This is a genomic window from Ruegeria hyattellae (genome assembly GCF_041537925.1).
GTDB lineage: Bacteria > Pseudomonadota > Alphaproteobacteria > Rhodobacterales > Rhodobacteraceae > Ruegeria_C.
Genome location: NZ_JBGOSH010000001.1, coordinates 227,200 through 283,409 on the forward strand (window position 1 = coordinate 227,200; position 56,210 = coordinate 283,409).

Below are 56,210 nucleotides of genomic sequence, written 5' to 3' on the forward strand. Positions count from 1 at the left end.
GAGAACCAGTCCCAGCCTGTCTGATCCTCCGACAGCGGCTGTGAGGACCACTCGCGGTCCAGCCAGGCGTTGCCGGTCACCTCGACCGGTCCCGATGGCAGGGTCAACGTGCCGGTCACCGTGAAACCCGGTTGCGAGTAGTAGTAGCTGGCCTGACCGTCCTGCGATTTCACTGAATAGCCCCGGTCGCCATGCAATACCAATGGGCCCTGCGCGGCGAGGCGCAGGTCATAGCTGAAATCCATGCCTCGCGCCCGCAGATCGAGCGTGTCGAAATCGGGTCCGGCCAGCCGCCAATCGTCGATCCAGGCCTCGAACGGGTCGGCGGCGACACCGGCCTGTCCGATCCCACCGCGCGCCAACCGCTCGGCCACGAAATGCCGCTCGGGCGTGGTCAGCGCGGCATGGGCCATCCAGAGATGCGGGCTTTGCCAGCCGTCCTTTTCGTAAGGCGCCAGCGCCGAGCGGAAAAGGGTCCACTGGATGCCATAGTCGCGGCCATTCGCGCCGGTGAGTGTGGCGGTGACATACCACCACTCGATTCGATAGGCAGGGTGCGGACCGTGATCGCGCGGAAATGCGAGGGCCTGCCCGCGTTCGGGCACCGCAAACCCATCGGCATCGCTGCCCAGCCCGGCAAAGCCCTGTGCGGCGGCGCCGAACGGCAGCATGAGCAGGAAGATCAGGATGCTAACGCGCATTGGCAAATACCTGCAGCAGGTCCGAGGGCGGCAGGCGGCGCAGCCGCCGGGCGGGCAGAAGGGCAGCCAGAACGGCGGTGGCCACTGCAAGCAGCAACAGGATCAGCCATTGCAGCGGGAAAAGATGCATCGGCAGGCGCCAGCCAAACGCCTCGACATTGATGATGGCCAGCAGCGCCCAGGCAAGAACCAACCCCAAGGGCAGCGCAAGCATCGCAGTCATCACCGCGAGGGCGACGCTGCGCAGGACCTCCAGCCGCGCCAGCGTGTCGCGCCGCACACCCAGCGCCCAGACCGGGGCCAGTTGCGGCAACCGGTGCGCCCAGAGGGTCAGCAGGCTGGTCAGGATGGCGAAGCCCGCGACACCAAGCGTCAGGATATTCAGCGCGCCGGTGACCACGAAGGTTTTCTCGAAAATCGCCAGCGAGGACGCCTTGATCGCGGCCTGCGGCACCAAAGCCTGCGGCGGCAGGGCGAAGGTATCGGCTAGCTCGGTGCGCAGATCTCCCGCCTGCGCCGGATCGATCCGAATGCCAAAGCGGGTATTGGGCAGGTCCGGCACGCGTTCCAGCAGCGCGGGCAGGGCGGTGATAGCCTGCCCGGTCGGGTTGCCGTAATCGGAGTAGACCCCGACGATAGGAAGGGTCCAGCCCGGCAGCAGCGTGACGGCATCGCCCGGCCACAGATCCATCCGCCGCGCCATCTGTTCGTTGATGAGCGCGCCACGCCCCTCGGCCACTGCATCCCAGACTTGCGGTGTTGCAGCGATGAGCGGCCAGTTGTCGCGATAGGTCGGATGATCGACGATGCCATAGAGAAACACCGCCTGGTCCGAGACCTGCACTTCGGTTGACCGGATCGGCAGCACCGCATCGGCGCGGCTGTGCAGCCAAAGCGCGATCTCGGCGCCCTGGGCATCGTCACGGGCGGTCACATAAAGCTCGGAAGCCAGCCTCTGGTCGAGCCAGCCGGTGAAGGTCAACCGAAAGCTCGACACCATCGTTCCAACGCCAATATTGGCGGCCAGCGCCAGCAGCAACGCCATCAGCGCCAGCGACAGGCCCGGCAGTTGCGCACGCATGTCGGCCCAGACCCACGTGCTGAGTGGACCGCGAGAGAATCCGGCCCCAATCCGCAGCGCCAGCGACAAAAGAGGCGGCAGCAGCAGCGCTGCGCCCATCAGCAACCCGCCCAACATCACGAACCCGGCGACCAGACCGTCAAACACAGCCAGCGCCAGAAACCCGGCGCAGATCAGCAGCGTGCCGATCCCGGCTTGCGCAAGGACAGGCAGGCCTTGCGCCGACCAGGCGTACTGGCCCTGCGCCTGCAGGATCGGCACCCGAGAGAGCCGCCACAGCGCCTGCGCGCTGGCAGCGAATGTCCCGGCAACGGCCATCATCAGACCAAGTGCCACCCAGGCAGGCTGCAACGCCAGATCGCCGTCCACTGGCGCGCCGTAAAGCCCGCGCAGCGTGGCGGCGACATCAGGCAACAGCGCGGCGGCAACCACATAACCAAGCGCAAGGCCGACCGTGCCACCGATCAGGGCAAACAGCAGCAACTCGCCCAGCATCAGCCAGGTCAGATCCCGCAGCGGCAGGCCCAGGGCGCGCAATGTGCGGATCATCCCGCGCCGTTGCTCGAAGGACAGCCCGACCATGCCATGCACGATGAACAACCCCACTGCAAAAGACAGCAGGCCGAAGGCGGTCAGATTCAGGTGGAAACTGTCGGTCAGCCGCGCCAGTTCCGACCGGCCCTCGGCCTGCACCCGCACCAGATCGGGGGCGAGATCGGCAAGCGGGGCAAGCCCGTCGGGTTGATCCGGCAAGATCAGCAGGCGGGTGATCTCTCCGCTGCGGTTCAACAGCGTCTCGGCGGTGCCGATATCGGTCAATACCACGCCGGTGGGCAGATTTTGCGAGAGGGTCACGGGCGGCAGCCCCACCTGCGCGCGCAAGCGCCGCGCCGTCTCGGGCCGCGCGATCAGCAGGCCGGGGGCGAGCAGCGCGTCGGCGGGGGCGATCCCGTCGATGTCCGAGGTTTCCTCGATCGCGGGCAGCGCGGGATATGAAAGCAGATCGACGCCCATCACCTCGACCAACCCACCCGGCAACGGCATCCGTCCGTCGAGTACCGCCGCCAGTTGCCAGCCCGCGCGGCGCAGGGCGACATAGCGCGCCAGCGGGATCGGACCGCTGGCGGCGCGCAGCTCATCGAACCTGCCAGTGCCCAATTGCGCGCTGGCCTCGGCATAGCTGGAGCGTGCCTCGGCATTGATGGCCTGTACCGCCGACCAAAGGCCGGTAGCCAGCGCAAGCCCCGCCAGAAGGGTCACCAATTGCAGCGGATGCCGTGACCAGTGCGACCAGAGACAGGCAATCGCCGCGCGCCTCATGCCAGATGCCCCCCGCTGAGGTGCGCGCGCCGGTCCAGCCGGGCAGCAATCGCGTCGGAATGGGTGACCAGCAGCAACCCGCAGCCGGTTTCAGCCACCAGATTCAGCATCAGGTCCAACACCGCAGCACTTGCGGTTTCATCCAGATTGCCGGTGGGCTCGTCCGCCAGCAGCAGGGCAGGGCGCGCAGCCAGCGACCGCCCGAAGGCGACGCGTTGCTGCTGGCCGCCCGAAAGCTGTTCAGGAAACCGCGCCAGCAGCGCGCTCAGCCCCAGCCGGTCGGTTAGATGCGACAGCCACGCGGCATCGCTCCGGCCCGACAGGCGGGCGTGAAAGGCGAGGTTCTGTTCGACGCTCAGCGACGGGATCAGGTTGAACTGCTGGAACACCAGCGCCAGGGACCCGCGCCGCAACGCCGCGCGCCCGCGCTCGTCGAGACCGGACAGGGCGGTTCCCGCAATCGTGATCTCACCGCTGTCGAAGTGGTCCAGTGCGCCCACCAGATTCAGCAACGTGCTCTTGCCCGAGCCACTTTCGCCGGTCAGCGCCACTGTCTCGCCATGGTCCAGACGTAGCGAGACACGATCCAGTACCGGTCGCCCGCCCAAATAGGTCTTGCTGACAGTCTCGACACTCAGAAGCATGTGATCAGTCCGTAGCCTAGCAAATTGAACGCATTACGATTTCCAACCGACAATCTGACTGCACGGGACCTGCTGTCCAGTCTAAAAGGTCGATGCGCGGGATTGACGCGGGTCAGACTTTGGGACACCAAATAGGCGAATACCGAGACTATTTCAGCAACAGGAGACGCACGTGTCGCTGCCACATCAGATCGTTTGGGGCAGTCTCTATCTGGGGATTTGCTTTCTGGTTGAAATTCTGTTGCTGGTCTGGTGCACGCTGATCCTGCGCTCTTTTGCCAGCAAGTATGAGCAGTCCTCGCCGACCCTACAGGCGGGCGGGTTGATTAGCATTGCCCTGTTTTTCATCGTTCTGGCCCACACGATTCAGGTCTGGGTCTGGGCAATTGCCTGGGTCACAGACGGGACGCTGATGGACTGGAACACAGCACTCTATTTCTCGTTGGTGACCTATACCACGCTGGGCTATGGCGACATCGTGCTTGGGCCGGAATTGCGGATTTTTGCCTCGTTTTCTGCAGTTGCGGGTCTGTTGGCCTTTGGGCTCTCCACCGCATATCTGGTTGCGCTGATGTCGATGGTCTTTGAAAAGCAGCTTCGCCCGGACGATTAGATAAGTCTCACAAAATGGGTGCAACCAGCCGTGCCAGCGGCGCGCCATAGCGAATATGCGGTGGCTGCAGGTCGAGTGTCTTGATCAACTCGTAGCTCTGCGCGAAATCATCCTTGAGCATTGCCTCCACCTGACCGGCAAAGCCTGCGTCGAAGATCAGCGCCATCGCCTCGAAATTCAGCCGGAACGAGCGGTTGTCGAGATTGGTGGTGCCCACCGCCGCCAGTCGATCATCGATCAGAAACACTTTCTGGTGCAGGAACCCGGCATTGTAGCGCGACACGCGCGCACCGGCCTCGCAAAGCTCGTCAAAAAAGGCAAAGGCCGCCAGCCAGACGGTCTTGTGGTCGATCTCGTCCGGGACGAGCAGGCGCACATCAACCCCGCGCAGGGCCGCATGTTTCAGTGCCGTCATGATGTCGCCATCGGGAATGAAATAGGGCGAGGCGATCCAGATTCGGGTCTGCGCGGCGGCAATGGCGGAAAAGAACATCATCGAGCCGGTCTCGGTTCGGTCGCCCGGTCCGGTAGCGACGATCAGGGCATTGACGCCGGGCTTTTCGAACCGGGTCGCCCAGTTCAGATCGTCGATGATCTCGACATTGCGCGCCCAGTGCCAATCCTCCACAAAGATCAGTTGCAATTGCAGCACCGCCGGCCCAGTCAGGCGCAGATGGGTGTCGCGCCAATGGCCGAATTTCGGGTCATTTCCCAGATATTCCTCGCCGACGTTATGCCCGCCGATGAAGCCGACCTCACCATCGACGATAACGGTCTTGCGGTGGTTCCGGTAATTCAATTGGAAACGGAAGTTCGGACCCCGCTGCTGATGCGGGTTCACCATATCGACACCGGCATCGATCAGGCTTTGGATGTAGGTTTCTGATAGATGATAGCTGCCGACCGCATCGGTCAGAACCCGCACTGAAACGCCACGTTCCACCGCCTTGATCAGGCGGTCGTGCAGTTCATTGCCAAGGTCGTCATCACGCAGGATGTAGAATTGCACCAGCACATAAGATCGCGCGGTCTCGATGGCGGCAAAGATCGCCTCGAAGGTGGCCGCGCCATCAATCAGCAATTCAACGCTGTTGCCCCGCACCACTGGCAGATGGGCGATATTTTCAAAGGGCAGGACGTTAAGCCGTAACTCTTCGGCTGGCGGTCGGGCCTGCGCGGCAAAGGCCTTGATCCCCTCGACGACGCGCTCACTTTCCCGGCGCGCAATACGATAGCCGCGAAACCGGTGGTGGCCCAGAAACATATAGGCCGGGACCGCCACCAGCGGAAAGGTCAGCAGGAACATTACCCAGGCCACCGAGCCTTGCGGTGTGCGCGCCGTCTGCGCGGCGCGAAGAGCGCAGAACGCTGCCGAGACATATGCTGCCAGAAGGACCAGCGAAACCAGAAGGGTCCACATGAGGTAGATGCCTTTTCAGTGACTTACTGGGCCCCAGTGTATATGCGGTTCCAGTCCTTGGCCATGTTAACGATCACCCAGCCCAATTCGGGGCCGCGATCCAGCCCGTCATTCAGCCGCCCGATATGGCTGTCGCGATCATAGGCGTATTCGCGTTCGCCATCGGTGTGATGCACGATCAAGCCAAGGCGAGGCCCGTCGCCCGCAGTTGTCCATTCCAGCATCGCGAAATCGCCATCTGAGTTCCCGCCCGCGAAAATCGGCCGCCTGCCGATGGTGCGCTCGATATTGACCGGCTTGCCCGCCTTGTCGTCAATAAAGGCGATGCCGGGAGATTTGACGATCACGGGCGCGCCGTCGATCACCTCGTAGCTGCTATCAGCATAGCTGCCCAATATCTGTTCGGGCGGGATGCCATAGGCATCCTCGGCAAAGGCCCTCATGAAATGCAGCCCGCCACCTGAGACGATATAGGTCTTGAACCCTTCGTCGCGCAGGTAGCGCAGCAGTTCGACCATCGGCTGATAAGTCATCTGGTCATAGGGCAGGCCTGTATCGGGGTGGCGCGCCTCGGCCAGCCAGTCGGCCACCGCCTGTTGAAATACCGCGACGCTGGTGCCGGAATGCGACGCGTTGACGACCTCCAGAATGGCGTCGGTCCCGCCCTTTCCGACGGTTTCAAGATCACCTGCTGCGGCAGCCTTGAGCGTGTCACTGGTCAGGATCGAGGGGTCGTCCTGTGCCAGGTCCGCCAGCCGGTCCATTGCAAAGATCAGCTGGAAATAGACCGGCTGCTCGCCCCAGAGCGTGCCGTCATTGTCAAAGACCGCAATCCGTTCGGCCGGCGTGACATAGTCATCGCCGCCGGGCGTTGTCACCGTTTCCACGAAATCGATGATACGGTTGCGCGCGTCCGAGTCCGCCCAAGAAGGCAGGGGATCCGCAGATGTGGCGGTACTGCCAAGACCGGTCAGGGCGACTGCCATAGTCAGGGTAAGGAGGGCTCGTTTCATGATGTTTGTACCTTTGATGCATGTCACTGCAACAATGACTCCCCAAAAATTCAAAAAACCCGCAACTCCAGATAGGGGCTGCGGGTTCAGGTTTTGCAAGGTTACTTGGAGCCGACCTGACTGAAGATCTTGTCCTTGGCATCGCCGATCGTAAAGCTGCCAGGCTTCTGCCGTGGCGGGAACTCTTCGAAAGTAGCAAGGAACTGGCCTACATACTCAGCTGCTGGCAACAGCAGGTAAACACGGTCTATGTACCAGTCCCAATAGGTGTTTGAGGTAACATTGGACCGTTCATACGGATCGCGGCGCAGGTTGAACAGCAATGGAATACGCAGTTCGGTCCAGGGTTCGGCCCAGGCGCGCAACGTTTGCGGATAGCGGTGCTCGAGGAACACAGCCTTCCAATCGTCATAGCGTAGCGCTGTCAGGTCACCATCATCCGAGAAATAAAAGATCTCGTGCCGGGGGCCTTCATCGCTTTCTCCGGTCAGGTAGGGCAGGAAGTTGTAACCGTCCAGATGCACCCTGTAGTCACGTCCGCCGCCAACTTCGGCCACGGTGATCCCTTCAAGAAGTTGCTCCTTGATGTCCGGGTTTCCTGCGACTGCCAGATAGGTCGGCAACCAGTCCATGTGATGCATGATCTCGTTCGAGATCGAGCCGGCCTCGATCTTGCCGGGCCAGCGTACCATCGACGGCACGCGCCAACCGCCCTCAAAATTGGTGTTCTTCTCTCCGCGGAACGGCGTCATGGCTGCATCTGGCCAAGTGTTCATATGCGGGCCATTGTCGGTGGAATAATGGACGATCGTGTTATCGGCGATTCCCAGTTCATCCAACAGGTCAAGGAACTGACCGGCATGCATGTCATGTTCGATCATACCGGCCTGGTATTCGTCCAGATGCTTCCCGGCAATCTCATCTGCCTTGGCTCGCATCTCGTCTTTGACATGGGTTCGGAAGTGCATCCGTGTACCTGACCACCAGACGTACCACGGCACGCCTTCTTCGGTCTTGCGCTTGATGAAATCGATCGCCGCTGCGACCGTTTCGTCATCCACGGTTTCCATGCGCTTTTTGGTTAGCGGACCGGTGTCTTCGATCGTTCCATCGGCACTGGATTTGATCACCCCTCGCGGACCGAACCTCTCGCGGAATTCGGGGTTTTGAGGATAGTCTTCGTTCTCGGGCTCTTCTTCAGCGTTGAGGTGATAGAGATTGCCGAAAAATTCATCAAAGCCGTGATTGGTCGGAAGCATCTCGTCCCGGTCGCCCAGGTGATTTTTTCCAAACTGACCTGTTGCATAGCCCTGGGCTTTCAACAGGCCGGCAATGGTGGGGTCCTCGACCTGCATGCCTTCTTTTGCGCCAGGCAGGCCGACTTTGGACAGGCCGGTCCGGAATACCGATTGACCCATGATGTAAGAAGACCGACCTGCCGTACAGGATTGCTCGCCATAATAGTCGGTGAAAATCATGCCTTCATCGGCAATCCGATCGATATTGGGGGTCTGGTACCCCATCAGCCCCATCGTATAGGCCGAAATGTTGGACTGACCGATATCGTCGCCCCAGATGACCAGAATGTTCGGCTTCTCAGCCTGGGCCAGCGCGGGCAGCGACCAAAGACCAAGTATTGCTGCCGCACAACCTATTCGTGTGACACGTCTGATGCCAGAAAGCATGTCATTCTCCCTGTTTGCCGCGCTAAAACGGAACAAAACCATCAATCGACCGGAGAACGCGCGGATCATTATTTTCACTCCGGCAGGTAGGTAGAAGTCTTCGATGTTACAAAAGTTTGTTTGTTTGCGGGCAGATGGCGATTCCCACAGCTGGGATTGAGCCTTGAATACACCCTCACGTCAACGAAATTGTGAGAATGCTTGACAGGGTGGTGACAGTGCGAAAATCAATTTATGGTTGTGCCCTGTTATTCAGGTACGGGTGGCCATCCGCGCCTGCATATGCGCGATGATATGGCGGGTTTCGTCTCGCACCGGTCCGGGCCGGGGCGTGTCGCGCAGTGTAGCGATCCAGTGCGGGGCGGGCGGGTTGCCCGTCTTGCGGGTCCAACGCAATCTGGCCAACACTTCCTGGGCATCATCTGGCAGCATACCGGGCAGGTCATGCCCGTTCAGCACCGCCCAGAGCCCGGTCCAGAGCCGCGCCACGCTCCACGGGTTATACCCGCCACCGCCCAGAACAAGCATCTTGTCGCTCAAACCCATCAGTTGGCCTAGCAAGTGCCAATGGGCGGTGTTGGACAGGGCAAGACGCGACAGCGGGTCCTCATCTACCGCATCCGCTCCGCATTGCAAGATGAGGACATCAGGCCGAAAATCCGAAAGGAGAGGCAGGATTACCGCTTCGCAGAGGGCGTGAAACTCGCTGTCATTGAAGCCACGCGGAACCGGCAAGTTGTAGGCCGTTCCGCCGCCCTGATCCGAAAGCTTGCCAGTGAACGGCCAGCGCCGCTGTTCATGCACCGAGATCAGCCGCAGACGGCGCTCTCCGACAAAGGCTGCCTCGACCCCATCGCAATGATGCGCGTCAATATCGACATAGGCGACCCGTTGCTGTCCGAGTGCAATCAGACGCCGGATCGCCAGAACCGGGTCGTTGAGATAGCAGAACCCGTTTGCGCGGTCGGGATGCCCATGATGGGTGCCACCGCCGGGGTTGAAGACCAGCCCGCCGCGCGCAACAAGATCAGCCCCCAGGATCGAGCCGCCCGCCGCTGTGGCAGGACGGCGGTACATCTCGGGAAAGACCGGGTTGGAAAGGGTACCCAGGCCATGGCGCGACCGCGTTTCATCGCTGACCTGTTGCGCCTTTTCAGCGGCTTGTAGCGCGTTGATGTAGCGCTCTGTGTGAAACCCGGTCAGTGCGGCGGGTTTGGCGCGGGGGCTGGTGCGGTATTGCGCCTTGGGCAGCCAGCCCAGCGAACGGCACAGGTCAAGTACCGTCGACACCCGAGGGATCGCCAGCGGGTGTTTCACACCATAGCTCGAACCCCGGTAGATCTCTGATCCGATCAAGATCGGGGCGGGCATCTATTTCCCGGCGCTTTTCATCAGGATCGAAAGCAGCGGACCGATGAGGGCGGGCAGGGCAGAGCCCAGCGGATCGCGGGCGATCTGGGTGACCTGACGTCCGATGCCCCGAACCTCGTCCACCGCCTCTTCCAGGTCGGTTTCCAGTTCGGCGATTGCCATGTCCCGCATCTCTATGGCCGGGCCGACATCCTTCTCGGCGCTCAGGCGACTGGCGACCGAGGCCAGGATCGCGGCCAGCACCAGATTGGCGAGCGCCACGACAACCGCCGCCAGATAGCTTTCCATCACCGTGGAGAGCGCCTGGTAGGCCGCGACATTCAGCATGATGATCCCGATCCCGGTGATCAGCGCGGCAAACAGCATCAGCCCCGTCTGCTGTTGGAACACGGCCATCTGGCGCCGGGTGATCAGCCGTTCGGTGCGGTAGATGATCGAGAGGTTTCTTGTGATCCGGCTCATCCCTGCGCTCCTTTCAGAATTTCGTAACACGGCCCAGGGCAAAGCCCAGACCAAAAGCGGCAATCGTGGTCAGCAGCGGCTTTTGCACCGGGAAATCTCCCAGCTCCTTGGAAAACTGCGCCCAGAGCGCGTCCAACTCACTGCTGTCGATGCCGTGATCGGCCAGCATCCTGTCAAAGCTTGAGCGATCGTCGTCTACTTCAGGGCCGGGTTCCGCTGTCGCGGGTTTGTCGGCAAGCTGTGCCCTCAGCGCGGCCAGTTCCGCCTCAAGTTCGGCTTTGGTCGCCATTACGATGTCCTTTCGGTGTCTGAGTCAAAGATCGTCCCATCCTTCGACATCAGGATAGCAACGGGTCGCAAAGCCTTGATATGGCTGAAAACGATCAGCAGGCAGACGGTCACCGGTACGCTCAGGAACGCGCCCACGACGCCCCAGATCGAGCTCCAGAATGTCAGCGATATGATGACCATGAAAGTCGACATGTTGAGCGACCGACCCAGCAGCGCCGGGTCCAGGAAATTACCCATTAGGAACTGCACGGTGCCGCAGAAGAACAGAATTATCAGGAAAGGTGTCAATGAATCGAACTGGACCAGCGCGATCAGTGCCGGGAACACCACGGCCACGATCGAGCCGATATTTGGAATGAAGTTCAGCCCGAAGGTCAGAACCGCCCAGGTTTCAGCATATTCCAGCCCCAGCCAGCGGAACACTGAATAGCTGATTAGTGCCGTCATCGCTGAGACCAGCGATTTCACCCCCACATAGCTTTGCAGGCTGCGCGTGATCGCCGTCATCATCGCGCTCAGTTTCTGGCCGAACACCTTGTCATTGGCGGCCAGCAGGATCTTTCGTCGGAACATCAGTCGCTCGGCCATCAGAAAGCCCACATAGAGGCTGATCAGAACAAAGGTGCTGAGAAACGAGGTCGCGCCGCCAACCGCGCTGCGCGCCACAAAGGACATGTCGATATTGACCAGGCTGTCATGGATGTATTTCGTCACATCATTGCCGACCAGCGCCACCAGCTTGTGCAGCGCGTTATCAAAGGCGTTCTCGTAATTGCTGAAGTTGCGGACCATCTGCGTGGCCTGACTGCCCAGCACATACATGATCATGAACAGCCCGGCCAGAACCACGATCACGGCCAGGATATTGGCGAACCAGACAGGCAGGGGCAGATAGTGGAGAATGTGGTCGCTTACCGCGATGATCAGCACATAGGCCAACAGGGCCAGCACCAGCGGGATCAGGAACCCGGACCCGGCATATAGCCCGAAGACCACCACGGCGATGACAATCGACACATCCCGGCACATGGACAGCTTGGGGTGCAGACCCACGCTGCGGGCGGGCTCGGTCGGAACCGGATCGGAATTTTCTTCTGGGTTGAAGGACATGCAGGCATTCCCCGGTTGGCATGTCGCAATGTTGCACCGGAGCGCCACGCGGTGCAATCGACGATTGAGACCCGCCTCGGCCATTGCACTGATCATTCCTGACACTAGGCTGGTGCCATGATCTTTCGCAATCATCTCGATCCGGCGCTGCCAATCCGCGCTCTCGCGACCGCATTCAGGCGGTTCGGCGACAAGAACGGCTGGGTGATGAGCAGCCATGTGGCGATGTTTGCGATGCTTGCGCTGTTCCCTTTCATCCTGTTCAGCATCGCGCTTGCGGGCAGCCTGTCGGAAAACGTGATCAACGACGATGTCATCTCGCTGATCTTCGGGGCCTGGCCGCCCGAGGTGTCGGGCCCGATCATCGCGGAACTCAGGACCGTGCTCAGCACATCCGGCACCGGGGTTCTGACACTCGGGGGACTCCTGGCACTGTTTTTTGCCTCGAACGGGGTGGATGCAGTGCGCATGGCGATGACGCGGGCCTATCACGACCGAGATGACAGGCCGTTCTGGCAGACAAGGTTGCTTTGCGTGTCGATTGTGCTGGCGGGAGCTGCCATCGTGATCGTGGCTGCCGCAATCGAGGTGGTGCTGCCGCTTTATGGCCAGTTGGTCTCCAAGGCGCTGACCGGTCAGTCCAAGGACCTGATTTCGGTCGAGCGGCTAAGCTGGATTTTCATCGTGGCAATGCCGGCGGGTGGGGTTCTGACCTTTCATATGCTGTTGCCTGCCCGGCGCCACAACCTGCGACAAATCCTGCCGGGCGTCGTGTTGACGCTGGTTCTCTGGGCTGTGGTCGGCTGGGGCTTTTCGATCTACGTGACACAATTCGCCAGTTACGGCGCGACCTATGCCGGGCTGGCCGGCGCGATGTCGGCGCTGATCTTTCTCTACCTGATTTCGGCCATTCTGATTCTGGGTGCCGAATTCAACGGGGCGCTGATGGATCTTCTGTCCGAGGAACCCTACTAGCGCTTGACCCGGTGCCGCGAATATCCGTCAATCCGGGAACCAAACCTGACTGGATTTCGCTAATGCACCGCCTGTTCGCACTTTTTTGTCTGCTCTGGGCGATGCCCGCCTCCGCACAAGTGCCCGATTATGTCGGATCGGAACGCTGTATCTCCTGTCACGAAGAAGCGGGCGCGCTCTGGTCCGGGTCGCATCACGCCAAGGCCTGGACCCGATCGGGGCCGGACACGGTGCTCGCTGATTTCGATGGCACAAGTTTTGCCCATGACGGGATGGAGGTCACGTTCCGCATCGAAGGGTCCGATTACCTGGCCCGTGTGGTCGAGAAGGATGGCAGCACGACCGAGTATAAACTGCATTCGGTGGTTGGTGTCGCGCCGCTGCAGCAATACCTGTTCGAGACAGGACGGGGCCATCTGCAAAGCTTTGACGTGGTCTGGGATGTGGAGCAGGGCGAATGGCTGCACCTCTACCCCGATCAGGACCTGCCACCCGATGACGGGTTGCACTGGACCGGGCCGTATAAGAACTGGAACGCCCGCTGCGCCGAATGTCACGCTACCGGATATCGTCGCAACTATGGCCAACGCACCCGCAGCTATGCAGCGGATCAGGCCGAGATCGGGGTCGGGTGCGAGGCCTGCCACGGGCCGGGATCGGCGCATCTGGACTGGACCACCGGCAAGGCACCGGCAGACGGGCTAAGCGACTATGGCTTCACCATGGATTTCGCAAGCGGGTCCGAGGCGCTGATCGGCCAATGCGCCGGCTGCCATTCCCGGCGCGAGGCGCTTGCGGATGGCAACCCGTTGCCCGGCACACCTTATCACGATGCCTACACGCTGGCGTTATTGCGGCCCGGTCAATATCACGCCGATGGCCAGATCCTTGACGAGGTCTATGTTTATGGCTCGTTCCTGCAATCCAAGATGTATGCAAACGGCGTTACCTGCTTGAACTGCCACAATGCCCATAGCGGCGATTTGCTGGCCGAGGGCAACGCGGTCTGTACCCAGTGCCATTCACCCGCGGGCAATCCGGAATTTCCCAGCCTGAGCCTTGGCGACTATGACAGCGCCGCCCACCATCATCACTCCGAGGGGGCGGGGACCCAATGCGTGTCCTGCCACATGCCCGAGCAGGTCTATATGCAGGTCGATCCGCGCCGCGACCATTCCTTCCGTATCCCACGCCCTGATCTGGCGGCTGAAACCGGTGCGCCGGACACATGCACCAGTTGCCACAGCGACCGCGATCCAAATTGGGCGGCAGAACGGATCGCCATATGGTTCCCTGACGACCGCAACAGGCAGCCGCATTTCGGTCAGGTCTTTGCCCGCGCGCGCAGTGGCCCCGAAAGCACTACATCAGACCTGCGCAGCCTGGCGCAGGACGAAGCGCAGCCGGGCATCATCCGGGCCACCGCGCTGTTTCTGCTTGAACCCGCCGCCACGCCCAACCTGGCGACAGAGATCGCCGGCTTGCTGAACCATGACGATGCGCTGATCCGCTCCGCCGCAGCCTCGCTGCAACGTGCCGCACCCCCCGCAGACCGATTGCAGCGCCTGTTGCCAATATTGCAGGACCCACGGCGCTCGGTCCGTATCGCGGCGGCGAAGCAGATGATCAACGTCCCGCCCGAGATCATGAGCAACAGCCAGCGCGCCATCGTGCAGCAGGCAATGGCGGACTGGCAGCGCTCGATCCGGGCCCGGCTGGATTTTCCGGAGACCCATCTGGTTTTGGGCGGGATCGCCCTGGTGGGCCGTAACCCCGAAGCCGCCGAACGGGCGTTCCGCGAGGTGGTCACGCTGGACCCGCAACACCCCGACGCCTGGCCCATGCTGGTCCGGTTGGTGCACGCCAACAAGGGGCCGGAGGCAGCACGGCAGACGCTGCGCGAGGGCCTGACACAGGTGCCCGATCACCCCGGGTTGCTGGGCTTGCAAAGCCAGATGAATCCCTGATCCTCGAATTGCCCCAGCGTTGCCATTTTCCGGACCCAATCGCCTTTTAGACGAGTATTCGGACCGGGACATCGTAGCACCTTGGGGGGATTGAGATGACCACCACTCAGCCGCGCGCGCGGCATAACATGTTGTTCGAACTTCTGCGGCAGAAACGCCTGTCGGAGGAGACAACGAAACGGGTAGACGACCAGCCGCCGCAGGTGTCGAGAGGGGATGCTCTCCTGCTGCAATCACTGGCCACCTCATCGTTTCGCGAACAACGACTGCCGCGCGCGACACGGATTTAGATCGTCTTAGCCCGTTCTCTGATCTCACTTTCTGAGAAACGACTCTGGCTCTGACCAGGCCCGCCGCCGCGGCCAGGTCCGCGAAGTTAATGCTATCGGGATCAAGAACTCTAACTCTTGCCAGATGCCGTCGTGAGAGTGGGAATTGGCAACTATGCGAACAAAGCGGTCACTCGAGTTTCTTCGACAGATGACCGCTTTCAAAAACATCACGACGTGGACATATTACGAAGCATCCCGTCGCTGAAGTTACTTCAGAACCTACGACAACCACGGCCTTTCCGAATTGGACGGTACGATCAGAACACAATTCTTGTTCGCAACCCGATCAGGGTGATGCTGCTTTCGTCCGCATTGAGAAGCGGGTTGCCGATGAATTGGATGGACGGGGTGATCTGCAATCCGGGCGATATCGAGAAACGATAGAAGGCTTCTGCGGAGAATTGACTGTCATCTACTCCGCGTGCCTCTGCCCAATTTAGCCCGATGCCAGCCCCGTCGGTGTTGCGGCCATAATAGCCAAGGCCAATCGAAACCGACCGATCATAAAGGGCGGCCGTTCCTTTGGAGGCCCCGGCCCGGAAGAAGGGTAGCCACTTGTTCTGAACCAGCCACGCGGCGGAGAAGGCTGCCCCATAATCTTCAGGACGGCTACCATCCTTTGATGCATCGGCCTGCCACAGGGTCAGATGTATGTTGTCCAGATAAATCCGGTCGAATCCCGATGTGTAGCCAAGCTCAAGGCTCTTGAAGAGATCGCCATCACTGAGCACATCGAGATTTGGGTTGCTGGGATCAGCGTTGGCATCCGCGAGGCTGCCGACGACGTAGAAGTTGCTTCCCAACCGGGCACCGCCTGCAAGGCCAAGACCGGGATTGGGTGTATTGATGGTCGGGTTTGTGTTGAAAGCCAGATTCTGAAACGCCGTGTAAGGGCTTACGGCGCCGTAGATGTCCACAAAATCGGTCACATCGATCTGACCGAATTGCAGCGTCCAGGACCCATCCGCCGCCCGCTGCGTCCAGAACAGATTGGTCAGCAGCGTTCCATTGTCATTGAAGGCCGTCCCGGTGATCGAAAGCGCCCCGCCGTCCAGCCCCAGAAACTGCGGTGCCACCGAAGTGTAAGCATGACGATCTTCGATCTTGAAGGTCAGCGAGCCGTATTCCGTCGCCTGCCAGTTGCCGTAAAACCGGAAGATGCCGCTTGCGGCTTCGCCTTCACCGGTGTCGGCAGAGGAGTATTGCCCAAGCGCAAAATAATCCAGATTGAAGCGGAACCCCTTCTCGGCCAGAGTGTCTTTCCAGGCAAACCAGCCCGGAGCCACGTTGCGCGGGAAGTCCGACCGAAACTGAGGATCAGTCACCCCATCACCGGGTTTCAAATCAGCTTCTACCGAGGAAGGGCCGGATAGTCCGCCTTGCTGCGCCTTTACAGGGCTGGATAACCAGCCAAACTGAGCAACCGAGGTTACCACCAGAAAGCTCAGGGTCCGCGCAATATTTCCACGCACTGTTTAGTCACTCGTCGCCGCTGCCGGAATTGTCCGTCCGCTCGTCTTGCTCAGGCGCATGGCGACGGCTTTTACCCAATCGCGCCGGGCAGTTTCGCGATCTTCGAGCACACCGTGAACCCGGCACAGAAACAGCTCGGAATCATCAAATCCGTCCGCTCGGGCGAACCAGTTTTGCCCTGTATCCACGCGTGGGAGAAGGGACGCATATTGCGAGGGTGCGGGCTCGGATGGTGCCAGCCAAGCTTCGTCATCCGTGATATCTTCGATCAATGTGGGACGGGCACCACCGCTATCAATTGCAAAGGTATTCAGCCACTGTTCGCGTGACGCAGGTTCGAACCGGCCGCCCTGTTCTACAGGAAAACGGATCGGCTGCCCGGGATAGAGATCTTTCATCACTTCGCTGTCCTTGACCACGACGGCTCCATTTACCAACACATACGGAATTCCCAAAGACGGCAGGCCATTTTTTCCGGCGGAATAGGTCGCCTGTTCGGTCACGAATTCCGGATCGAAGATGGTGATGTCCGCAACCATACCTTCCTGCATCCGACCCCGCACCTGCATGTCCTTCAGTCCGGTTTCGCCCAGGAATTTGGCGTGGTAAAAACTGAGTTGCGCCAGGGTGAACATCAGCGGAATGCCATTTTCGCGCGCCAGACGCAGAACGGTTGCATGTGTTCCGGCCGCCCGCGGGTGCCCCGCGTACTCTTGGTAAGGCGACTCCCATGTCAAAGGCTCACCTTTGGCGTTCAGTCCCGGCATTCCGTCACCCGACACAGCAAAGCCGGGGATCTTGATCCAGTCGAACAGCCATTGTTCACGCGGTGGACTGAAGGCGATCAGGGTGCGGCCCGGTTCGTTTTCGGCGAATTCAAGGAACTCTTCCCGGGTCACAAAGCGATCCAGTTGTGGATCAAAGATCGTTTCTTCGATCTTGTATCCCATGTTGTCTTCCCAGTTCGACGGCGCAACAATGGAAGCACCGTAGTTTCCGGACCCTGCGGTCCACGGATAATAGCTGGCCCAGACATTGTAGCCCTGTTCGCGGGCCATCTGCATCTTTTCCTGGTTTTCCCACCAGCCATAGTCGTTGTCGTGGTGGATATGCAGTGGCGCATCCAGAACCATGGCGTTGACCAGCAACTCGTTTACACCGGTCTGCGTTTCGGTCGGGGTAGATGCGCTCGGGTGGAATCGGTGATGTGAGGACAACAGCCGACCATATTTGGCTGCAATCTTCTGTGCCTCAAACATCTCATACGTAGTGATGCCCTCACGCGCGTAACCAATTGTCGAACCAACACCAATGGCCCCTTCACGCAGGCCCTCGTCAAGGATGGCCGTGATCTCATTCATCTGGTCCAACGTGCTCTTGGTCACCGACCAACCATCTACGCCGTCCTCTGCTGCCTCGGCCCGGTGTACGGACAGGGTGAGTGGCATCGAGACGTCCGGACCCTCCAGCGCCATGCCGTCATGCACCCGCATCCGGGCATATTCCTGACCAACGACGGTGCCGAAATTCGCCTGTGTGTTGCCCTCGCGTGCGGCATACCATTCCGGGATATTCAACGCGCCAAGTTCAAAGTCCATTTGGGTCGTGACACCATCTCTCAAATTTACCTTGACGCCCCAAGGACCAAGCCCGTGCTGCTCCAGATCAATGAAACCTGGCGCAACCACGTGCCCGTTCGCATCAATGGTCTCGGCACCAGTGATCTCGTCAGTGGTGATGTTGGTGATCCAGCCGTTGCTGATTCCAACATTGGCCACCTGATCAAAACCGGTTTCAGGGTCCATGACGCGCCCGTCCAGTATGACCACATCGTGGGTTTGCGCGAACGCCGAGGCCGCCACGGCAGTTGTCAGGAACAAGGACGGAAAAAGCGTGTCTCTCAGTTTCATGAAAACCTCTCAGGTTGTAAATTCACAATCATCATAGCCCGATGCTTGTTCAATTTCACATTCATTAGACGTCTGTGATCCAATTATTCTGTCACCAAATGAATGTTTTTGAATGTTTATATGCTAAACCCCCACCATGCGCACCGAGGCCACCCAGAGCATTATGTTTCTGCATCCCTTCTTAGAAAGGATGAGAGACCTTGGCATTCCTCGATCAATAATTTCTGAGCGTCTGGGAGTTGTCCCAGATGAGATTGACGATCCGGCAATACAAGTGCGCGCGAATACCGTGTACGCCTTTCTAAGATGGTGTAGCGAACAGCTTGATGACGACACTTTTTGCGCTCGGATCGGCTGCCAGATGGCGCGCGGCAGCTGGGCACCTCTTTTGCCGCTGCTCACGCAGAAGCAGACGGTCTGGCAGTTTCTGACCAAGTTCAGTGCAGCGGCTGAAGGTCAAGGCGGGTCGGCAAGCTATCGATTGGAAGTGGAAGGTCAGGTTGCTCTTTGGAAGCTGAAACGCCCGGCCACTGCTGCTTCGGATGCTGTCTTCGCTGATGCAACCGCCGTGGGTTTTTTTGTGGAAATTCTCAGAGGGGCGTTGGGTAAGGAATTCCGTTCCGATCAATTACTGGCCGTCACTTCCAAACTTCACCTGATACCAGATGACGTCTTGCCCGCGACCTCTATCCTGCACGGGGCAAGTGGTATGACGTTGCGCTTTCCCGCCTCCTGGTTGGAGGTTGCGACAATAGTGGTTGTACCCCATTCGGGAATTACCGAAATCGCGTTGCCAGCACCCAACACAAAAAACCTGGTTGAGCAGACAAGGAGGATCGTGCAGCGCCGGATTGCAGATCCCGATTTTGGCATATCGGAAACAGCGGCCGCCTTGGGGATGTCGGTTCGGACCCTGCAATCCGGGTTGGGGAAAGCAGGCGCCAATTTGTCAGAGATTCGACAGGAGGTAAGAAGGTCTCTTGCCACCGAGTGGCTCCAGACCAAAGATATGAAGATCGCAGAAATCGCGGCTTCGCTTGGATACACAAGCAGTTCGAATTTTACGCGAGCGTTTCGCGCCTGGACGGGTCAAACGCCGGGCGAGCTTCGAAGAACTAAGTGCGCGGTCAATGCTGAGAACAAACTGGAATGACAGGGATGGGCTTGCAGTTGTGGACTGAATCCCATTTGACGCTGCCATTAGTGCTCGTCGCAGAATCTGTCATTTTGGACTCAGAGCGGCCCTTGTTGCCGACGGTTTGATAACGTCGTTCGGAGGAGTTGGACACATTGCGGGCGGGCCGCTAACCGCGAAACCCGGAGGCGACCACGAACTTCTCGGAACTGTCCGCGCGCGAGGCGGGGGGTTTCACATTCGCCACCTTGGTGAATTTCTGTTTCAGCAGCTTCTGCAAGTCTCCCTCGGCGCCGCCTGCCAGCACTTTGGCCACGAAAGTTCCGCCTTCTTCCAGAACGTCGAAGGCGAAATAGGCCGCCGCCTCGCACAAAGAGATGATCCGCAAATGGTCGGTCTGCTTGTGCCCGGACGAGGCCGCCGCCATGTCAGACATCACCACATCCGCCTTGCCGCCAAGCCAGTCCTTGACCTGCAGGTCGGCACCATCGTCCATGAAATCCAGCACATAGGCCTCGGACCCTGCAACCGGCTCGACCTCTTGCAGGTCCACACCTAGAACGGTGCCCACCGCCTTGCCCGATTTCTCGCCCAAAGCATTCACGCGCTTGACTGCAATCTGCAACCAGCCGCCGGGGGCACAGCCCAGATCGACCACCCGCGCGCCGGGCACCAGAAATCGATATTTGTCGTCCAGTTCCAGGATCTTGTAGGCCGCACGCCCGCGATAACCATCGGCCTGAGCGCGCTTCACGTAAGGATCGTTCAACTGCCGCTGCAGCCAGCGGGTCGAGCTCAGCTTGCGCCCGCGTGCAGTCTTGACCTTGACCTTGAGGTCACGCTGCCCACGACCCGAGGTGTTTTTGCCACTTGGTGTTTTTGCCATCAGAACGGTCCGTCTTCCAATACCCCGTCCGCGCTCATCTGGGCATAAAGCAGCCCCTCGCGCAGGCCCCGGTCCGCGACCGACAGACGGTCGGTGGGCCAGAGCCGGAGGAGGGCCTGCAGAATGGCCGAGCCGGACATGATCAGGGCCTGCCGGTCCTCGCCGATGCGGGGGTCCTTGCGGCGGCCATGCGGGCCGAGGTCTAGATAGCCTCGTATCACTTTGTCAATCTGATCGCTGGTCATGCGCAGCCCGTCCACCTTGGTCCGGTCATAGCGCTTGAGCCCCAGATGCGAGGCGGCCACCGTTGTGACCGTGCCGCTGGTGCCGACAATCTGGAACCCCTCGCGGGCCTGTTCGTCCTTGTAGGGCGCGAAATCGGCCAGGTTTTCCTCGAAAAACCAGCTCATCAGCGCGAACCGCGCAGCATCGTCATGCACGTCGTTGAACTGGTCGCGCAGCGTGGCGACGCCCAAGGGAACCGAGATCCAGTCCACAACCTTGGCGGCGGGGAAGGGGCTGTCGGTGGTGTGAAACCCGGCATGGAGCCGCATGATCGCCGCGGGTCGGTCGCGGCGCGGCACCGAGCTGAGGTCGATCCAGACCAGCTCGGTCGAGCCGCCGCCGATATCGACGACCAGCAGTTGTTCCGTCTTGGTCGAGACCAGCGGCGCGCAGGAGATCACCGCAAGACGGGCCTCTTCCTCGGGCTTGATGATCTCCAGTGACAGGCCAGTCTCGCGTTTGACCTGGCTCACGAAATCGCGGGAATTCTTGGCCCGGCGGCAGGCTTCGGTCGCAACCAGCCGCATCCGCTTGACCCCGTTGCGCTTGAGCTTTTGCTGACAGATCCGCATCGCCTGCACCGTGCGCGCCATGGATGAGCGCGACAACCGGCCGGTACGTTCCAAGCCCGAGCCGAGCTGCACGGATTTCGAGAAACTGTCCACCACATGAAAACCGCTGCCCAGTGGCTGGGCAATCAGCATGCGGCAACTATTTGTGCCTAGATCCAGCGCGGCATAGAGCGCATCGGGATCCGGCCTGGACGGCGCGGGGGTATCGACCGCTTTCGGGAACGCGCCCGCACCTTTGGGACGCTTGGGCGCCATATCTACACGCCCTCCGATTTCGAGTTATCTCGACCATAGGTGCGCGTAGTGCCCGGCGCAAGCCGCTCATGAAGGTCATGAACAATTTGAGGATTGGCATGGCTGGCAAAGGGGATCGAAACTCCGCTACCCTCGCGCGTAGGGAAACGTCGCTGCGAAAGCGGGAGGTGTCGAAATCGAACCTTCCCGTCCGCGCAATGGCAGATAGAAGCGGCTCAGGAAGCCAGGAGGAATCAGAGGTATGCCAGACGTCACCGTGGTCTATTGGCGCGACATCCCCGCTCAGGTTATTGTGGGCAAGGGGCGCCGCGGGGCCAAGCGTCAGCTTGAAGAGCGGTTCGAACAGGCGATCGACCGCGCTGCGATGAAGGTAAACGCGAAGGATACCGATGCCTATCTGGCGGAATGGCGCAAGGCCGCTCCGTATCCGGTCGAGGGCGAACCGTCCGAGATCGCCGAAGCAGAGGCCCAGCGTCTGGAAGCTGAGTTTGATCAGGAACGTATCAAGGCGCTGATCGCAAATGACGGGTGGGCGTGAGCCTGCAATCCCTTAAGGAGGCCGTGATGGCATTGCTGAACTTCAAGAGACGCGACACGGTCGAAAACGGCCCGGTGAACCCGAGTGTCGAGACCTTTCTGCAGGATTACTCCATCGAGGTGATGCCTCGCACCGCCGAGAAAGTGGAAGACTTCCGCGCGCTGCTGCCCGAAGGCACTCGCGTCTATATCGCCCATATCGAGGGCACGCCGATCGAGGACATGGTCAAGACCGCCAAACGTCTGGCGGATGACGGCTATCCGGTTATGCCGCATTTCCCGGCCCGGATCATCAAGGATGCTGCCACGCTGGAAAACTGGATCGCCACGTATCAGGGCGAGGCGGGGGTCGATCAGGCCCTGCTTCTCGCCGGTGGGGTCGCCACACCGCATGGTGACTTCGACAGCTCGATGCAGATGATGGAAACCGGGCTGTTCGACAAGGCCGGGTTCAAGCGCCTGCACGTGGCCGGTCACCCCGAGGGCAACAAGGATATCGACCCGGACGGGTCGACACGGAACGTCTTCGAGGCGCTGCAGTGGAAGCAGAAGTTCTCTGAGCGCACCGATGCCAAGATGGCGCTGGCCACGCAGTTCGCGTTCGAGGCCAAGCCAATCATCGAATGGGCCAATGCGGTCAAGGCGGCGGGTGTCGACATTCCGATCCATATCGGCATCGCCGGCCCGGCCAAGCTGCAGACGCTCATCAAGTTCGCCATTGCCTGTGGTGTCGGCCCGTCGCTGAAGGTCCTGCAAAAGCGGGCGATGGATGTGACCAAACTGCTGCTGCCCTACGAGCCGGCCGATGTTGTCACCGAACTGGCCGAATACAAGGCGGCCAACCCGGATTTCAACATCACCAATGTCCATTTCTTCCCGCTTGGCGGCATCAAGACCAATGCCAACTGGGCCATCAAAAGCGGCGGGGACAGCACCCGCCCCGCAAACCCGGCGTGAAAGGCCTGACATGACGCAGACAATCGTAGAGAGCAAAACGAAAACCGCGATCATAGGCTTTGACCAGCCGTTCTGCGTGATCGGCGAGCGGATCAATCCCACCGGCCGCAAGAAACTGGCCGCCGAGCTTGAGGCGGGTGATTTCTCGACGGTGGAAAAGGACGCCGTGGCGCAGGTTCTGGCGGGTGCGACGGTGCTCGATATCAATGCGGGCGTTGTGTATAACTCCAACCCCAACCCCAACGAGACCGAGCCGCCGCTGATGCGTAAGATCGTTGAACTGGTGCAGGGGCTGGTGGATGTGCCGCTCTGCATCGATTCATCGGTGCCCGGTGCGCTTGAGGCGGGGCTTGACATATGCGAGGGGCGTCCGCTGCTGAATTCGGTCACCGGCGAGGAAGAGCGTCTGGAACATATCCTGCCGCTGGTGAAGAAATACAACGTACCGGTTGTGGCGATCTCGAACGACGATACAGGTATTTCCGAAGACCCCGAAGTGCGCTTTGCCGTGGCCAAGAAGATCGTCGAGCGGGCCGCCGATTTTGGCATTCCCGCCCATGACATCGTGGTCGATCCGCTGGTGATGCCGGTGGGCGCGATGGGCACCGCGGGTCTGCAGGTCTTTGCGCTGGTGCGCAAACTGCGCGAGGAACTGGGCGTGAACACCACCTGCGGTGCGTCCAACATCTCGTTTGGGCTGCCAAACCGCCATGGCATCAACAACGCCTTCCTGCCGATGGCGATGGGGGCGGGCATGACGTCCGCGATCATGAATCCGGTGGCGCTGCCCATCGGCCCCAAGAAGATCGCCGAGAAACGCGCCGAGATCGAAGCGGCAGGCATCATCCTGCCCGAGGGCATGGATGACGAGGCGTTTGTCCAGATCTTCGGCATGGGCTCGACCCTGCCGCGGGCGGGCAAGGAAATGGAGGCCATTCGCGCCGCCAACTTCCTGACCAACAATGACCCCCATGGTGGCGAGTGGATCAAGGCCAACAAAGCCCCGCCGAAAGCCGGAGAAGAAAGCCGGGGCCGGGGTGGCCGCGCCGGCGGACGCCGCCGCCGCGCCTGAGGGCTGACACAGACAAATCCTAAAAGGCCGGGCATCACGCCCGGCCTTCTTGGTTTGGCGGGGCGGACCAAACGCCTTGCTAGACGCGTGCCTCAAGCCGCTTCGAAGCAGCATTTCGCGCCGCTCGGGGCTTGCTCTGGGGTGGGGATTGCCATTAGGTGCAACGACCTGCCGCAGTTGAGGAATGTGATGATCAAGTCGATGACCGGGTTCGCCTCCAGCAAGGGGGAACACGCGCCGTTCGCCTGGAGCTGGGAATTGCGCAGCGTCAATGCCAAGGGACTCGACCTGCGGCTGCGAGTGCCAGACTGGCTGGACGGGCTGGAGGCCGCCCTGAGGCCGATGCTAGCGAAATCGGTCATGCGCGGCAATATTACTCTGTCTCTCCGCCTCAGCCGCAGCGAGGAAAGCGCGGCATTGTCGCTCAACCACGATGTCCTGTCCGCCACGCTGGATGCGCTGCACGAGATCGAGGTCGAGGCGATGGCGCGTGGCATCACGTTTGCCCCGTCAAAGGCCAGCGACCTGCTGTCGGTGCGCGGTATTCTGGACGCGAGCGCGGGCGAAGAGGATCTGACCCCGCTGATCGCGCAGTTGAAATCGGAGTTCGCGGCGCTGGTGCAGGCCTTCGTCCAGATGCGGGCCACCGAAGGCGCTGCCCTGGCCGAGGTGCTAGACGGGCAGTTGACCCGGATCGAAGAGCTGACCACACAGGCCGCGGGGGTCGCCGAGGCCCGCAAAGAGGCCATGACTGACACGCTGAAAGCCAATTTGGCCAAGGTTCTGGAAAACACCGATGGGGCCGACCCGGACCGGGTCGCGCAGGAATTGGCGATCCTCACGGTCAAGGCCGATGTGACCGAAGAGATCGACCGCCTCGGCGCTCATAGTAAGGCCGCCCGCGATCTGGTTACCAAAGGCGGCGCTGTGGGGCGCAAGCTGGATTTCCTGATGCAGGAGTTCAACCGCGAGGCCAACACACTTTGCTCGAAATCGCAGAATACCGAGTTGACCGCCATCGGGCTGGACCTCAAGGCGGTGATCGACCAGATGCGCGAACAGGTACAGAATGTCGAATAAGGGACCGTCGAAATGACCAACAGACGCGGGCTTCTGATCATCCTCTCTTCGCCTTCGGGTGCGGGGAAATCAACCTTGGCGCGGCGTCTGATGGACTGGGACACCGGGCTGCAATTCTCGGTCTCGGCCACCACCCGCGCGCCACGCACCGGAGAGCAGGACGGGCGCGAATACCATTTCATGAGCGAGGACGGCTTCAAACAGACCGTCGCTGATGGGGGGATGCTGGAGCACGCCCATGTATTCGGGAATTTCTATGGCACACCCGCAGATCCGGTGCGCGCAGCGATCAATGCCGGAAACGACGTGCTGTTCGACGTTGACTGGCAGGGCGAAATCCAGATCCGCAACTCCGATCTGGGAAAACACGCGCTGTCGATCTTCATCCTGCCGCCCTCGATCCGCGAGCTGCGACGCCGGCTGGAGTCGCGCGCGCAGGACAGCGAGGATGTGATCGGCAAGCGAATGCTGAAAAGCTGGGACGAGATCAGCCATTGGGGTTATTACGAGTACGTGCTGATCAACGACGATCTGAACGAGACCGAAGAGCGGTTAAAGACCATCATCGGCGCCGAACGGATGCGCCGCATTCAGCAGCCCTCGCTGCAATCCCATGTGCGCAATCTGCAAACCCAGTTCGAGGAGCTTACATGACACTCTATGCGCTGGACGGTCACGCGCCTGAAATCCACGAAGACACCTGGGTCGCACCGGGCACGCATCTGATCGGCAAGGTGGTGCTGGAGGAGGGGGCCTCGGTGTGGTTCGGAAGCACCCTGCGGGCCGATCATGAAGAAATCCGCGTAGGCGCGGGCAGCAATGTTCAGGAAAACGTGGTCATGCATATCGACCCGGGCTATCCGCTGAGTATCGGCCAGAACTGCACCATCGGCCACAAGGTCATGCTGCATGGCTGCACCATCGGCGACAACTCCCTGATCGGGATGGGTGCCACGGTGCTGAACGGCGCAAAGATCGGCAGGAACTGCCTGATCGGGGCCGGGGCGCTGATCACCGAGAACAAGGTCATCCCCGACAATTCGTTGGTGATGGGCGCGCCGGGCAAGGTGGTACGCCAGCTTGACGAGGCGGCGGCGCAGAAACTGACGTTAAGCGCGCTGGTTTACCAGAAGAACATGCGACGCTTCCGCGATGGGTTGGTCGAAGTCACATGAACCGGAACGCTAAAGGCTCGATCATCCGCCCTGACCCACTGCCCGAAAGCGCCAGCCGACCGGTTGCGACTCCGCTGAGCCCCTCGGTCGTCTATGCCTCGGACACGCCCGACGCGCTGGACGATCAGTATGATGGCCGCGTGCAGGGCTATACCTATTCGCGCGAAGGTCATCCCAACGCCGACGTGGTCTCCAAGCGGCTGGACGCGATGGAAGGTGCCAGTGGCGGCGTCGTGATGGGCTCTGGCATGGGGGCTGTGACGGCGGCGCTGATGGGCCTGCTCTCGGCCGGAGATCACGTGATTGGTGGTAGCCAGCTCTATGGTCGCTCGTTGCGTCTTATGGGTGAGGATCTGCCACGTCTGGGGATTGCGACAACTTTGGCGGATTCCGGCGATATCGCGGCGATGACGGCAGCGGTTCGGCCCGAGACGCGGATGATCCTGGTTGAGGTCGTGTCAAACCCGGCGCTGAATGTGGCCGATATACAGGGGTTGGCGGCGCTGTGTCGAGAACGCGATATCCTGCTGGCGGTGGATAACACATTTACTACGCCGCGCGCATTCAGGCCGCTGGAGCATGGTGCGGATATCGTGCTGCATTCGATCACCAAGCTGCTGGCCGGGCATTCTGATGTGATGCTGGGCTATGCTGTAGCGCGCGACTCTGAGCTGAGCGACCGGATGCGCGTGTTTTCGGTCACAACCGGTCTGACCCCCAGTCCCTTCGATTGCTGGCTGGCCGAGCGCGGTATGCTGTCCTTTGACCTGCGGTTTGACCGGGCGCAGGCCAGCGCGTCGATGCTGGCCGATCACCTTGCAACACTGCCGGGTGTTAAACGGGTGCTCTACCCGACACGCGCTGATCACCCCGACCATGCCCGCGCCATGCAGTTGCTGAACGGGCAGGGCTGCAACATGGTGAGCTTTGAGCTCGACGGCGGCCGCGCCGCGGCCAACGCCTTCACGCGGGCGGCGGACGGGTTGAGTTTTGCGCCAACGCTGGGCGATGTCGGCACCACCCTGTCGCATCCCGCTTCATCCTCGCACCGCGCGCTGAGCGTCGCGGACCGCACCGCACGCGGCCTGACCGAAGGGTTCTTTCGCGTCTCGGTCGGGTTGGAGGACCCTGAGGTGCTGAAGGCAGTCTTCACCCAGGCCATCGCTGAGGCGACCGGCGGATGACCACGCCCTCCGACGAGACCATCCGCGGGTTCCTTTCGGCCATTCCGCTGGTGGCGCTGATCGTCGATCGCTCCGAGCGGATCATCGGTGCCAATGCCGAGGCGCAGGCCATGCTGGGGCGGCAGATCATTGGCAGGCATTTCGCCACCATCCTGCGCCAACCCCCGGTGATCGACGCGCTGGAACAATGTCTGAAGCGCCAGCAGGCAACGCAGACGCGCTTGCTGACCAGTGAAGGCGCGCAGGATGTCAGGTATGATGTCTCATGCCGGTATGTTCCCGATCTGGGCGCGCTGTTGTGCCTGACCGACGTGACCCCGATGGAGCAGGCCGGGCAGATGCGCCGGGATTTTGTCGCAAATGTCAGCCACGAGCTGCGCACGCCGCTCACCGCGCTGATGGGGTTCATCGAAACGATGCGCGGCCCGGCGCGTGATGACGCTGTCGCCCGCGAACGGTTCCTGCAGATCATGGAGGGCGAAGCCAGCCGGATGAACCGGTTGGTGGGCGATCTGCTCTCGCTGAACCGGGTCGAAAGCCAGGAACGGGTGCGGCCCGGCCAAGAGGTTGACCTGACCGGGTTGCTGAACACGACCCTAAACTCGCTCAAGCCGCTGTCGGAAGAGGCTGGCGTTGCGCTGAACCTGACCACGCCCGAGGCGCCGGTTCTAATCGCAGGCGACCCCGATCAGTTGCGGCAAGTCTTCACAAACCTCATCGAAAACGCGATCAAATATGGCGGCAGCGGTGGGGTGGTCGATATCTCGCTTGTTGCGCAGGAGCGCGATCCGGCCCTGCGTGCGCCCTCGGCGCGCATTGCAGTGACCGATCAGGGGCCGGGAATCGACCCGATCCACCTGCCGCGCCTGACCGAGCGGTTCTATCGCGCCGACAGCCACAGATCGCGGGAACTTGGCGGCACCGGTCTTGGTCTTGCCATCGTCAAACATATCCTCAACCGCCATCGCGGGCGGCTTCGGATTGAAAGCGAATTGGGGCAGGGAGCGGTGTTTACGGTCATCCTACCGCAAGGTAATACCGCCGGAAATTAGCGGTTACCGAGTAAATTCAGCGCCTTGCGCGAATAAACGCAAATTAACTTTTTCATCACAAAACCCCGATTGTCATACGGCTGTTACATCGCTGTCACAAAAGGCAAACGCAGGGCGGCTAGCTACCGCGTCGAGATCATCATGGGGGTGATCGCTGCAAATCTCTACCAAGGAGAATGGAATGTCCTTTGTGAAACTTTCCGCCTCGGCGCTGGCTATCGCCGCTGTTTCGGCAACTGCTGCTGCCGCGCGTGATCAGGTTCAGGTTGCTGGGTCGTCGACGGTTCTGCCCTATGCCTCGATCGTGGCCGAAGCCTTTGGCGAGAACTTCGACTTCCCGACTCCGGTCGTGGAATCGGGTGGCTCGTCGGCGGGTCTGAAGCGGTTCTGCGAAGGTGTGGGTGAAAACACCATCGACGTCGCCAACGCGTCGCGCAAGATCAAGGACTCCGAGATCGCAAAATGCGCCGAAGCGGGCGTGACCGACATCATCGAAGTGCGCATCGGATATGACGGTATCGTCTTTGCCAGCGACATCGCCGGCAACTCGTATGAATTCACGCCCGATGACTGGTTCCTGGCGCTGTCAGACAAGGTGATGGTTGATGGCCAGTTGGTCGATAACCCGAACGTGACCTGGGCCGACGTGAACCCGAACTTCCCAGCCATTGACATCCAGGCCTTTGTCCCGGGCACCAAGCACGGCACCCGCGAAGTGTTCGAAGACAAGGTGATCCTCGCTGGCTGTGAGCACACCGGTGCGTTTGACGCGCTGCTGGCAACAGCCGAGGGCGACAGCGACAAGGCCAAGAGGAAAGCGGCCGAGAAAGCCTGTATCGCTCTGCGCACCGATGGCAAATCGGTCGATATTGACGGCGACTACACCGAGACGCTGGCACGGATAGAGTCCAACAAGGACGGTATCGGCGTCTTTGGTCTGGCCTTCTACGAGAACAACACCGACAAGCTGCAGGTTGCGACCATGTCGGGCATCGTTCCCTCGACCGAGTCGATTGCAACCGGCGAATACCCGGTCTCGCGCCCGCTCTTCTTCTACGTGAAGAAAGCCCATATCGGCGTGATCCCCGGCCTCAAGGAATATGCCGAATTCTTCGTCGCTGACGAGGTTGCAGGCCCCGACGGCCCGCTGGCCGAATATGGTTTGGTGTCGGACCCCAAGCTGGGCGACACCCAGGGCGCGGTCGCTGACGAGGCGGTTCTGGGCGGCAATTCCTGAACGGGTTGCTTCCACGTAATCAGACCGGGGCGGGCTGACCGCCCCGGCTCTTCCCTTTCCTTCGACTACGGAATATGACCCGATGCCGACACTCTGGCTGGTTGTTTCTGTGCTTGTTCTTGCCGCCACCGGCTATGTGCTGGGCCGCCACCGCGCCCTGCAATCTGCGGGTGGCGACATTCGAACCCTGCACTCGCTGCCGATTTATTACGGGCTGAACGTCGCCTTTGCCGCGCTGGTCCCGGCCTTAGGAGTTCTGATCATCTGGTTGCTGGCGCAGCCGATGATCATCGAAAGCTCGGTTTCGGGAATGATCCCCGGGGACGCCATTCCCGAGGACTCGACCCTTGGTCTGGTCATGTCCGATGTACGCCGAGTGGCCAGCGGTCTGGACATCGCAGTCGCGCAAGGCGCGATGACGCTGGAGGAATCAAATTCTCTGCACGCAGAAGGAACTGATATCCGCGCGCGGCTTGGAGAGGTTGGCGTCGCGCTTGGTTCCGAGGTCCGGGCCGAGGTTCTGCAGGCGGCGCAGCGGTACCGGCAGATGACCACAACCGGCGCGCATGCGATGACAGTTGTTGTCGCACTGCTGGCGGTTGCCGGTCTTGCGGTGGCCTATGCACGAACCCACAAGGACTTTCGGGCGCGCAACGTGGTGGAACGGGGCATTCTGGTTCTACTGATCCTGGCGGCGTCGTTGGCGATCCTGACCACGATCGGCATCGTGTTCTCGATGCTGTTCGAGACGATGAATTTCTTCGGCCTGCATTCGTGGAAGGATTTCTTTTTCGGCGGCACCTGGGCGCCGAATTTCAGGGGCGACTCGGAATTGTCGATCCTGCCGCTTCTGTGGGGCACGCTGTTCATCTCGTTCATCGCGCTACTGGTTGCGGTGCCGGTCGGGCTGTTCGCGGCAATCTATCTGGCGGAATACGCCAACAACGCAACCCGCAGCTTTGCAAAACCGCTGTTGGAGATCCTCGCCGGCATCCCCACTATCGTCTACGGTCTGTTCGCCCTGCTGACCATTGGACCGATGCTGGTGGATTTCTTTGGCAAGGGAGGGCTGCTGGGTGTTGAATGGATGGCCGGGGCAACCTCGGTCCTGACGGCGGGCGTGGTGATGGGCATCATGCTGATTCCCTTCGTATCCTCGCTGTCCGATGACATCATCAATGCGGTGCCGCAGGCGATGCGCGACGGCTCGCTGGGGCTTGGCGCGACCAAATCCGAGACCGTGCGTCAGGTTGTGTTGCCCGCAGCACTGCCCGGCATCGTAGGGGCGGTGCTGCTGGCCGCCTCGCGTGCCATCGGCGAGACCATGATCGTTGTGATGGGGGCGGGCGCGATCGCGAAGTTTTCGCTCAACCCACTGGAATCGATGACTACGATCACCACACGGATTGTCAGCCAGTTGACCGGGGATACCGATTTTGCCAGCCCCGAAACGCTGGTGGCCTTTGCGCTGGGTCTGACCCTGTTTGTCCTGACGCTGGGCCTCAACATTCTGGCGCTTTACATCGTGCGCAAATACCGGGAGCAGTACGAATGACCGATATCAGTCAGGGTAGCGCCGCCAAGCGCCCCGGATCGCTGCTGTTGCAGGACGCACGCACCGTGAAGCGCAACCGGGCGGAAAGCCGGTTCAAGATATATGGCATCCTTGCCATCGCGGTTGGCCTGCTGATGTTGGTGACGCTGGTCTACAACATTGTCAGCCGTGGCACCGGGGCGTTCACACAGACCTTCATCACGCTGGAGGTGACGCTGGCCGAGGACAAGCTGGACAAAAACGGCAACCGTAATCTGGATGAGATCAAGAAAGTCTCGACCTTCGGCTATGCGCCGCTGATCAAGGACGCAATCGGCAAAGAGGTCGAGAAGCTGGGTATCCAGACCGACCTGTCAGCCAAGGACCAGGCGGCGATCCTGTCCAAAAGTGCGGCGGCGCAGCTGCGCGACTATGTCATCGCCAACCCCGACAAGATCGGAGAGACGGTTCAATTCCGCTTCCTCGCCAATTCCCGCGTCGATGGCTACATGAAGGGGCGGGTCAGCCGCGAGAGCATCGCCAATGACAAGTCGATCTCGCCCGCACAGCTGGATTTCGTGGATCAACTGGTTGCCGATGGCGTGATCGTCAAATCCTTCAATCTGGATTTCATCTTTGGCGCGGATGCCTCTGACCAGCGGCCCGAGGCCGCGGGGATCGGGGTGTCGATGATCGGCTCGCTCTTCATGATGCTGGTGGTTCTGGCGCTGGCGCTGCCCATCGGTGTGGCCGCCTCGATCTATCTGGAGGAGTTTGCGCCCAAGAACTGGATCACCGATATCATCGAAGTCAACATCTCGAACCTCGCGGCGGTGCCGTCCATCGTGTTTGGTATCCTGGGCCTGGCAGTTTTCATCAACTACATGCACCTGCCGATGTCCGCGCCGCTGGTGGGTGGTCTGGTGCTGACGCTGATGACGTTGCCCACCATCATTATCTCAACTCGCGCCTCGCTGAAGGCGGTGCCGCCAAGCATCCGGGATGCTGCCCTTGGAGTAGGGGCCTCGAAGATGCAATCGGTGTTCCACCATGTGCTGCCGCTGGCTGCGCCCGGTATCCTGACCGGCACCATCATCGGGCTGGCGCAGGCGTTGGGAGAAACCGCACCGCTGCTGCTGATCGGCATGGTAGGCTTCATCGCCTCGAACGCCCCCGACAGCGTGGCGAGCGGGCTGCTATCGCCGAACTCGGCCATGCCCGCGCAGATCTATGAATGGGCCAAGCGGGCCGACCCGGCGTTTTATGAACGCGCCTGGGGCGGGATTATCATCCTGCTGATCTTTCTTGTTACAATGAACACTGTGGCCGTAATCCTGCGTCGCCGCTTTGAGCGCCGCTGGTAATGGAGGGGCACGATATGAACGATATGTCACGAGTGGACAGATCCGTGCAGACGGACAAAGCCAAGATCACCGCCAGCGACGTACAGGTCCATTATGGCGACACCCACGCCATCAAAGATGTGAACGTGGACATAGGCGACAAGACGGTCACCGCTTTCATCGGCCCGTCGGGCTGTGGCAAGTCGACATTTCTGCGTTGTCTGAACCGAATGAACGACACGATCGATATCTGCCGCGTCAAGGGCACCATCCTGCTGGATGGCGAGAATATTTATGACAAGCGGGTAGATCCGGTGCAACTGCGCGCCAAGGTGGGCATGGTGTTCCAGAAACCCAACCCGTTTCCCAAGTCGATCTATGACAATGTGGCCTATGGCCCGCGCATCCACGGGCTTGCCAGAACCAAGTCGGAACTGGACGAGATCGTCGAGAAATCCCTGCGCCGTGCTGCCATCTGGAACGAGGTCAAGGACCGGTTGGATGCACCGGGCACCGGCCTGTCGGGTGGCCAGCAGCAGCGCCTGTGCATTGCCCGCGCTGTTGCCACCGAGCCTGAGGTTCTGCTGATGGACGAGCCCTGTTCGGCACTCGACCCCATCGCCACCGCGCAGGTCGAGGAACTGATCGACGAGCTGCGCCAGCGCTACTCGGTGGTGATCGTAACTCACTCGATGCAGCAGGCCGCGCGGGTCAGCCAGAAGACCGCATTCTTCCATCTGGGCAACCTTGTCGAGTTCGGCGAGACCGGCCAGATCTTCACCAATCCGCAGGACCCGCGGACCGAAAGCTACATCACCGGGCGCATCGGCTAAGCAAGGGCATGACCATGACGGAACAACATATCGCATCCGCCTTCGACCGCGAACTCGAGTCGATCCAAGCGCATATCATGAAAATGGGCGGGCTGGTCGAAGCGGCGATCGGCGCCTCGGCCACGTCGCTTGAAACACGCGACGAGGAACTGGCCCTGAAAGTACGGGCGGAAGACAAGGCCATCGATGCGCTGGAAGAGGTGATCGACGAGGAAGCCGCGCGGCTCATCGCCCTGCGCGCGCCCACGGCGATCGACCTTCGGCTGGTGCTGTCAGTGCTGAAAGTCGCGGGCAATCTGGAACGGATCGGCGATTATGCCAAGAACATCGCCAAGCGGAACACCGTGCTGATCACGGTGCCGCCGGTCAATGACAGTGCCGCCGCCCTGCGCCGCATGGCGCGCGAGGTGGAACGGATGCTGAAAGACGCGCTCGATTCCTATATCCAGCGTGACGCCGAACTGGCCGCCGACGTGATCGAGCGCGACCGCGAGGTTGACCAGATGTACAATGCGCTGTTCCGCGAATTCCTGACCTTCATGGCGGAAGAGCCGCGCAGCATCACCTCGTGCATGCATCTGCATTTCATCGCCAAGAACATCGAACGGATGGGCGATCACGTCACATCCATTGCCGAGCAGGTCGTTTATCTCGTCACCGGCGAACGCCCCGACGAGGCACGTCCAAAAGCCGATACCACCTCACTGACTGCATAAGGGACCGGGTTCATGGCATCTGCCGCTACACAACCAACCGTTCTGGTGGTCGAGGACGAACCGGCCCAGCGCGAAGTGCTGGGCTATAATCTGGAGGCCGAGGGGTTCCGTGTCGTCAAGGCCGAGAATGGTGAAGACGCACTGCTGCTGGTGGAAGAGGACAATCCCGACATCATCGTTCTGGACTGGATGATGCCCAATCTCAGCGGGATCGAGGTCTGCCGCAGGCTCAAGATCCGTCCCGACACGCGCGGTATCCCGGTCATCATGCTTTCGGCCCGGTCCGAGGAGGTCGACAAGGTGCGCGGGCTGGAGACCGGGGCGGATGACTATGTGGTCAAACCCTATTCGGTGGCCGAGCTGATGGCACGCGTCCGCACCCAGCTGCGCCGTGTGCGCCCCTCGACGGTCGGGCTGCGGCTTGAATTCGAGGATATCGTTCTGGATGCCGAAACCCACAAGGTCAGCCGCGCGAAAAAGTCGCTGAAACTGGGCCCGACCGAGTTTCGGCTGCTGAGTACCTTCATGGAAAAACCCGGTCGCGTCTGGAGCCGAGAGCAATTGCTGGACCGGGTCTGGGGCCGCGACATCTATGTGGATACGCGGACCGTGGATGTGCATATCGGGCGGCTGCGTAAGGCGCTTACGCAGCATGGCGGGACAGACCCGGTGCGCACTGTACGCGGCGCCGGCTACGCTCTGGGCTGACACCCTAGCGCGGCAGGTCATCCTCGGGTTGCGCCTTTTGCGCCAGCCAGTCACGGAATTGCTTCAGAACCGGGTCCTCGGAGCCGGTTCTCGGCCAGATCAGGTAATAGGCACCATTTGCCTCGACCGAATGATGATGCATCGGCACAAGCCGTCCCGTCGCCAGTTCCTGCTCGACAAGATATTCCGGCATCAGGGCAACGCCCAGCCCGTGCAGAGCGGCCTGTGTGATGGTCGAGAACTGATCATAGATCATGCCGGGAAGGGGTGGCGACACCGCAACGCCCATGTTCGCGAACCAGTCCTGCCAGGCATTGGGCCGGGTCTGAATATGCAGCAAAGGCAGTTTCAGCAGATCCGCCGGATCATCAGGAGCCGCGGCGATCAAACCGGGCACGGCCACCGGCACAACCCGTTCTGTCTTCAGCAAAAGCGCCTCGGTGCCCCGCCAGTCCGGTTGACCAAAATGTATCGCCGCATCAAAGGGTTCCACATCGAAGCTGAACGGTCTGAGCTGGGTGGACAGGTTGACCGTGATATCGGGGTGCAGATGCGTGAATTCCGGCAATCTCGGAACCAGCCAGCGCATCCCAAATGTGGGCAGGATCGCAAGGTTCAGACTGCCGCCTGTGGGCTGCACCTGCAATTGTATCGACGCCTGGGCAATTTGGTTCAGGGCTGCACGAACCTCCACGACATAGTCCGCCGCTGCCGAGGTCAACGACAGACGTTTCCGGTCCCGCCGGATCAGCGTAACACCCAATTGCTCTTCCAGCCCTTGGAGCTGGCGCGAAATGGCGCTCTGGGTCAGCGCCATTTCCTCGGCCACGGCCGAGGCCGACCCGAGACGATCAAGCGCTTCGAGCGCGCGCAAGGCGGACAGCGAGGGAATCAAACGGCGGGCAGGGGTCATCTATGCGAAATTCTCACGTAACGATGCAGTTTTATCGCTGTTTTTTGCGCCGCGCGCACGTTATTTTTGCCCCAAACCCGTATTGGAGACCCGCCATGAACGCCCCCGTCGCCACGCCATCGCTCAAGCCCAAGGATGCACCGGATCTGGGGTCCTTCAACTGGGAGGACCCGCTGCGTCTGGACGATCAGTTGGCCGAAGACGAGCGCATGATTGCGCAAAGCGCGCGCGCCTATGCGCAAGGCAAGTTACAACCGCGCGTAACCGAAGCCTTCGAGTCCGAAGTTACCGATCCGGGCATCTTTCGCGAAATGGGTGAGATGGGGCTGCTGGGCATCACTATCCCCGAGGAATATGGCGGGCTGGGCTCCGGCTATGTTTCTTATGGTCTCGTCGCCCGCGAGATCGAGCGGGTGGACAGTGGCTATCGCTCGATGATGTCGGTGCAAAGCTCGCTAGTGATGTATCCGATTTATGCCTATGGCAGCGAAGACCAGCGCCGAAAATACCTGCCAAAGCTGGCAAGCGGCGCGTTTATCGGCTGTTTCGGCCTGACCGAACCCGATGCGGGGTCAGACCCGGCGGGCATGACCACGCGCGCCGAAAAGATCGAGGGCGGCTATCGCCTTACCGGCACCAAGATGTGGATTTCCAACGCGCCGATCGCGGATGTTTTTGTGGTCTGGGCCAAATCCGACGCTCATGACGGCAAAATCCGCGGCTTCGTGCTGGACAAGGGACTGCCGGGATTAAGCGCGCCAAAGATCCGCAACAAGATGTCGCTGCGCGCCTCGATCACCGGCGAGATTGTGATGGACGGCGTCGAGGTTGGCAAGGATGCTCTGTTGCCAAATGTGCAGGGCCTCAAGGGACCGTTCGGCTGTCTCAACCGCGCGCGCTATGGCATTTCGTGGGGTGTGATGGGCGCGGCCGAGGCCTGCTGGCACGGCGCGCGGCAATACGGGCTGGACCGCAAGCAGTTCAACAAGCCACTGGCGCAGACCCAGCTATTCCAACGCAAGCTGGCCGATATGCAGACCGAGATCGCACTGGGCCTGCAGGCCAGCCTGCGGGTCGGGCGACTGATGGACGAGGCAAATGCCGCGCCCGAGATGATCTCGATCATCAAGCGCAACAATTGCGGCAAGGCGCTGGAGATCGCGCGTCAGTCCCGCGACATGCATGGCGGCAATGGTATCAGCCTGGAGTTCCAGGTGATCCGCCACATGGTGAACCTTGAAACGGTGAACACCTATGAAGGCACCCACGACGTCCACGCACTGATCCTGGGCCGCGCACAAACCGGTCTGCAAGCGTTTTACTGAAACAGGCAGGACGCCCTGCCGCATTTTATTGTTGCAACCAGGTTACAATGTCACCGGCTCTACAAAGTAGAAATGTCGCATTGAAGCGGAACGGTAGGAGTGTTGGTGCCGCAAACATCGGTGCCCTGGCTGGCTGCGCGGGCGTGCTTGCGTTTCCGGTTGGCGAATGAATTCAAACCCGTGTTTGGACGCCTCGTTGGCGTGTAACATGCGCGCTGTTTGCCGACGCTTCGCTATTCCGGCAGAGTTTTTATCGCTCGATCTTGATGTGTTCCAGCACGACAGCGAGAGTTTTGTTCTCGGAGACCGGCGCATGGATCACGCGCTTATGCTTGTCGATAGCAGAGTAGGGGAGAAACGCACCTTTCCAGCGGAATTCCAACCTCAATCCGTGAATTTGCAGCTGTCCACATATTTGCCAATCAGGTCACTCGTGATCTCGTTCTCTTCCAGAATGATCCGCCACCGGTCATAGGAAGGCGACAGTTGCTGGCCGACCTAGCGCTCGCCGCGCCAACACAGGATTTCCGACAACAAGTCCGGCTCGGCCTGCCACCCCTGGTGCAAGGGTTAACTTGACCAGCGCCCGGCTGAATTGGATCGTGCCGTGACCTGATTTGCGCCTCGCTGCGCAAACCGCAAAACCGTGTGTTTGTCACTGTAGAAGGCAGAGGGTCGGCCATGCGCCTCCCGATTGTCCTCGATACCCCATGCTGCGTAGTGTCTGGAGCAATCCAGGCTTTTCCCCGCCCCAAAGGGAAAATCCAAACTGCGGCGCTCGGTCGCGATCTTGCTCACAGACATCTTTGCATTCAACATGTCTTCGGTTGCGCGTCTCTCACGCAATTCCAGTTCTGTGTTGGTCATGTCCGTTCTTCTTGCTTTTCAGCAAGATAGGGGATTTGTCGCAACCCAGTTTAGAATATGCCCTGATTCACATATGATAATTGTATAATTGGTATTATGGTAATTATTAACACCTCATAATATGAAGCAAGGACAACGGCTTAGCGTTGACAATCCGTATATATCGTCCTCAACCTGATGACATGGATATCAGAGATCGAGTGGTTGTTGTAACCGGTGCTGCCGGTGGAATTGGGCGCGCGCTTGCAAAGGCCTTTGCCGAGCGTGGTGCCAGGAAAGTTGTTTGCACAGATTTGCATGGGCCGGATGTTGAAAGTGTCGCGCGCAGCATTGATGGCATCGGTATCGCTGCCGACCTGCGCAACGAAGCCGAGGTTGCGCAGTTGATCGTAGATGTCGAGGATCAGACTGGCGGCATCGACATCTTCTGTTCCAACGCGGGCATCCTGACCCTGGGTGGAGTCGAAGCCAGCGATGCGGATTGGCAGAAAACCTGGGAAATCAACGTGATGTCGCATATCTGGGCCGCGCGGCATGTGGTGCCGCGCATGATCGAGCGCGGTGGCGGTTACTTGCTGAACACCGCGTCAGCGGCCGGGTTGCTGAATCAGATCGGCGCTGCGCCTTACGGGGTCACTAAACATGCCGCAATCGGGCTGGCGGAATGGTTGCACATTACATATCGCGATCAGGGTATCGGTGTCTCGGTCCTGTGCCCGCAGGCCGTCCAGACTGACATGATCCGCGGCAACGAGGCCTCCATCGCCAGTCTGAATGGCATCATCGAGCCGGAAATTGTTGCGAAGTTTTGCATGGAAGCTATTGAAAAGGAAGAGTTCCTCGTGCTTCCACATCCACAGGTCCGGGACTATGTCGCGCTCAAAGGCACCGATTATGAACGTTGGCTCAGCGGCATGCGCAAGCTGAAACGTCAGTTCGAGCGTTAACGGTCGAGCGCTTCCAGCCCATGCTGCGCAAAGAGTGGAACGTAACGCCCTAATCTTTCAGCATGTTCCGGGTTCGATGCATTGCCATCTTGCGCCCGTTTTGCGACTCCCTGCAGGATGCCTGCCATGCGGAAAAACGTGAAGGACAGATAAAACCCGAACCGCTCGATCCCTGGCAAATCGCGTCGTTCGCAATAGCGCGCCACGAACTCACCATCCGACGGCAGGCCAAGCGCTGCGCGGTCGATACCCGCCAGCCCGCGCCCCTCGCCCCCCGGGGGCATCTGCCATTGCATGATGACCGCGGCGAGATCTGCGTAGGGATGCCCGATCGTCGATAACTCCCAATCCAGCACCGCCAGACAGTCGCTGCTCGAACGCGCGTAGATCAGGTTGTCGATCCGGTAATCGCCATGCACCAGTGTGCGCTGGCCGTCGTCGGGCGGCATCGCTTTTGGCAGGGCCTCGATAAGCGCGTTCATCCCGGGAACGTCGTGGGTCTCCGAGGCGCGGTATTGCTTGGTCCACCGCGCAATCTGACGCTCGAAATAATTTCCCTCGGGACCGTAATCCGACAGCCCTGCCCGGTCGATGTCGACACTGTGCAGCGCTGCCAGCACGCGGTTCATCTCGTCCATGATCGCTGCGCGCGCCAGGGGTGTTTCATCCGGCATGGTCGGGTCGGTAAAGATGCGCCCATCCACATGCTCCATCACGTAGAAATCGGACCCTACCACCGCATCGTCCTGACACAGCACGTGCATCGCGGCAACCGGCACGTCACTGCCTTCCAACGCCTTTTGAATCCGGAATTCGCGGTCGACAGCATGGGCCGATTTCAGCAGAACACCCGGCGGCTTGCGGCGCAGAACATATTTCCTTTCAGGTGTTTGCAAGAGAAAGGTCGGGTTGGATTGGCCGGTCTCGAACTTCTGCGCCGATACCGGCCCCGCATAGCCGGGAAGTCGTGCAGACAGATAGGCGTCAACGGCCTGAAGATCGATGGATTGGGCAGCGTTGGTCATTGGATCACCCTTCGGAAACGTCCTGACTCAGCCTGATTGCGGGACCAAGTCACTCGAACGCGGCGGCAAATATATTCTGTCCCGACATCACGTTAATGCCGCCCGAAACCGGGATGATCGCCCCTGTCACATAGCCGCCGCCGGGGCCACACAGGAACTGCATCGCGGCGGCAATGTCTTCGTCGCGCCCAACGCGGCCAAGCGGAACCGACTGGCCGACCTTGTCGCGGGTCGCAGGGTCCGCGGTGGCAAAGGCGGTCATGCGCGAGACAAACGGCCCCGGTGCCAGTGCGTTTGCGGTGATATGCTCATGAGCCAGTTCCTTGGCCAGAATGCGCGTCATGTGGATGATGGCAGATTTCGACGCCGCATAACTGTAGGCCCCGTCACCAATCGGAATCTCGCCCATGACCGAGCCGACATTGACGATCCGCGCCGGGTCCTCGGCCCGGGCCGAGGCACGCAGGAGCGGCAACAGTTGGCGGGTTAGTTCGAACGGGCCAGCGACATTGACGGCCATGACGTCTTTCCAGGCCTCATACGGGAAGTCCTCCAGCGGCGCCCCCCAGGTTAGACCTGCATTATTCATAAGGATATCAAGACAGTCCGTTCTGCTCTTGACCTCTTCCACAAGCGCTGCAAGCCCCTCGGCAGAACCAACATCGCCACCAAAGCCCTCTGCCCTGCCCTCTGCCCCTATCGCGTTCAACTCATCGGCCACGGCCCGGCAGGCATCCGCTTTGCGCGAGGCGATTAGGACGCGCGCGCCAGCCTGTATCAACCCCTCGGCGGCCATGCGGCCGATACCGGTCGCACCCCCGGTCACAAGGGCGGTCTTACCCTGAAGCGAGAACAGGGATTGCGGGCTGAGTTTGGTCATGGGTCCTCCGGTGGCATTCGGTGTGGTGTCAATGAACCATTGCATCGGGGATCGCGATAAACAACATTTGCCTGAACGACATTGCGTCACCCCGCCTATCCAATCCGATCCCAAGAGCGAGACCCCGATGAAAGCAATGCTGAGCACCGAACCCGGCGGCCCCGAGACGCTGGAACTGACCGACCTGCCCGACCCCGAACCGGGCAAGGGGCAGGTTTTGGTGCACGTGCGCGCTGCGGGCGTCAATTATCCCGACACGCTGATCATCCGCGACCTCTACCAGATGAAACCGCGCCGTCCCTTTGCCCCCGGCGGCGAGATCGCGGGCGAAGTACTGAGCTGCGGCGAAGGAGTCTCGAACGTCAAACCTGGCGATCGGGTGCTGGCGCTGACCGGGTTTGGTGGGTTCGCGACCCACGCGGTTGTTCCGGCCCCGGCGCTGGTTCCGCTGCCGAATGATATGCCCTATGACGTGGCAGCGGCGTTCATCTTTACCTACGGCACCTCCTACCATGCACTGCACGACCGGGCTGCCATCAAACCGGGCGAAACCCTGCTTGTGCTGGGCGCCGCAGGCGGTGTCGGTTCCGCCGCAATCGAGTTGGGCAAGGCGGCGGGCGCACGGGTGATCGCGGCGGTCTCGTCCGAAGAGAAGGCCGCGTTCTGCACATCACTGGGCGCGGATGAAACTCTGATCTATGCCAAAGAATTGGACCGAGAGGCGCAAAAGACCCTGTCGAGTGAGATCAAGACCCTGACCGGGCACAAGGGCGCGGATGTGGTTTACGACGCCGTGGGCGGCAATTATGCCGAACCGGCGCTGCGGGCCATGGCATGGGAGGGGCGCTATTTGGTCGTTGGTTTTCCGGCCGGCATCCCCAGCCTCCCGCTCAATCTGCCGTTGCTCAAGGGCGTCCAGATCGTCGGGGTGTTCTGGGGAGATGCGGTGCGCCGTGACCCGCAGACCCATGCTGCCAACATGAAAGCGCTCTTTGGCCTCTATGCCGAGGGCCGAATCGCCCCACCGCTCAGCGCGCGATTTGTCCTGTCCGATACGGCACAAGCGTTGAACCTGATGCAGGATCGCAAGGTAATGGGTAAGGTTGTGATCCTCATGGATGAACCCGAATGATCCCGCAACATGCTCGCGGACTTTCGTGGCGCTCCGCAACCTGCGCGCTCACCGGGCCTGCAAATCAGGCGAAATGCAAACGCCACGACACTCTGACACTGACGATGCGGTCACGAATTGGCGGGTTCATGCCCAAAAACCCGGGTCTTCCGCCTTGCCAGCACACATCCAAAAGTTGCTTGATCCCGGCGAGCTTTCAGATTTGTGTTTTCCTAATGAGGGAATATCATCTTTTGGTTGAATTCATCTCGTCTCAAAAGCGCGATCAAGACCGCTTGGCTCACCGCAGGAAGGATGCCTGCACCAAGTCTGGACAAGTCGGACAGAACAGGCTTATTGGTTTTATGAATGGGGACATTTGAAATGACGAATATTCTGGTCCTGAACGGTCCGAACCTCAACCTTCTGGGGATGCGGCAGCCGGAAGTCTACGGCTCAACCACTCTCGCGATGATTGAGGACGCGTGCACACGCCACGGCGCGGAAATCGGGCTGACGATTGCCTGTGCTCAAAGCAATCACGAAGGTGCGCTGATCGACCTGATCCACCAGGCACGCGGCACGCAGGACGGAATCGTGCTCAATGCCGGAGCGTATACCCACACCTCGATCGCCCTGATGGATGCGATCGCCTCAGTGGAACTGCCGGTTGTCGAGGTACATCTGTCCAACATCCACGCGCGCGAGCCGTTCCGCCACAGCTCATATATCGCCAAGGTTGCGATCGGTCAGATCAGCGGGTTCGGCGCCGACAGCTACATTCTGGCTCTGGACGCGCTGGCCACGCACATCCGAGGGGGGCGGCCGGAATGAAGTTGGTCGATTACCTGGAGTTCATCAGTTACACCAAGACGCTCGAAGAGCTTTGGGCGGGTCACACCGCGCAAATGGCGAATTACGGCTTTGACCGGCTGCTATACGGCTACACGCAATACCGGACCGCCACATCGCTGGGCGATCCCGAGGATTTTGTGATCCTCACCAATCACGATCAGAACTATATCGATGGGTTCCTGCATGCGGGCCTCTACTTTCATGCACCTATGCTTCACTGGGCGCTTGAGAATGAAGGCGCGGGCAGTTGGCGTATGATCAGCGAATTAATGAATGACCGAAGCAATTCAAAGAAGTCTCGGGAAGTCTATGATTTCAATGCGAGAATGGGCGTAACCGTTGGGTATACGGTGAGTTTCAACTCAGTCTCGGTGCGATCAAAAGGGGCGATCTCGCTCTGTGCGCAATCTGACATCACTCAGGACGAGATTGACGCGCTTTGGGCCGAGAAAGGCCGGGAAGTGCTGTTGATGAACAACATCGCGCATCTCAAGATCCTCACCCTGCCCTACACCGCCCCCAACCGCGCGCTGACCAGGCGGCAGCGCGAGGCGCTGGAATGGGTTGGCGATGGCAAGACCATTCAGGATATCGCCCTTTTGATGGGCCTGACATCGGCAACGGTCGAAAAACACCTGCGCCTTGCGCGCGAGTCTCTGGCGGTGGAAACCACGGCTCAGGCTGTTCTGAAAGCCTCGCTGCACAACCAGATGTTTGTGGTCGAGGCCTGATACGCACCCGTCAGATCCTAGGATGCCTCAAGTTTACGCAAGGTAAGGAATCCACTACTTTCGCCCTGACGCGTATTCTCGCAATATAGTTACGTTCCGTGAGTGGTGGCTTTAGCCAAGGGACATCGGGAAATGAACCCTGTGATTTCAGGGCTCTCTAACCTGTCCGGAGCCGGGTGTGCATAGTCCGCATCTGCTTCGGAACTTCTGAGGGGTCCCATCCATCCCCATTGAATCGGGGCCCCTCTTCCACGAATCCCATATGTTCTGGTGCTTGGGATGATCGCGGCTGTACAACTTCGGGCTGTTGTGCGCGGCGCAAAAAAACCGGCCACCCGAAGGTGACCGGTTCAATTTGACTTCCGAGGGTCGGGAGGTCCGGCCCTTGATAAGGCGTTTAACCTTGAGCGGCCTTGGCCACTTCGGCTGCAAAGTCTTCCTTCTCGACCTCGATGCCTTCGCCAACTTCCAGACGCACGAAACCGGTGACGGTTGCGCCGGCTTCCTTGGCGGCGGCCTCGACAGTCAGGTCGGGGTTCACAACAAAGGCCTGGTTCAGCAGGGTCGATTCAGCGACGAATTTCTTCATCCGGCCGATGATCATCTTTTCGATCACCTGCTCCGGCTTGCCGGATTCGCGGGCGATGTCCATCTGAACCTGCTTTTCCTTCTCGACAACCGCCGGGTCCATGTCGGCCTCGGAAAGTGCCGCCGGGTTCGCAGCGGCGATGTGCATCGCGACCTGCTTGCCGATGGCGGCATCGCCGCCGTTCAGCGCGACCAGAACACCGATCTTGCCCATGCCGCCGGTCGCCGCGTTGTGCACATAGCTCACGACGGTCTCGCCGTTCAGCTTGGCCATCCGGCGCACCGACATGTTCTCGCCGATGGTGGCGATCTTGTCGGTCAGCGTGTCGGCTACGGTCTTGCCACCCAAGTCAGCCGCTTTCAGCGCATCAACATCATCGACACCAAGCGCTGCAAAGGCGATCTTGCCGACCATCTCCTGGAATTCGGCATTCTTGCCAACGAAGTCGGTCTCGGAGTTCACTTCGACGGCAACACCGGTATCACCGTCGACGACAACGGCAACCAGACCCTCGGCAGCGGTACGACCCGATTTCTTGGCGGCTTTCGCCAGACCCTTGGTGCGCAGCCAGTCGATGGCCTCGTCCATGTTGCCTTCGGTTTCGGTCAGCGCCTTCTTGGCGTCCATCATGCCTGCGCCAGTGGTGTCGCGCAGTTCTTTCACCATTGCTGCTGTGATTGCCATCTCTTGGCTCTCCTCAATTCAAAACGGGTTGGGGCAGGTCATACCCTGCCCCTAAAGTCATTGCGATGACGGTTGGATCAGGCCTCGGCGGGGGTTTCCGCTACCGGTGCTTCCTCAGCAACGGCCTCTTCGACCGGTGCTTCTTCCATCGCGCCAAGGTCAACACCTGCGCTGCCCAGCTGCGCGGTCATGCCGTCCAGCGCGGCACGTGCGGCCAGATCGCAATACAGAGCGATGGCGCGGGCGGCGTCATCGTTGCCGGGGATGATGTAATCGACACCATCGGGCGAGCAGTTGGTGTCGACGACAGCCACAACCGGGATGCCCAGTTTGTTGGCTTCGGCGATGGCCAGTGCTTCTTTCTTGACGTCGATGACGAAGAGCAGGTCGGGGGTGCCACCCATCTCGCGGATGCCGCCCAGCGACGCTTCCAGTTTCTGCTGGTCGCGCTCCATGCCCAGACGCTCTTTCTTGGTCAGACCTTCGGCGCCACCTTCCATGGTCTCGTCAATCTGACGCAGACGGTTGATCGACTGGGACACGGTTTTCCAGTTGGTCAGCGTGCCGCCCAGCCAGCGGTGGTTCATGTAATACTGCGCCGACTTCTCGGCAGCTTCGGCGATCGGCTGCGCGGCCTGGCGCTTGGTGCCGACGAACAGGACGCGGCCGCCCTTGGCGACGGTGTCACGAATGGCCTGCAGCGCCTGATCCAGCATCGGAACGGTCTGCGTCAGGTCCATGATGTGGATGCCGTTGCGCGAACCATAGATGAAGGGACCCATCCGTGGGTTCCAGCGCTGGGTCTGGTGGCCAAAGTGAACGCCAGCTTCGAGCAGCTGACGCATGGAGAACTCAGGAAGAGCCATGCTCAAGTATCCTTTCCGGTTTCGATCCTCGGCGGGGGTGTAGAGCGGATGCTCCAACCGGGGGTCTGTCAGGGATGTCTCCCCTGATCAGGCCAAAACCCCGCCTGTGGGTTAATGGCGCGCGTATAAGTCAGCCCCGACTGAACCGCAAGCCCTATTTTTCAGGGCTGCGCGTCCAGTTTGCGCATGTCGCAATGGCCCTGCCGCACGGCCTGTTCACAATGGGCGGCCAGCGCCTTGCGGTCGACAAAATCGCTGACCTTGACGGGCGGTTGATAGATCAGCTCCACCCTGCCCTGCGGCCAGGCTGCCAGTGTCTTCAGCAAATGCGGCCCGAACTCCATCTCGCCCCACCAGCCGTAAAATCTGTTGGGGTGGCCTTTGGGCGCGTGAAACACGACCGAGACCGGCTGCACATACATGAACGCGCGCAACTCTTCGGTGAAGAAGGCGGCAAAGAGCGTGGTTTTGAACCGTAGCACCCGCAGCCCGTCGGTCGAGGTGCCCTCGGGAAAGAACAACAGTTTGTGTCCGGCTTTCAAACGCTCCTCGAACAGCTTGGTCTGCTCGCGTGCCTTGCGGCGGTCGCGCTCGATGAACACGGTGCCGGTGGCGCGGGCCAGCCAGCCGATGCCGGGCCATTTCGCCACCTCGGCCTTGGACACGAAATAGATGCGTTTGCGGGCGTTCAGCGCAAAGATGTCCAGCCACGAGCTGTGATTGGCCACAACAGCGCCGCGCTCCCTCATCAGGGTTCCGCGCGTGCTGAACCCCAGCCCGAGAATGCGGAACGCGTTGCGGCAGACGAATTGCGTAATATAGGGCGTGACCGGCCTGCGCATACCATAAAGCGGCCGCTCGATCAGGCGCAGGAGCAACAGGACAATGAGCCCGCCGAACACCAACAGCGCCAATGCAACGCCGCGCACCAGGATCAGCACGACGCCGAGCGGACCGATCCTGATCGGGTCGGCGCTTTGATCGGGGTCCCAACCTTCGGTCATGCGCCGCGATCACCGGAATAAATGCGCCGCTGACGCGCGTTCAGCCGCGCGGTGTCCAGCACCAGACAGATATCGGTGGTGTTGAAGGCATGGTCGACAAACGCCCCCTCGCCCACGAATCCGCCCAGCCGCAGATAGGCCTTGATCAGCGCGGGCACCTGCACCATCGCGACGCGGCGGTCCAACTGATCCGGCGCGACCAGATCCATCGACTGGAAATGCGAGGGTTGCGCGCGCACCCGCAATTCCGGCGGCGCAAGATGGTTGTGATGCAGCATCGACAGCGGCTGCGCCAGCGGCGCCATGTCAGTGCCGTGAAAGCTCGCCACGCCGAACAGCACCTCGATCCTGTGTTCGGCCACATACTCGGCCAGCCCGTTCCACAGATGAAACATCGCCGCCCCGCCCCGGTAATCAGGATGCAGGCAGGACCGGCCCAACTCCAGCAGCTTGCGGTCGCTCTGGCGCAGCACGCCCAGGTCATATTCATCCTCGGAATAGAATTGGCCCAGCTTCGCGGCCTGATCGTCGCGCAACAGGCGATAGACGCCCACCACCTGTCCGGTACTGTCATCCGAGATCAGCATATGGTCGAAGAACGGGTCGAAGCGATCACGCTCCAACCCCGCGTCGTGGTCGACCATCGCGCCGCCGCCGCCAAGCTCGCGCACGAAGACGTCATAGCGCAGCCGCTGGGCGGCGCGCAGGTCGGCGTCAGACTCGGCCAGTCTGACTGTAAAGCTCGGTCCGCTGTCCGGCATCGGTCTCGGGTCTCAAGAGCGTGGGTTCCCGCGCTGATAGCGCATCCCGCTCGCGGATTGCAACCGACACCAGATTAACCATTCTTAAACCTATTTCACGGATCAAAGACGGGCATAAGGGCGATGCGCGTGCCATCGATCACCACCTTCCCTTGGTCGGGGAAATTCACGGTAATCTTGCCGCCGATATTGGACTGGACCTGTCCGGTTCCCCAATCCGGGTAATCGGGGTGGCGCACGAACATGCCCGGTGCAAGGATAGCGTTCAGATCAGACATGTCGGCCCCTGTCTGGGATGTGAGGAAGCGATTTACCGGAGGTAGCGCATGGGCGAAAGCAACGTCAACCTGGCAACCCTGATCGGGTCACGTATCTGCCATGACCTGATCAGCCCGATCGGCGCAATAAACAACGGGTTGGAACTGCTTGAAATGACCGGCGCGCCCAGCGGTCCCGAGATGAATCTGATTTCGGACAGCGTCGACAGCGCCGGAGCGCGAATACAGTTCTTTCGCATCGCATACGGGATTGCCGGAGCGCAGATGCTGGGCGCGCCCGAGATCAGGTCGGTTCTGAAAGAGGTGAATCGCGATGCGAGGGTCACGGTGGAATGGATCCATGCCGACCCCTGCCCGCGCACCGTGGTCCGGCTGGCCTTCCTTGCCTTCCAGTGCTGTGAAACCGCCTTGCCACAGGGCGGGAACGTGAGTTTTGATAATACCGGCGGGCGCTGGACCGTGACCGCAACGGGCCCGGCCCTGTCGCTGGATCCTAAGATATGGGAAACGCTGAGCAATCCGGCCGCCGGGGCCGAGATCACACCGGCACTGGTTCAGTTCGCTCTACTGCCCGCAGCCGCCACTGAACTGGGCAGTCGTGTTGAGGTGACCTCGGACGAGGCGCAGATTACCATCCGGTTCTGAGTGCTCAGGACCGGACGGTTCCGTCGCCCTCGACCAGATATTTGAAACTGGTCAGTTGCGCCGCGCCCACCGGGCCGCGCGCGTGCATCTTGCCGGTCGCGATGCCAATCTCGGCCCCCATACCGAACTCGCCACCATCGGCGAACTGGGTCGAGGCGTTACGCATCAGGATCGCGCTGTCGAGGCGTTCAAAGAACCGCGCGGCGGCGGCATCGTCTTCGGTGATAATGCAATCGGTGTGGTTCGAGCCATAGCGCCGAATATGGGCGATGGCCTCGTCAATATCGCCCACCGGCTTCGCGGCGATGATCATGTCGAGGAATTCCTTGCCCCAATCCTCGTCCGTGGTGGCCGAGGTGCCCTTTTGCGCCAGCGCGCCATCGGCATGGACATCGACGCCGGCCTGAACCAGCGCTGCGATGGTGTCACGGCCGATCCCGTCGACGATATCCTGATGCACAAGCAGGCATTCGGCGGCACCGCAAATGCCAGTGCGGCGAGTCTTGGCGTTCATCACCACCTCGCGCGCCTTTTTCGGGTCGGCATCCTTGTCGATATAGATATGCACGATGCCTTCGAGATGGGCAAAGACCGGCACCCGCGCCTCGCGCTGCACCAACCCGACCAGCCCCTTGCCACCGCGCGGCACGATCACATCGACCGTATCGGTCATGGTCAGCAATTCCTGCACCGCCGCACGATCGCGGGTCGGCACCAGCTGGATCGCATCCTCGGGCAGGTTCGCGGCCTTAAGCCCGTCCACCAGACAGGCATGGATCGCGCCGGAGGAATGAAAGCTCTCGGACCCGCCGCGCAGGATCACCGCATTGCCAGACTTCAGGCAGAGCGCACCGGCATCGGCCGTCACGTTGGGACGGCTTTCATAGATCACCCCGATTACGCCCAAAGGCGTGCGCACTCGGCGGATATGCAGGCCACTGGGCATATCCCAATCGGCCAGAACCTCTCCCACCGGATCAGGCTGTTCTGCTACCGTGCGCAGCCCGTCGACCATGCCACGAATGCGATCCTCGTCCAGCATGAGGCGATCCATCATTGCCGGGCTCAGCCCCTTGTCGCGGCCATAATCCAGGTCCTTGGCATTGGCGGCGATGATCTCATCCCGGCGGTTCCAGACCGCCTCGGCCGCTCCGATCAGCGCGGCGTGCTTGCGCTCGGCACTGGCAAAGGCCAGTTCGGCCGAGGCTGCTTTGGCACGGGCGCCGATATCGGCCATCAGGGCGGGAATGTCGTTGAGGTCTTTCATCACATGCGCCTTTGATCAGGTACTAGCTTGTCTTTAGCAGGAAGACGCCTCAGAGCGCCATATCGTCACGATGAATTAACGCGGCACGACCGGGATAGCCCAGCGTCGCCTCAATCTCGGAGGATTTTCGCCCCTTGATGGCGTCAGCCTCCTGCGAGGTATAGCGGCTGAGACCCTGGCCCAACTTGTGCGCCCCAGGCCCCAGGATGGCCACCGGATCACCACGCCCGAAATTGCCTGCCACGCCGACGATCCCGGCGGGCAGCAGGCTCTTACCGTTCGATAATGCCGCAGCTGCTCCTGCATCCACCAGAATCTCGCCACGCGGCTTCATGGCAGCGATCCAGCGTTTGCGGGCGGCCTGCGGATCAAGCGTTGCGGTGAACCATGTGCAGGCGGCGCCATTTTCAAGCTTTCTCAGCGGGTTATCAGGCGATCCTTCGGTGATTGCCATGGCGCAACCCGCCGCCGTCGCCATCTGCGCCGCCATCAGCTTGGTCTTCATGCCCCCCTTGGAGAGCCCAGAGCCCGCATCACCCGCCATCCGCTCGATCTCGGGCGTGATGCGGTCAATCACGTCGTAACGTTTTGCGTCAGGGTCCTCGGTGGGATTGGCAGAATAGAATCCGTCAACATCTGATAACAGGATTAACTGATCCGCACCCACGGTAACCGCCACCTGCGCCGCCAGCCGGTCATTGTCGCCATAGCGGATTTCGTCCGTAGCAATGGTGTCGTTTTCATTGACGATCGGCACCACACCCAGCCCCAGAAGGGTTTCCAGCGTCGCGCGCGAGTTCAGATAACGGCGTCGGTTGGCGCTGTCCTCCAGCGTGACCAGAACCTGCGCGGTCTTGATCTCATAGGGGGTCAGCGCTTCTTCATAGGCCCGCGCCAGCCGGATTTGCCCTACGGCGGCGGCGGCCTGCGATTGCTCCAGCGCCAGATCGGTTCCGCCCAAACCCAATACACCCCGGCCAAGCGCAATAGAACCGGAGGACACCAGAATGACATCCGCTCCCTGCCCTTTGAGCCACGAAACATCTTCTGCGAGCGAATGCAGCCAACCGGCCCGCAAGGCACCACTGTTACGGTCCACCAGCAAGGCCGAGCCGATCTTGCCGACAACCCGCTTCGCCGCGCTCAGGGTTGCCAAGGCTGCGCCTCCTCCACGGGTTTGTGGCGCAGACGGTCGGCGTCGATCTGGCTGCGCAGGGCACGCAGTACTTCGGTCACGCCTTCGCGGGCCACACCGGACATCAGCATCACCGGGCCACCCGACGCCGCGCGCAGCGCCTGCGCGGCCTCTTGGCGCTGCTCTTCATCCAGCGCGTCGACCTTGTTGAGCACGGTCACGCGGGGTTTGTCGGCCAGATACCCGCCATAGGCCTCAAGCTCGCCGATAATCGTCTGGTAGTCCTCCGCCACGTTGTCCGAGGTGCCGTCGACCAGATGCAGCAGCACCGCGCAGCGTTCCACATGGCCCAGGAAACGGTCACCAATGCCACGCCCTTCATGCGCACCGGCGATCAGGCCGGGGATGTCGGCCACGACAAATTCCACATTATCCACGCCGACCACGCCCAGATTGGGATGCAGCGTCGTGAACGGATAATCCGCGATCTTGGGCCGCGCGTTCGAGGTTGCGGCCAGAAAGGTCGACTTGCCCGCATTGGGCAGGCCCAGCAGGCCCACATCGGCAATCAGTTTCAGCCGCAGCCAGAGTGTGCGCTCCACCCCCTCCTGCCCCGGATTGGCGCGGCGCGGAGCCTGATTGGTGGCGGATTTGAAATGCAGGTTGCCAAAACCGCCATTGCCGCCTCGCGCAAGCTGCACGCGCTGACCAACCTCGGTCAGATCGGCGATCACCGTCTCTTCATCCTCATCGAGGATTTCCGTGCCCACCGGCACCCGCAGGACAATGTCGTCGCCATCCTTGCCGGTGCGCTGCTGGCCCTTGCCGGGCTGGCCGCTCTTGGCAAAGAAATGCTGCTGATAGCGGAAGTCGATGAGCGTGTTCAGCCCATGCACCGCCTCGGCCCAGACGGTGCCACCCTTGCCGCCGTCACCACCATCCGGGCCACCATATTCGATGAACTTTTCGCGGCGGAAGCTGACACAGCCGCCACCGCCACCACCGGATCGGATATAGACCTTTGCGAGATCGAGAAATTTCATGTGCATCCCCTAATGCAAAGGCACTACCGGCCTCAAGTCAGAGTTTTCGGCTATAGGTCCAGGTGGGCACATTTGCATCGCGCGCCACAGAGAAATTTTCCGCATCGCCCAGATATTCGAAGCCACAGCGGGTCAGCACCCGTGCCGAAGCCGGGTTGTCCTGAAACACGCTGGCAAACATTGTGTCATTGTCCAGTGGGTTGGCCAGAACCAGCGCCTCGACCGCCAAGGACGCAATGCCGGTGTTCCAGAAGACCGGCGCAACCCAATACCCGATCTCGGACTGGTTGCGGTCCATCCGTTCCAGCGAGATCAGACCCATCAGCTCCGATCCTCCATCCTTACTGCCATCGATGGCCCAGACATCCTCATCCCGGTCCTCGGACATGGATCGGGTCACGAAGGATTCGACCAGTCCCGGAGGCACCGGATGCGGGATCGACTGGGTCATGTAGGCAACCCGCTTGTCACTGGCAAAATGCTCGATCAGCCCCATATCCGAGCGCCGCAGGGGGCGCAGGACAAACCGCTCGGTTTCAATGACCGGCTGGTTGATGATGGTATCAAATTTCATATGTGCGCCCCTCCTCCGAACAGCACAAAAAGGACCGAGGCGACGGTGAGCATCGCCAGTGTCCACATCAGATATTTCTCCGCCGGGCGTCCTGCAACGCTTTGCGCGATCCGATCCCCGGCGAAGGTCCAGATCGGGTGCAGGATCACCTGGCAGCTCAACAAACAAAGAGCGATTGTGAGCGTAGACCAGAATGGCGACGATCCTGGGGCGACGAAGCCGGTAAACCCGGCCACGATCATGGCCCAGGCCTTGGGGTTGAGCGGATGGACGATCAGACCGGGCAGAAATCCCGGCGCGGCCTGCTCCGCCTGTCCTGGCGACAAACGCAGGTTCGCGACCTTCCATGCCAACCAGCAGATATAGGCGGCCGAGGCGTATTTCAACGCCGCGAACAAGATCGGTGTCTGATCCGCCAGTTGCATCAGGCCAAATCCCACCGGCCAAATGATCAACTGCTTTCCCGCGATCACACCACCCACAAATGGCAAGGCCGCCCGGAACCCATAGCGCGCACCGGTGCCCAGCAGGACCATGTTGGCCGGTCCAGGCGTGCCAACCTGGCTGGCGGCAAAGATCAGGAAAGAGCCCGCGGCGACGCTCATTGCAGGGCCTCCCAGCGGGAGCGCGTCAGCACCATGTTCTGCAGCGTCACCGTTATACCCGTCGCGCGGACCTTTTTCTCGCGTCGTGTTGTGGGTTCAAAACCCAGCTTGGACAACACCTTACAAGAGGCTTTATTGCCAAGATGATAAGAGGACCGCAATTCGCTCTTGTCGGGATCGAAATGCCGGGCCGTCATGGCCCGCGCAGCTTCGGTGGCATAGCCCTGCCCCCAGAAAGACTGGCCCAGCCAGTATCCCAGCTCATCGCCCGCAGAAACCATACCGATCAAGCGCTGGTCCTTGGTGATCGCCCAGGCGTTGTACTCCTGAACCGCCAAATTGCAGATAAAGTCTTCGGCGTTGTGAGGCGTGAAAGGATGCGGTGCGTTGTTGATCCAACGGGCCACCTCCAGATTGTTCAGGAGATCAACCAACTCCCCAGCATCGCCACGCCGGAATCGGCGCAGGACAAGGCGTTGGGTTGTGATCACGTCGGTCATGGGACCGCTCCTGAAAACGAGAAAGGGACCGGCATTTCTGCCGATCCCCTTGATTTTTCTAAACCTTTGTGGGTTCCGGCTTACTCGGCGGCCTCCGCCACTGGCAGGACCGAAATAAAGGTGCGGCCCTTGAGGCCCTTGTGGAAGGTCACGGCGCCATCAACAGTTGCAAAGATCGTGTGATCCTTGCCCATGCCCACGCCTTCGCCCGGCCAGAACTTGGTGCCGCGCTGACGCACGATGATGTTGCCGGGGATGGCCGCCTGGCCACCATAGAGTTTCACACCAAGGCGACGACCCGCAGAGTCGCGACCGTTACGGGAGGAACCGCCAGCTTTTTTATGTGCCATTCTCTCTCTCCTTAGCCTTTGGCCAGTTCTTTGGCCTGCTCAACCCATTCGGGCTTCACTTTGACCGCGTCGATAGCAGCAATCTGCTCGTCCGACAAGGCGGCCAGAGCGGCAAAGCTCTCGATACCGGCCTCGGCCAGCTTCTTGGCGGCGGCAGGGCCAACACCGGTCAGCTTGGTCAGGTCGTCGGCAGCAGCAGCGGCTGCGGAAGGTGCTTCGGCTTTCGCCTCTGCCTTCTTGGCAGGTTTCGCGGCGGGCGCGGCAGCGCCTGCAGGTGCGGAACCGGTTGCAGACTTGATGCCCGACTTGTCTGCGCCAGCGGCCAGAATGTCGGTGATCTTGACCAGCGTCAGCTTCTGACGGTGACCTTTGGTGCGCTGCGAGCTGTGCTTGCGGCGACGCTTGACGAAGTGGATGAGCTTTTCACCCTTGATCTGGTCGATGACCTCGGCCTGCACGGCGGCACCGTCCACAAAAGGCGCACCAACAACCGGAGCGTCACCGCCCAGCATCAGAACTTCGTTGAATTGAACTTTTTCGCCGGCATCAGCAGCAAGTTTCTCGACGCGCAGGATGTCGCCCGCCTGAACCTTGTATTGCTTGCCGCCAGTCTTGAGGACCGCGAACATGCGAGTTTCCTTTTCTTTACCGCGTTCTGTGGTCCCCGGTCCGGGTGTTTGCGACCCCTTCGTTTCAGGCGGGGCCACCGTCGAACAGCGCGCCCTTTGCACCGGGCGGAATTGCGGCCCTGAGGGGCCAATGATAACGAAACCCGGCGCGGAATACCGGGCCGGGATGGGCGCTTATTGATGGATCGGTGTCAGATGTCAATCCCTTTTCAGAGATCGCGGGCCATCGTCAGAGATCGCTGGATTGCATGGCGAATCCCACCGCCTCGCCCAGTTCATACGAGATCCGGTCATAGACCCGGTCAAAGCCCACGAACAGCGCCTGATTTAGCGCCTGCCCCGTCTCAGAAGCGGAGAACGCGATATTCTCACGCATCTGCACATCCGTAAGCGGCTGATAGGCCAGCACCAGGAACCCGTGCAGCCATTCGCGGGTGTCACTCTCCATCTCTTCGCGTTGCGAAAACAGTTCGGCCAGCAGCGTGCGGTCATCGGAACCTGTGTCCTGAATCGAGGCCATGCCCTGGAAAAAGCTGAAATCCGAGCTCAGCGTTCCCTCGACATTGCGCACGACCAGATCGTTGACCTCGATATATTCCTCGATCAGGTGGAACCGGTCGCTGTCGCGATCCATCGTCTTGGCGTTTTCCTGCGCCATCTCCTCCACCGCCGGATCGCCGAGCGCGCGGCGGGCAGAGTTTTCAAGCGAGATGATGGTTTGCCCCAGATCGCTACTGAAAAACACCGCAGCCTCTGAAATCTGCACCGGATTCAATTCCTCGCGGATGGTATCGCGCATGGTCTGCACCATCTCGTCGGGCGCATAAATCTCGTCGACACGCGAGAAGAAATAGCTGCCCGCATCGCCATCCAGCATGTCGGTGTTCAGCGTCGCGGCATAGCGACGCCCCTCATCCACCAGAATGGTGACCACTTCGTCCAGCCGCATTGCACCGACCAGTTCGTCCAGCGACTCTTCCGCCGATGCCGGCGCGCCGAGCAGCATCGCGGTCGCGATCACCGAACCCGCGCGGCGCATCACAATTCCTGCGACGGGCGCAGATCGGCCATGCGTGTGGCTAGCACTTCGAACCGGTTGGCCATGATCTCGTACTGGACCGCGTTGAGCAACTCATAGACCTCCTGCATGAGCGGCTGTTCCAGCGCTTCGGTATAGGCAAGCATGTCCGCATCCGAGAAACCCTGATAGGTATAGGCCGCCCCGGACAGGGCCGAGCGCTGCAGGGCCAGCCGCAACTCGGTTTCGTTATTCTTCAGCATTTCGCGCAGATCGCCGGGATCAAGGCGCAGATCAACCACACCCGCGGCGCTGGCGGCCAGCAGGAACCTGTACTGGATCTCCTGCAGCGCGCGCAAGGATGTGCCGGTGGAATCGATGGCCCGGTTCATCCGCTTGAGCGTTTCAACCCGGAGCGATCCATCCTCGACCCACTGTGACACAAGCGCCTCGCCCGCGTCACGCTTGGTGCTGTCATCCTCGATCATATGCGAGGCGTTTTCGGCCTCGACCAGTCGTTGACCCAGATTGCTGGCGTAAAACTCGACCGCATGGGTCAACGCCTCGTCACTCAGGGTCTGTTCCAGAATGTCCAGCGCGATACTGCGCATCACCTCGGTATCAAAAACCTCATTGGTCAACCGGGTCCACTCCGATCCGAAATCGCCGGGATCAAAAC

The 56,210-nt window shown here is 60.7% G+C and carries 57 protein-coding genes (2 of these 57 only partly in view); 25 read left to right on the forward strand and 32 right to left on the reverse strand.

Going from position 1 to position 56,210, the window contains the following annotated elements; translation table 11 throughout:
- The 3 genes in view from AB1E33_RS01075 to AB1E33_RS01085 are tightly spaced (each overlapping or abutting the next) and all read right to left on the reverse strand, a layout consistent with a single transcriptional unit that may run on beyond the window.
- On the reverse strand, positions 1-701 hold the 5' portion of the coding sequence (locus AB1E33_RS01075) for a lipocalin-like domain-containing protein (RefSeq protein ID WP_372575406.1). Its footprint begins 337 nt before the window's first position; 701 of the gene's 1,038 nt are visible here — the first part of the coding sequence; the start codon lies at positions 699-701; its stop codon lies off the left edge, out of view.
- Positions 691-3,102, reverse strand: coding sequence for an ABC transporter permease (locus AB1E33_RS01080; protein ID WP_372575407.1), 2,412 nt, complete (start codon positions 3,100-3,102; stop codon positions 691-693). The genes AB1E33_RS01075 and AB1E33_RS01080 overlap by 11 nt, the downstream gene beginning before the upstream one ends.
- On the reverse strand, positions 3,099-3,746 hold the full coding sequence (locus AB1E33_RS01085; RefSeq protein ID WP_372575408.1) for an ABC transporter ATP-binding protein: 648 nt from the start codon (positions 3,744-3,746) through the stop codon (positions 3,099-3,101). The genes AB1E33_RS01080 and AB1E33_RS01085 overlap by 4 nt, the downstream gene beginning before the upstream one ends.
- A gap of 172 nt (positions 3,747-3,918) precedes the next feature.
- Here AB1E33_RS01085 and AB1E33_RS01090 point away from each other — a divergent pair, with 172 nt between their 5' ends.
- Positions 3,919-4,359, forward strand: a complete 441-nt coding sequence (locus AB1E33_RS01090) for a potassium channel family protein (RefSeq protein WP_372575409.1) — start codon at positions 3,919-3,921, stop codon at positions 4,357-4,359.
- A gap of 7 nt (positions 4,360-4,366) precedes the next feature.
- On the opposite strand, the gene cls is transcribed toward AB1E33_RS01090, so the two are convergent.
- The 7 genes from cls to AB1E33_RS01125 form a co-directional block, all read right to left on the reverse strand.
- Positions 4,367-5,779 carry a cardiolipin synthase gene (cls, locus tag AB1E33_RS01095; protein WP_372575410.1) on the reverse strand — a complete coding sequence of 471 codons (1,413 nt, stop codon included), beginning with the start codon at positions 5,777-5,779 and terminating at the stop codon, positions 4,367-4,369.
- 23 nt (positions 5,780-5,802) lie between these two features.
- Positions 5,803-6,792, reverse strand: coding sequence for an HAD family hydrolase (locus AB1E33_RS01100; protein ID WP_372575411.1), 990 nt, complete (start codon positions 6,790-6,792; stop codon positions 5,803-5,805).
- Between the two features lie 101 nt (positions 6,793-6,893).
- Positions 6,894-8,477, reverse strand: coding sequence for an arylsulfatase (locus AB1E33_RS01105; RefSeq protein WP_372575412.1), 1,584 nt, complete (start codon positions 8,475-8,477; stop codon positions 6,894-6,896).
- 252 nt (positions 8,478-8,729) lie between these two features.
- Entirely contained in the window at positions 8,730-9,848 is a 1,119-nt protein-coding gene (locus tag AB1E33_RS01110; protein WP_372575413.1) for an acetoin utilization protein AcuC, read from the reverse strand.
- Positions 9,849-10,310 (reverse strand): phage holin family protein, encoded by a 462-nt coding sequence (locus AB1E33_RS01115; protein WP_372575414.1) that lies wholly within the window; start codon positions 10,308-10,310, stop codon positions 9,849-9,851.
- Between the two features lie 13 nt (positions 10,311-10,323).
- Positions 10,324-10,599: a hypothetical protein gene (locus AB1E33_RS01120; protein ID WP_372575415.1), complete on the reverse strand. Its 276-nt coding sequence runs from the start codon at positions 10,597-10,599 to the stop codon at positions 10,324-10,326.
- Positions 10,599-11,711 (reverse strand): AI-2E family transporter, encoded by a 1,113-nt coding sequence (locus AB1E33_RS01125; RefSeq protein ID WP_372575416.1) that lies wholly within the window; start codon positions 11,709-11,711, stop codon positions 10,599-10,601. Before AB1E33_RS01125 ends, AB1E33_RS01120 begins: the two co-directional genes overlap by 1 nt.
- Before the next feature lie 117 nt (positions 11,712-11,828).
- On the opposite strand from AB1E33_RS01125, the gene AB1E33_RS01130 reads away from it, so the two are divergent.
- The 3 genes from AB1E33_RS01130 (at position 11,829) to AB1E33_RS01140 (ending at position 14,943) form a co-directional block, all read left to right on the forward strand.
- The gene (locus tag AB1E33_RS01130) at positions 11,829-12,686 is read left to right on the forward strand and encodes a YihY/virulence factor BrkB family protein (RefSeq protein WP_372575417.1); all 858 of its coding nucleotides are present in this window, start codon (positions 11,829-11,831) and stop codon (positions 12,684-12,686) included.
- Positions 12,687-12,748: 62 nt separating this feature from the next.
- On the forward strand, positions 12,749-14,653 hold the full coding sequence (locus AB1E33_RS01135) for a multiheme c-type cytochrome (RefSeq protein WP_372575418.1): 1,905 nt from the start codon (positions 12,749-12,751) through the stop codon (positions 14,651-14,653).
- Positions 14,654-14,748: 95 nt separating this feature from the next.
- Positions 14,749-14,943 (forward strand): hypothetical protein, encoded by a 195-nt coding sequence (locus AB1E33_RS01140; RefSeq protein ID WP_372575419.1) that lies wholly within the window; start codon positions 14,749-14,751, stop codon positions 14,941-14,943.
- Between the two features lie 299 nt (positions 14,944-15,242).
- On the opposite strand, the gene AB1E33_RS01145 is transcribed toward AB1E33_RS01140, so the two are convergent.
- Entirely contained in the window at positions 15,243-16,457 is a 1,215-nt protein-coding gene (locus tag AB1E33_RS01145; RefSeq protein ID WP_372575420.1) for a carbohydrate porin, read from the reverse strand.
- A 3-nt stretch (positions 16,458-16,460) separates the two neighbouring features.
- Entirely contained in the window at positions 16,461-18,368 is a 1,908-nt protein-coding gene (locus AB1E33_RS01150; protein WP_372575421.1) for an amidohydrolase family protein, read from the reverse strand.
- Between the two features lie 136 nt (positions 18,369-18,504).
- Between AB1E33_RS01150 and AB1E33_RS01155 the strand changes: the two genes are divergently transcribed.
- Positions 18,505-19,521 carry a helix-turn-helix transcriptional regulator gene (locus AB1E33_RS01155; RefSeq protein WP_372575422.1) on the forward strand — a complete coding sequence of 339 codons (1,017 nt, stop codon included), beginning with the start codon at positions 18,505-18,507 and terminating at the stop codon, positions 19,519-19,521.
- Positions 19,522-19,672: 151 nt separating this feature from the next.
- Here the strand turns inward: AB1E33_RS01155 and AB1E33_RS01160 are convergent, their stop codons facing one another.
- Positions 19,673-20,389 (reverse strand): RlmE family RNA methyltransferase, encoded by a 717-nt coding sequence (locus AB1E33_RS01160; protein WP_372575423.1) that lies wholly within the window; start codon positions 20,387-20,389, stop codon positions 19,673-19,675.
- Positions 20,389-21,501, reverse strand: coding sequence for a Ppx/GppA phosphatase family protein (locus tag AB1E33_RS01165; RefSeq protein WP_372575424.1), 1,113 nt, complete (start codon positions 21,499-21,501; stop codon positions 20,389-20,391). The genes AB1E33_RS01160 and AB1E33_RS01165 overlap by 1 nt, the downstream gene beginning before the upstream one ends.
- Positions 21,502-21,742: 241 nt before the next feature.
- Between AB1E33_RS01165 and AB1E33_RS01170 the strand changes: the two genes are divergently transcribed.
- From AB1E33_RS01170 to phoB, 14 genes are all read left to right on the forward strand, one after another.
- On the forward strand, positions 21,743-22,039 hold the full coding sequence (locus AB1E33_RS01170; protein WP_372575425.1) for a virulence factor: 297 nt from the start codon (positions 21,743-21,745) through the stop codon (positions 22,037-22,039).
- Positions 22,040-22,065: 26 nt separating this feature from the next.
- A complete protein-coding gene (locus tag AB1E33_RS01175; protein ID WP_372575426.1) occupies positions 22,066-22,995 on the forward strand; it encodes a methylenetetrahydrofolate reductase in 930 nt (309 codons plus the stop codon).
- 10 nt (positions 22,996-23,005) lie between these two features.
- The gene (locus AB1E33_RS01180) at positions 23,006-24,067 is read left to right on the forward strand and encodes a methyltetrahydrofolate cobalamin methyltransferase (protein WP_372575427.1); all 1,062 of its coding nucleotides are present in this window, start codon (positions 23,006-23,008) and stop codon (positions 24,065-24,067) included.
- Positions 24,068-24,256: 189 nt separating this feature from the next.
- Positions 24,257-25,147: a YicC/YloC family endoribonuclease gene (locus AB1E33_RS01185; RefSeq protein WP_372575428.1), complete on the forward strand. Its 891-nt coding sequence runs from the start codon at positions 24,257-24,259 to the stop codon at positions 25,145-25,147.
- 12 nt (positions 25,148-25,159) lie between these two features.
- Complete coding sequence (gmk, locus tag AB1E33_RS01190) at positions 25,160-25,801, forward strand: guanylate kinase (RefSeq protein ID WP_372575429.1); 642 nt, start codon at positions 25,160-25,162, stop codon at positions 25,799-25,801.
- Positions 25,798-26,322 carry a gamma carbonic anhydrase family protein gene (locus AB1E33_RS01195; protein ID WP_372575430.1) on the forward strand — a complete coding sequence of 175 codons (525 nt, stop codon included), beginning with the start codon at positions 25,798-25,800 and terminating at the stop codon, positions 26,320-26,322. Before gmk ends, AB1E33_RS01195 begins: the two co-directional genes overlap by 4 nt.
- Positions 26,319-27,506: a trans-sulfuration enzyme family protein gene (locus AB1E33_RS01200; protein ID WP_372575431.1), complete on the forward strand. Its 1,188-nt coding sequence runs from the start codon at positions 26,319-26,321 to the stop codon at positions 27,504-27,506. Before AB1E33_RS01195 ends, AB1E33_RS01200 begins: the two co-directional genes overlap by 4 nt.
- Positions 27,503-28,558, forward strand: coding sequence for an ATP-binding protein (locus tag AB1E33_RS01205; RefSeq protein WP_372575432.1), 1,056 nt, complete (start codon positions 27,503-27,505; stop codon positions 28,556-28,558). The genes AB1E33_RS01200 and AB1E33_RS01205 overlap by 4 nt, the downstream gene beginning before the upstream one ends.
- Before the next feature lie 181 nt (positions 28,559-28,739).
- Positions 28,740-29,795, forward strand: a complete 1,056-nt coding sequence (locus tag AB1E33_RS01210) for a substrate-binding domain-containing protein (protein WP_372575433.1) — start codon at positions 28,740-28,742, stop codon at positions 29,793-29,795.
- Between the two features lie 82 nt (positions 29,796-29,877).
- Positions 29,878-31,350 carry a phosphate ABC transporter permease subunit PstC gene (gene pstC, locus AB1E33_RS01215; RefSeq protein ID WP_372575434.1) on the forward strand — a complete coding sequence of 491 codons (1,473 nt, stop codon included), beginning with the start codon at positions 29,878-29,880 and terminating at the stop codon, positions 31,348-31,350.
- A complete protein-coding gene (pstA, locus tag AB1E33_RS01220; RefSeq protein ID WP_372575435.1) occupies positions 31,347-32,693 on the forward strand; it encodes a phosphate ABC transporter permease PstA in 1,347 nt (448 codons plus the stop codon). Before pstC ends, pstA begins: the two co-directional genes overlap by 4 nt.
- Before the next feature lie 14 nt (positions 32,694-32,707).
- Entirely contained in the window at positions 32,708-33,505 is a 798-nt protein-coding gene (gene pstB, locus AB1E33_RS01225) for a phosphate ABC transporter ATP-binding protein PstB (RefSeq protein WP_372575436.1), read from the forward strand.
- Positions 33,506-33,519: 14 nt separating this feature from the next.
- Positions 33,520-34,221, forward strand: a complete 702-nt coding sequence (gene phoU, locus AB1E33_RS01230; protein WP_372575437.1) for a phosphate signaling complex protein PhoU — start codon at positions 33,520-33,522, stop codon at positions 34,219-34,221.
- Positions 34,222-34,233: 12 nt separating this feature from the next.
- A complete protein-coding gene (phoB, locus tag AB1E33_RS01235; protein ID WP_372575438.1) occupies positions 34,234-34,929 on the forward strand; it encodes a phosphate regulon transcriptional regulator PhoB in 696 nt (231 codons plus the stop codon).
- Between the two features lie 4 nt (positions 34,930-34,933).
- On the opposite strand, the gene AB1E33_RS01240 is transcribed toward phoB, so the two are convergent.
- Positions 34,934-35,842, reverse strand: coding sequence for a LysR family transcriptional regulator (locus AB1E33_RS01240; protein WP_372575439.1), 909 nt, complete (start codon positions 35,840-35,842; stop codon positions 34,934-34,936).
- Positions 35,843-35,937: 95 nt separating this feature from the next.
- Between AB1E33_RS01240 and AB1E33_RS01245 the strand changes: the two genes are divergently transcribed.
- Both AB1E33_RS01245 and AB1E33_RS01250 read left to right on the forward strand, forming a co-directional pair.
- The gene (locus AB1E33_RS01245) at positions 35,938-37,167 is read left to right on the forward strand and encodes an acyl-CoA dehydrogenase (RefSeq protein ID WP_372575440.1); all 1,230 of its coding nucleotides are present in this window, start codon (positions 35,938-35,940) and stop codon (positions 37,165-37,167) included.
- 1,049 nt (positions 37,168-38,216) lie between these two features.
- On the forward strand, positions 38,217-38,981 hold the full coding sequence (locus AB1E33_RS01250; protein WP_372575441.1) for an SDR family NAD(P)-dependent oxidoreductase: 765 nt from the start codon (positions 38,217-38,219) through the stop codon (positions 38,979-38,981).
- Here AB1E33_RS01250 and AB1E33_RS01255 read toward each other — a convergent pair.
- Together AB1E33_RS01255 and AB1E33_RS01260 are read right to left on the reverse strand one after the other, a co-directional pair.
- Positions 38,978-40,006 carry a phosphotransferase family protein gene (locus AB1E33_RS01255; protein ID WP_372575442.1) on the reverse strand — a complete coding sequence of 343 codons (1,029 nt, stop codon included), beginning with the start codon at positions 40,004-40,006 and terminating at the stop codon, positions 38,978-38,980. The two genes, AB1E33_RS01250 and AB1E33_RS01255, sit on opposite strands and share 4 nt — an antisense overlap.
- Positions 40,007-40,055: 49 nt before the next feature.
- Entirely contained in the window at positions 40,056-40,886 is an 831-nt protein-coding gene (locus AB1E33_RS01260) for an SDR family oxidoreductase (protein WP_372575443.1), read from the reverse strand.
- Positions 40,887-41,013: 127 nt separating this feature from the next.
- On the opposite strand from AB1E33_RS01260, the gene AB1E33_RS01265 reads away from it, so the two are divergent.
- The 3 genes from AB1E33_RS01265 to AB1E33_RS01275 all read left to right on the forward strand — a co-directional run bounded on the left by AB1E33_RS01265 (position 41,014) and on the right by AB1E33_RS01275 (position 43,583).
- Complete coding sequence (locus tag AB1E33_RS01265; RefSeq protein ID WP_372575444.1) at positions 41,014-42,018, forward strand: NADPH:quinone oxidoreductase family protein; 1,005 nt, start codon at positions 41,014-41,016, stop codon at positions 42,016-42,018.
- A 363-nt stretch (positions 42,019-42,381) separates the two neighbouring features.
- Positions 42,382-42,831, forward strand: coding sequence for a type II 3-dehydroquinate dehydratase (gene aroQ, locus AB1E33_RS01270; RefSeq protein ID WP_372575445.1), 450 nt, complete (start codon positions 42,382-42,384; stop codon positions 42,829-42,831).
- Positions 42,828-43,583 (forward strand): LuxR family transcriptional regulator, encoded by a 756-nt coding sequence (locus AB1E33_RS01275; RefSeq protein ID WP_372575446.1) that lies wholly within the window; start codon positions 42,828-42,830, stop codon positions 43,581-43,583. The genes aroQ and AB1E33_RS01275 overlap by 4 nt, the downstream gene beginning before the upstream one ends.
- A 397-nt stretch (positions 43,584-43,980) precedes the next feature.
- Here AB1E33_RS01275 and tsf read toward each other — a convergent pair whose 3' ends face one another.
- The 5 genes from tsf to AB1E33_RS01300 all read right to left on the reverse strand — a co-directional run bounded on the left by tsf (position 43,981) and on the right by AB1E33_RS01300 (position 47,765).
- The gene (gene tsf, locus AB1E33_RS01280) at positions 43,981-44,856 is read right to left on the reverse strand and encodes a translation elongation factor Ts (RefSeq protein WP_372575447.1); all 876 of its coding nucleotides are present in this window, start codon (positions 44,854-44,856) and stop codon (positions 43,981-43,983) included.
- Positions 44,857-44,933: 77 nt separating this feature from the next.
- Positions 44,934-45,722, reverse strand: a complete 789-nt coding sequence (gene rpsB / locus AB1E33_RS01285) for a 30S ribosomal protein S2 (protein WP_372575448.1) — start codon at positions 45,720-45,722, stop codon at positions 44,934-44,936.
- A 161-nt stretch (positions 45,723-45,883) separates the two neighbouring features.
- Entirely contained in the window at positions 45,884-46,726 is an 843-nt protein-coding gene (olsA, locus tag AB1E33_RS01290; RefSeq protein WP_372575449.1) for a lyso-ornithine lipid O-acyltransferase, read from the reverse strand.
- Positions 46,723-47,487 carry an L-ornithine N(alpha)-acyltransferase gene (gene olsB / locus AB1E33_RS01295; protein ID WP_372575450.1) on the reverse strand — a complete coding sequence of 255 codons (765 nt, stop codon included), beginning with the start codon at positions 47,485-47,487 and terminating at the stop codon, positions 46,723-46,725. The genes olsA and olsB overlap by 4 nt, the downstream gene beginning before the upstream one ends.
- A gap of 95 nt (positions 47,488-47,582) precedes the next feature.
- Positions 47,583-47,765, reverse strand: coding sequence for a DUF3553 domain-containing protein (locus AB1E33_RS01300; protein WP_372575451.1), 183 nt, complete (start codon positions 47,763-47,765; stop codon positions 47,583-47,585).
- Between the two features lie 48 nt (positions 47,766-47,813).
- Here AB1E33_RS01300 and AB1E33_RS01305 point away from each other — a divergent pair, with 48 nt between their 5' ends.
- Positions 47,814-48,410 carry a histidine phosphotransferase family protein gene (locus AB1E33_RS01305; protein ID WP_372575452.1) on the forward strand — a complete coding sequence of 199 codons (597 nt, stop codon included), beginning with the start codon at positions 47,814-47,816 and terminating at the stop codon, positions 48,408-48,410.
- 4 nt (positions 48,411-48,414) lie between these two features.
- On the opposite strand, the gene AB1E33_RS01310 is transcribed toward AB1E33_RS01305, so the two are convergent.
- The 10 genes from AB1E33_RS01310 to AB1E33_RS01355 form a co-directional block, all read right to left on the reverse strand.
- The gene (locus AB1E33_RS01310; RefSeq protein ID WP_372575453.1) at positions 48,415-49,677 is read right to left on the reverse strand and encodes a glutamate-5-semialdehyde dehydrogenase; all 1,263 of its coding nucleotides are present in this window, start codon (positions 49,675-49,677) and stop codon (positions 48,415-48,417) included.
- A 49-nt stretch (positions 49,678-49,726) separates the two neighbouring features.
- Positions 49,727-50,833, reverse strand: coding sequence for a glutamate 5-kinase (gene proB / locus AB1E33_RS01315; protein ID WP_372575454.1), 1,107 nt, complete (start codon positions 50,831-50,833; stop codon positions 49,727-49,729).
- Entirely contained in the window at positions 50,821-51,855 is a 1,035-nt protein-coding gene (gene obgE / locus AB1E33_RS01320; protein ID WP_372575455.1) for a GTPase ObgE, read from the reverse strand. Before obgE ends, proB begins: the two co-directional genes overlap by 13 nt.
- A gap of 37 nt (positions 51,856-51,892) precedes the next feature.
- Complete coding sequence (locus AB1E33_RS01325; protein ID WP_372575456.1) at positions 51,893-52,429, reverse strand: GNAT family N-acetyltransferase; 537 nt, start codon at positions 52,427-52,429, stop codon at positions 51,893-51,895.
- Positions 52,426-53,034: a LysE family translocator gene (locus AB1E33_RS01330; RefSeq protein WP_372575457.1), complete on the reverse strand. Its 609-nt coding sequence runs from the start codon at positions 53,032-53,034 to the stop codon at positions 52,426-52,428. The genes AB1E33_RS01325 and AB1E33_RS01330 overlap by 4 nt, the downstream gene beginning before the upstream one ends.
- Positions 53,031-53,534 (reverse strand): GNAT family N-acetyltransferase, encoded by a 504-nt coding sequence (locus AB1E33_RS01335; RefSeq protein WP_372575458.1) that lies wholly within the window; start codon positions 53,532-53,534, stop codon positions 53,031-53,033. Before AB1E33_RS01335 ends, AB1E33_RS01330 begins: the two co-directional genes overlap by 4 nt.
- Positions 53,535-53,614: 80 nt before the next feature.
- Positions 53,615-53,884 carry a 50S ribosomal protein L27 gene (rpmA, locus tag AB1E33_RS01340; RefSeq protein ID WP_136442474.1) on the reverse strand — a complete coding sequence of 90 codons (270 nt, stop codon included), beginning with the start codon at positions 53,882-53,884 and terminating at the stop codon, positions 53,615-53,617.
- A gap of 11 nt (positions 53,885-53,895) precedes the next feature.
- Complete coding sequence (locus tag AB1E33_RS01345) at positions 53,896-54,513, reverse strand: 50S ribosomal protein L21 (protein WP_372575459.1); 618 nt, start codon at positions 54,511-54,513, stop codon at positions 53,896-53,898.
- Positions 54,514-54,742: 229 nt separating this feature from the next.
- Positions 54,743-55,552 (reverse strand): DUF2059 domain-containing protein, encoded by an 810-nt coding sequence (locus AB1E33_RS01350; protein WP_372575460.1) that lies wholly within the window; start codon positions 55,550-55,552, stop codon positions 54,743-54,745.
- On the reverse strand, positions 55,552-56,210 hold the 3' portion of the coding sequence (locus AB1E33_RS01355; protein WP_372575461.1) for a DUF2059 domain-containing protein. 184 nt of this gene lie beyond the right edge of the window; only the last 659 of its 843 coding nucleotides appear in the window; its start codon lies off the right edge, out of view; the stop codon is at positions 55,552-55,554. Before AB1E33_RS01355 ends, AB1E33_RS01350 begins: the two co-directional genes overlap by 1 nt.

Bases quoted from the DNA above. Each gene is read 5' to 3' on its own strand.
- AB1E33_RS01080 (WP_372575407.1), bottom strand. From the start codon at position 3,102: ATGAGGCGCGCGGCGATTGCCTGTCTCTGGTCGCACTGGTCACGGCAT.
- AB1E33_RS01085 (WP_372575408.1), bottom strand. From the start codon at position 3,746: ATGCTTCTGAGTGTCGAGACTGTCAGCAAGACCTATTTGGGCGGGCGA.
- cls (WP_372575410.1), bottom strand. From the start codon at position 5,779: ATGTGGACCCTTCTGGTTTCGCTGGTCCTTCTGGCAGCATATGTCTCG.
- AB1E33_RS01100 (WP_372575411.1), bottom strand. From the start codon at position 6,792: ATGAAACGAGCCCTCCTTACCCTGACTATGGCAGTCGCCCTGACCGGT.
- AB1E33_RS01105 (WP_372575412.1), bottom strand. From the start codon at position 8,477: ATGCTTTCTGGCATCAGACGTGTCACACGAATAGGTTGTGCGGCAGCA.
- AB1E33_RS01110 (WP_372575413.1), bottom strand. From the start codon at position 9,848: ATGCCCGCCCCGATCTTGATCGGATCAGAGATCTACCGGGGTTCGAGC.
- AB1E33_RS01115 (WP_372575414.1), bottom strand. From the start codon at position 10,310: ATGAGCCGGATCACAAGAAACCTCTCGATCATCTACCGCACCGAACGG.
- AB1E33_RS01120 (WP_372575415.1), bottom strand. From the start codon at position 10,599: ATGGCGACCAAAGCCGAACTTGAGGCGGAACTGGCCGCGCTGAGGGCA.
- AB1E33_RS01125 (WP_372575416.1), bottom strand. From the start codon at position 11,711: ATGTCCTTCAACCCAGAAGAAAATTCCGATCCGGTTCCGACCGAGCCC.
- AB1E33_RS01130 (WP_372575417.1), top strand. From the start codon at position 11,829: ATGATCTTTCGCAATCATCTCGATCCGGCGCTGCCAATCCGCGCTCTC.
- AB1E33_RS01135 (WP_372575418.1), top strand. From the start codon at position 12,749: ATGCACCGCCTGTTCGCACTTTTTTGTCTGCTCTGGGCGATGCCCGCC.
- AB1E33_RS01140 (WP_372575419.1), top strand. From the start codon at position 14,749: ATGACCACCACTCAGCCGCGCGCGCGGCATAACATGTTGTTCGAACTT.
- AB1E33_RS01150 (WP_372575421.1), bottom strand. From the start codon at position 18,368: ATGAAACTGAGAGACACGCTTTTTCCGTCCTTGTTCCTGACAACTGCC.
- AB1E33_RS01155 (WP_372575422.1), top strand. From the start codon at position 18,505: ATGCGCACCGAGGCCACCCAGAGCATTATGTTTCTGCATCCCTTCTTA.
- AB1E33_RS01160 (WP_372575423.1), bottom strand. From the start codon at position 20,389: ATGGCAAAAACACCAAGTGGCAAAAACACCTCGGGTCGTGGGCAGCGT.
- AB1E33_RS01165 (WP_372575424.1), bottom strand. From the start codon at position 21,501: ATGGCGCCCAAGCGTCCCAAAGGTGCGGGCGCGTTCCCGAAAGCGGTC.
- AB1E33_RS01170 (WP_372575425.1), top strand. From the start codon at position 21,743: ATGCCAGACGTCACCGTGGTCTATTGGCGCGACATCCCCGCTCAGGTT.
- AB1E33_RS01175 (WP_372575426.1), top strand. From the start codon at position 22,066: ATGGCATTGCTGAACTTCAAGAGACGCGACACGGTCGAAAACGGCCCG.
- AB1E33_RS01180 (WP_372575427.1), top strand. From the start codon at position 23,006: ATGACGCAGACAATCGTAGAGAGCAAAACGAAAACCGCGATCATAGGC.
- AB1E33_RS01185 (WP_372575428.1), top strand. From the start codon at position 24,257: ATGATCAAGTCGATGACCGGGTTCGCCTCCAGCAAGGGGGAACACGCG.
- gmk (WP_372575429.1), top strand. From the start codon at position 25,160: ATGACCAACAGACGCGGGCTTCTGATCATCCTCTCTTCGCCTTCGGGT.
- AB1E33_RS01195 (WP_372575430.1), top strand. From the start codon at position 25,798: ATGACACTCTATGCGCTGGACGGTCACGCGCCTGAAATCCACGAAGAC.
- AB1E33_RS01200 (WP_372575431.1), top strand. From the start codon at position 26,319: ATGAACCGGAACGCTAAAGGCTCGATCATCCGCCCTGACCCACTGCCC.
- AB1E33_RS01205 (WP_372575432.1), top strand. From the start codon at position 27,503: ATGACCACGCCCTCCGACGAGACCATCCGCGGGTTCCTTTCGGCCATT.
- AB1E33_RS01210 (WP_372575433.1), top strand. From the start codon at position 28,740: ATGTCCTTTGTGAAACTTTCCGCCTCGGCGCTGGCTATCGCCGCTGTT.
- pstC (WP_372575434.1), top strand. From the start codon at position 29,878: ATGCCGACACTCTGGCTGGTTGTTTCTGTGCTTGTTCTTGCCGCCACC.
- pstA (WP_372575435.1), top strand. From the start codon at position 31,347: ATGACCGATATCAGTCAGGGTAGCGCCGCCAAGCGCCCCGGATCGCTG.
- pstB (WP_372575436.1), top strand. From the start codon at position 32,708: ATGAACGATATGTCACGAGTGGACAGATCCGTGCAGACGGACAAAGCC.
- phoU (WP_372575437.1), top strand. From the start codon at position 33,520: ATGACGGAACAACATATCGCATCCGCCTTCGACCGCGAACTCGAGTCG.
- phoB (WP_372575438.1), top strand. From the start codon at position 34,234: ATGGCATCTGCCGCTACACAACCAACCGTTCTGGTGGTCGAGGACGAA.
- AB1E33_RS01240 (WP_372575439.1), bottom strand. From the start codon at position 35,842: ATGACCCCTGCCCGCCGTTTGATTCCCTCGCTGTCCGCCTTGCGCGCG.
- AB1E33_RS01245 (WP_372575440.1), top strand. From the start codon at position 35,938: ATGAACGCCCCCGTCGCCACGCCATCGCTCAAGCCCAAGGATGCACCG.
- AB1E33_RS01250 (WP_372575441.1), top strand. From the start codon at position 38,217: ATGGATATCAGAGATCGAGTGGTTGTTGTAACCGGTGCTGCCGGTGGA.
- AB1E33_RS01255 (WP_372575442.1), bottom strand. From the start codon at position 40,006: ATGACCAACGCTGCCCAATCCATCGATCTTCAGGCCGTTGACGCCTAT.
- AB1E33_RS01260 (WP_372575443.1), bottom strand. From the start codon at position 40,886: ATGACCAAACTCAGCCCGCAATCCCTGTTCTCGCTTCAGGGTAAGACC.
- AB1E33_RS01265 (WP_372575444.1), top strand. From the start codon at position 41,014: ATGAAAGCAATGCTGAGCACCGAACCCGGCGGCCCCGAGACGCTGGAA.
- aroQ (WP_372575445.1), top strand. From the start codon at position 42,382: ATGACGAATATTCTGGTCCTGAACGGTCCGAACCTCAACCTTCTGGGG.
- AB1E33_RS01275 (WP_372575446.1), top strand. From the start codon at position 42,828: ATGAAGTTGGTCGATTACCTGGAGTTCATCAGTTACACCAAGACGCTC.
- tsf (WP_372575447.1), bottom strand. From the start codon at position 44,856: ATGGCAATCACAGCAGCAATGGTGAAAGAACTGCGCGACACCACTGGC.
- rpsB (WP_372575448.1), bottom strand. From the start codon at position 45,722: ATGGCTCTTCCTGAGTTCTCCATGCGTCAGCTGCTCGAAGCTGGCGTT.
- olsA (WP_372575449.1), bottom strand. From the start codon at position 46,726: ATGACCGAAGGTTGGGACCCCGATCAAAGCGCCGACCCGATCAGGATC.
- olsB (WP_372575450.1), bottom strand. From the start codon at position 47,487: ATGCCGGACAGCGGACCGAGCTTTACAGTCAGACTGGCCGAGTCTGAC.
- AB1E33_RS01300 (WP_372575451.1), bottom strand. From the start codon at position 47,765: ATGTCTGATCTGAACGCTATCCTTGCACCGGGCATGTTCGTGCGCCAC.
- AB1E33_RS01305 (WP_372575452.1), top strand. From the start codon at position 47,814: ATGGGCGAAAGCAACGTCAACCTGGCAACCCTGATCGGGTCACGTATC.
- AB1E33_RS01310 (WP_372575453.1), bottom strand. From the start codon at position 49,677: ATGAAAGACCTCAACGACATTCCCGCCCTGATGGCCGATATCGGCGCC.
- obgE (WP_372575455.1), bottom strand. From the start codon at position 51,855: ATGAAATTTCTCGATCTCGCAAAGGTCTATATCCGATCCGGTGGTGGC.
- AB1E33_RS01325 (WP_372575456.1), bottom strand. From the start codon at position 52,429: ATGAAATTTGATACCATCATCAACCAGCCGGTCATTGAAACCGAGCGG.
- AB1E33_RS01330 (WP_372575457.1), bottom strand. From the start codon at position 53,034: ATGAGCGTCGCCGCGGGCTCTTTCCTGATCTTTGCCGCCAGCCAGGTT.
- AB1E33_RS01335 (WP_372575458.1), bottom strand. From the start codon at position 53,534: ATGACCGACGTGATCACAACCCAACGCCTTGTCCTGCGCCGATTCCGG.
- rpmA (WP_136442474.1), bottom strand. From the start codon at position 53,884: ATGGCACATAAAAAAGCTGGCGGTTCCTCCCGTAACGGTCGCGACTCT.
- AB1E33_RS01345 (WP_372575459.1), bottom strand. From the start codon at position 54,513: ATGTTCGCGGTCCTCAAGACTGGCGGCAAGCAATACAAGGTTCAGGCG.
- AB1E33_RS01350 (WP_372575460.1), bottom strand. From the start codon at position 55,552: ATGCGCCGCGCGGGTTCGGTGATCGCGACCGCGATGCTGCTCGGCGCG.